We start from the raw sequence: 56,401 nt of genomic DNA, 5'->3' as shown, positions 1-56,401 counted from the left end.
CCCTGCAGGGCAAGCCAATACCTTCTCGATTCAAGCCGAGCCAGATGGCATGGCGGAACTCAAGTTTGATTTAGGCTCTCGTGATGGTATTAAACAATCTATCGCCAAGGTGAATCAACACCTAAAACAGGCACAAATCAGCCTAAGCGAAGCAAGGCAATTCCAATCTCAGCTCGATACGCAAATGACGCGCATTCAGAGCCAATCTAAGCTCCCTTCCGAGCAACAAGTCAGTGAAACACTCTCTGGTTTTAGCCAGCTTTCACAAGATTTCACGACGACATTTCAGGCGCTCAATGCGCAGGCGAATGTGAGACGTCATACGGTCGTGGCGCTGCTTAAGTGATAGACATATTTTCCTAGCTATTAAGGTATTCGCCATCTCCTCTTCCAGCCTTTCTGGCATCATGTGCTAACTAAATACTCATGTCTGTTTGGTTAGCAACTTCAAACCCTTCTGTACCACTCTTGTGGAGTCCGTTTTCCTCAATTTTACTCATTGTTATTGTTAGGTTTATTAATACGATTTCCCTTGGTTGAAGCGTCTCGCATTTGCCCGTTTTGTTAAAGAGTGGATCCCGTTTATTTGGTATAAAAATTAAGCAAATTAATTTCTACACCAGAGGTTCTTTATGAAATACATGCTGTTACCAAGCATCATTTTGCTTCTCGCAGGGTGTGGAGGCGATAGTGATGATTCACAAGTCGCTCCTAACAAGTCATCGGTCGATGGCCTCAGAGAGACAGCATCCATTGTTGCTGACGAGAGCGGAAACACATACGCGCAAATGGATGTCCTGCAATCAGAAGAAATTGTCATTACGTTGCCTTCGGATGAACAGAAGTCCGCGGTGTTTACTTTGGCCTCAAATTCAGATGATGAGAGTGCCCCTGCTGAAAAGCTAGTGGTCTCCGGCAAGCTTACGATTAAGTAACTCGATTTAAGGAATGAATTCATGAACAAAAAAATGTTAGTAGCACTGCTTTCTTCAACATTGGGTATGACATCAGCATTTGCTGAAGGGGAGGCGATTTTAAATGTAGAAGGGGAAATTCAGATAAATGGTCAGACGGTCATTGACAGCAGTGGGCAGGTTCTAGGCTTAGATTTTGTGAAGAAAGAGCAAGCTTTGATCAATGATTATTTCGTTAATAAGAATGGTGTATTTACTTACATAGATGATTCATGCGTTCAGTATGACCGCTATGGCGATTATCATACGACGTGTAAAAGCATCGTTGAGTTTAGTAATGACGGAGATACAGAATCTAGCGAAGATACATGACCGATCGAGATGGCATAGAGTTGAAAATATCGGAATCAGTCTGGAAACGAAATGGTGACGGTACCAATACATTTACATGGAAACATTTTAACAGTGATGGTTCACTGGCTTATGAGCGCAGCACGACAACTAAACCAACAGAACTGACGCTTGGACAAGAGAGTTATCAGCTTGGAAGTAAGTTTATCAAAGTTTACGAACTCGAAGTTAAGGATGCTGATGATAAAGAACTCATCGGCGATACAATTTCTGCTTACGAGCACTACAGCTTTGCTGGTCGACTTCCCGAGTTCAAGCTAGGAGATGGTAGTGTGGTAAAAGACTGTATTGTAGATTTTGATGAGATAGTTCGCTGTAAAGACATAGGCGTTGTCGCTGGTCAGTACCGAGGAGAACTGTACAGTATAGAGAGTGCTTCAGATGCCGCAGCGAGTTCTAGCATGCGAACCCAGTTTAGTTCGATCATTAAAAAGCATGTGTCGCGTATGTGATTGTAGAACGATAGAGTGACCTAAAGGAACGGAGCAAAAGGGTAGCGTTGTTGCTGCCCTTTTTGATGCTTCGAGGTACGAACGGTATGCTTCCTACCTGGCAATAAGTCAGCGAAAGACTCTCTGGTTTTAGTCAGCTTTTACAAGATTTCACGACCACATTTGAGGCGATCAATGCGCAGGCGAATGTGAGACGCCATACGGTCGTGGCATTACTCAAGTGATAAATGAAGACGATTCATTTTTACTGTAAATACCAACCACTGCACGCATAGCTTATTGAAATGAAAATCCTTTATCAATAAATGTTACATATATCAACGGTTTATTTATTGCTTTATGACTGAGCGTGCATATTTATAAAATAACCTGCATATTATGAAATAAAGCGCATTCAAGGCAATTAATTGACACGGTTCTGACATTACAATCACGCGCTAGATTGTTAACGAAGGAATCGTAGGATGAAAAAAGCGTTGAACCCCATTGTGATCTCATTGGTTGCAGCGGGCTTGAGTGCCTGTGGAGGCGGTGGCGATGACTCCAGTGCTGGACCAAACTCAGGCACTGAAGGGACTTTTTCAATAACGGTCATAGATGGCTATTTGAACAAAGCAAGCATCACAGCTATTGAGAACGGGCGATGTGATACCCAACTTGGTGACCAATTGGTGATAGCAAACACCACCGAGCGCGGTAAAGCTGAAATCTCAAACAAATATCTCAACCACACACTGTGTGCTTATGCGGTGAAAGGGGTGACCATTGATGAGGATAATCTTGATGGCTCACCTGTCGCAGAATCTTTTGTCCTGACAGTACCGCGCGTGAGTCTTTTTAATGTGATTACGCCATATACTTCGATGGTTCACGAAACGCTAGTACAGCAGTTAGATACTCCAGACGCTGAGATCACCGAAGATTTGGTTGCTCAAGCAAAACAGGCGGTGATCGATTCGCTTACTAATGTCGCTAACAATCCATCGCTAGTATTCGGTGATTATGTGTCTCAAGGACTTGCCGATGAAGATGGTGAAATGGCTTTGGCACAATGGCAAGCCAAAACCCTTCACAATGTTGCTCGCAGCTACGTTATTCAAAAATCCAAACTGCTCCAGCAGTTCAATGAACAAGTCAACAAACTCAAAGAAATTGAGGGCAACGAAGAGTTGGTTGTGGCTTACAAGAACACCTATCACTACTTATTGGTTGAGCTGATTCGCAAAGTCCAGAGTCATGCTAACAGCAATGCTGAAAAGTACCGCGATCATTTTGTGAATAAAGACCTAGTAGGCAATATTGACTTTGGTAAAGACATTGTCTCGTTACCTGAATGGAACCCTGGTGATGTCGTTTGGACGATTCCAGACGTTGAAGTCGCTTCTTCTATTAGCTTTGAATTAGCTTCAAATAGGTTGGCCAAAGGTAAATCTCAAAGTCTAGGGCGTGTCCAAGCAAAATTTCCGAATGGTAACTCTCGAAATCTGTACTCCGGTGTGACGTGGGAAAGCAGCAATCAAGCGGTTGCAAAAATAGAAAATGGAAAACTTGTCGCTCTTGGTTTGGGGTCGACGCAGATCACTGCAAATTATGGTGAGCTTAGTCACTCGATCGCATTTGAGGTAACCCCTGCAATACTCGATGGCATTTCAGTAGAAATGGCGATTAAAGAGCTGCGCAAAGGTGAGCAGGGCGATTTACCGGTGGTTACTTCCCTGCTAAGTGATGGTAGCCAGTTACCATTAACAGCAGGTATCACTTGGACAACATCAGACAATAATAAGTTGGCGATTGAAGACGGAAAGCTAGTAGCGAAACAGGAAGGCACGGTTACGCTGACTGCGAGTTACGAAGGGTTCAGTGAATCACTGTCATTGAAAATACTTCCCCCACTAGCCACAGCACTGTCTTTTGGTGTTGATACATCTAAACTGCATGCCGGTACTTCGATGCAGCTTGGCGCCATTGAGGTAACGTTTAGTGATGGCACAACACAAATAGTTAGTTCTGGTATTGAGTGGTCGAGTGATACCGCTGGTTTAGTCAGTGGCAATACTCTTAACGGCATCGCACAAGGTAGTTATAGTCTAACTGCGACTTATCAAGCGTAAGTAAAACTATCACTATTGAAGTGCTTGAGCCGACGCTTACCGGGATTGTGATTACTATTGGCCAAACGGAGTTGAGAGTTGGAGATAGCTTGGAGCTTGGTGGCGTTGCAGGTATTTATAGTGATGGTAGCGGAGGGGCTATCGAGGGTGCTGTATGGCGCAGCCTGAATCCTTCTGTCGCTGTAATCGAGGGTGGTAATGTTAAAGCTTTGGCTGTTGGTAATGTCACGGTGGAAGTGAGCTTTGGCGGTCTTACAAGCTCGAAATCGTACACGGTTGTAAAAGCGGATTTGGAAGACATTCGCTTTACCGGCTTACCTGAAAGCCTTGCAGCTGGCCTGACACTGAACCTGCCAACGGTATTTGGTCGATTCAGCGATGGGTCGGAAAAACCAATTACAGACCAAGTCACATGGAAGAGTTCAGATACTTCAGTAGCCGCTATTACTAGTCATCAAATTAAGGCACTGAAACCAGGTTTAACCACGCTCACGGCTAGCTATCAAGGTAAAGAGCATACTTACAACCTAGCGATTGGCGAAGCTGAAATTACCGACATTGCACTTAATATTGATGCTAGCGATTTCAATAAAGGGGAACAGCTACCCTTAGAGGTGCTCGCAACACTCACCGATGGCACGACAAAAGTGATCAGCGAAGGTGTAACCTGGACGGTGAGCGATGAGACTGTTCTTGGTGTCAGCGATATGACTTTGGTAGCTAAAGCCGAAGGTACTGCGACGTTGACCGCTAAGCTAAAAGATACTGTCGCTCCTACCGTTGAAATTACGGTGTTGCCACCAACGGTTGCGAGTATGTCTCCGGATTTACTAGATGGAACGCTAACGCTGACAGAAGGTGAAACCATTTCAATGGACATCATTGTTGAGTTCAGCGACGGGACGAAAGAAACCTTTAATGAGGTTATTTTTGACAATGGCAATTATTACGAAAGTAAGGATGAGTCTGGAATTGAGTTAGTAAAAGTCAATACTTCGACCCGTACAATGCGCGCCATTCGCAGTGGTGAAAACTCGAACTTTAAAGTTAGGTTCAATTCAGATCGCCTGAAAGAGTTGTTTGAGCTTTATGTGAGTGGCCAAGAGACAATTAGATATAATTATGCTTTAGTCCCTTTGACCATTGTTGATAACCCTAATGTTTATCAATGGCATCGCATAGACTTTACTAAAATTGATTCTGTCGTATCGGCAGACGCAAACGAAGCTCAAACCATTGTTTCTGAGGACACAGTATATCGTTTTTGGAACGTTCCTAATGGCCATTACCATGATATTTATGTCGGCAAAATTGATAAGAATGGTGTTAGTGAATACAAAAAAGTTATCGAAAATAGATTCTTAGTAAATAACCACTTGATTGATGGTGGCGGAAATGGGTATTACATACTAGTAAGTCAGCTTTCGACTGACCACAGAACGGTGCAGGTTTACGATTTAAAATCGGGTTCGTTGAGCGAACCTTTGAAAATATCGGCTGACCAATTTAACAGTGCATCATCGACCATTTGGATTGATGATCATCGTCAATCGGCTTTTGTCGATAGTAACGGAACCCCCGTTGTTGCTGATTTCGATAATGATCAAGTTACCGTTTATCGTTACAACAAAGTCGACGAAACTTGGGTTCCTGGCGCTGTCGTGAAAGGTTATGTTGAACAGATGCCAACTTACCCTGATCACATTGTTGTCGTAGATCGACTCCGGTCTTCACCGACCGAACAAACATTACCAACTTATCACTTTATCAATAAAGATAACGGCACGTTAGAGAAATCAGTGACGATGGTCGGTTCAGCCTCAATGTCAAAGACATGCAATCATCATCCGCAACTTGTACCACTTGATAAATCGTTCAATTTTGCTGCCTTCTGTGAATACTCAGGTGGTTACCACATTTGGAGTGATATTACCCATGAGCCATCTGAAATAACTGTAGACCCAGCCAAAGGGGAGGAGTTGAACAGTTGTAGCAATATTGATGCAGTAGCTGGTGTATTGCCAAACGGAAATATATTTGGGCAGCGATGTAGTATCAAGGTCAATGGAGAGCGATTACTTCAAGTCAATGAGCTGAATCCGTTGCATGGAGAGACCACAATTACTCGATTGGATCTGTCTGGATGGAAGGCGATAGAACATACCAATAAGTACAAGTTTAGAGTCTCTGAATCTACTCGATTTGGTCAAAAAAATCCCCACTTAGATAATGAGTGGGTACAGCTCTTCGGAATGGGGGTTGGTGTCTACACTGATGGGAAGTGGCATATTGATAGGGAGATGTATGATACTCCCACAGTGGTCGACAGTTTTTATAGTCTAATAAAGAGTCAAAATACTTGGTACATTTTACTTGACCAGAATGTAGGGCGTGAGATTTGGTACTTCCAACATCGAAATCCAACTGAATAATTGATATCTATAAGCCCCTGCCGTATCGCAGGGGCTTTTTTTGCCCTTCTTTGCTTTCTCAAACCAAAAAGAAAAAATACAAAAAGCACACAAACGCCAACAGCGTGGCCGATATCGTCGGATAGATGATATAGGCATCTTGTCGATCGGTGCGTCGAAAGCACATAAAGGTGAGTAGGCTGTTGTACACAACCAACAGCAAGCTGATTAACGTGCCGCCCTTTAGTGAGAGAGTGGTGAGCTGGCTTAAGAACAGAGCGAGTAGGGCGTAATCGATGATGATTAGCATAGAAACGCCTTTTGTAGTCCGTCTGGCGTTCGGTTTGGTTTTGGCGGTATGTGCGGAATAGATTGTCGCATAACATGCCTTACTGACTGGGTGCTCAATAATAAAAAGTAGTGAGATCAAGGTGTACTATCAAAGCATAGAACACCCGAATAAAGGTGCAAGTTACAGTGCTTGCACCTGGGTGGTCGTGTTTGAAGCGCTGTCTGAGTCGAATCGAATGGTATCGGTTCTAAACACAGGCTGATTGAATTTCGCCTTGTCGCGCGCCTTCTCTAGCTCATTTTTCGACTCATTGTTGGGCGATTGGCCAAACAAGGTGTTGATAACCTCAGCCGCGGGTGTCGTGAGGATAAACAGTTCGATGCGGCGGTTTTCGCTCGATGAGGGGTCGTTGTGATTAAGCAAGGCGCGATCAGACATGCCGGTTACTTGCAGCACACGTTGCTCAGGCATGCCGCCCGCGGTGAGCGTTTGTCTGGCGACGTTGGCGCGTGATGCCGAAAGCTCCCAGTTGGATTTGCTCGAGAAGGTTTTACGATACTGAGTAGCATCGGTGTGGCCGCTGATGATCATTGGGTTTTCTACCCGTTCAAAAACAGGCGCCAAAGCCAGCAATAAATCTTCAAAGAACGGCGTTAAGGTGGAGCCGCCGCGACCAAACATGTTCTGTTTGTAGTCATCTTGCAGCACGATGCGTAGTCCTTGAGGTGTCACAGTGACATCGACATTACCTTGGGCGTTGATTTGACGCACCATGTCATTGATGACCTCAGCAAGAGCGGCAAGGCGCTCTTGTGTGTCGAAGGTGCCGTCGATAAGTGAATCCGATTCTGGCCCTTCGCGATCCCCTTGGAAAAAAGAACTGACAGAATGCACTGAGTCATGACGACTGGCTACAGATGAATCCGTAGTCAGATCGATAGGAGAAATGCTTTTCGAGGTGTCGAATAGGTTGCCACTGCCTTGGTCAAAGACACTGGCCATTTGCAAATGGGCAACAATCGCTTTGCGCTCTTCTTTGTCGACCACCTGCATAACCCAAAGGACGAGGAATAACGCCATCAAGGCAATCATAAAGTCAGCAAACGCTACCTTCCATGCACCGCCATGAGACTCATGGTGGTGACTACGACTGGCGCGTTTGAAGACTACTTGCTCATGTTTTTGCATTATCCCTCCTGTTCAGCGAGCCACACCTCCATTTGGTTAAACGTTGGTTTAATGTCTAGCTGAATGTGCTTGCGGCCAGCGTCAATCGCCAATAGTGTCGGCTTCTTCGCAACATAGGCCACTAAGGTAGCGCGAGTACAATCGAAAGCGGACATATTGCGTTTAACGCGTTGAGCCATGGCGTTACTTGCTGGGTCTAAGCAGCAGTAACAACCGAAAATACCGATAAATGTGCCTACTAGAGCGGCAGCAACGTGATAGCCAATCATGGCAATGGAGCCATCGATGGCGGACATGGTGATGATGATGCCGCCAACAGCCGCCAAAATACCAAAGCCAGGCATGGCTTCTGCGGTGCGCTGCATGGAACGAGCGGGCTGCATATAGTCGGCCTCAATCGCTTCAATCTCTTGCTCTAGTAGTCCCTCTAACTCATGAGGCGACATTTGTCCCATTGCCATTAAACGCAAATTGTCGGTAATGAAAGAAACTAAGCGATAATCACGACTGACACGCGGATAACGCGCAAAAATATCGCTCTGCTCTGGATTTTCAATGTGCTTATCCAGCGCCTTAAAGCCACCACTGCGCACGGTTTCCAGCAAGACTTGCAATAGCGCCATCAATTCCATGTAGAACTCGCGCTCATCTTTAGGCGGAGAGATGATGCCACGCAGTTGGCTGCGCATCTCTTTAAGAACTTGTGGCGGGTTACCTATAATAAGGGAGCCAATGGTGGCACCAATGATGATTAGCATTTCCGCCGGCTGCCAAATGGCCATAAGACTGCCTCCGGCCCAGACGTAACCGCCGAAGACACACATCAAAATGATGATTGCGCCAGTAAACTTTTGCATAGTGGACTCCTAAGAAGACAGTAATTGGTTGAGTTGCTTGAGCGCTTGCTTGTGCAGCTGACAAATCCGTGGCGGGGTCAGCTCTAACACCAGAGCAATCTCGTGTAAGTTCAAATCGTGTTGGTAGAACAGTGTCAGTAGAAGCTGTTCGCGTTTGGGGAGCTGGCTAAGTGCCTTCTCAAGACTGCGGCGGATATGTTCGTGGTTCATGCCATCGCAACCAGACTCGACTGCACCTTCAAGACCGCTCTCGATGAGCTGATCTAGCTTTGCATTTCTGCGGCCATGGTGGCGTTGAGCCGGGTATGGTAATCCTGCTGTGTGGTGCCGAGTGCTTTGATGATCTCTTGTTCGGTGGGCGCGCGGCGCAGGCGCTTGGTTAAATCACGCGTCACATCATTGAGCTCATGAGCCTCCTGACGGGTTTTGCGTGAACGCCAGTCAAGGCGGCGCAGCTCATCCAAGATAGAGCCGCGAATGCGGCACACGGCGAACGCCGGAAAGTTAGGGTCATCGATGTTGCCATAGCGGCGCCCTGCCTCAAGTAGGCCAATCAGTCCGATTTGCTGCATGTCTTCAATGCTGCAATGGGTCGTGGCATGGTTGCGCAGTTGGTTTACCACGCGCTTAACCAAGATTTGATGTTGGCTGAGCAGGCGATTTTCATCGATACGCGTAGCGCTTGATGTGACATCTTCGGCGACGCCGTAGCTGTCTGAGTGATTCATATCCAGCATAGTCGCTCCTACTGAATAACAAATTTCGTCAGCAGAACATCGTCAATATCGCGGTTTAGCTGGGTATCGGCGTATGCCGTCATCACCGAAGCTTTCACCTCCTTCTGAAGCTGATCCAAAGCGTCCGCACCATGCAGATCTTCATAACGCTTTTGGCTGAACAGATTAAGCATTGCGTGTCTGACTTTTGGCATGTAATCGTTGGCGAATTCAAGGCGCTCGATGTGACGCGTTTCCAGCGCCAGCTCTAGCATCACAAAGTGAGTTTGCTTTTTGCCGCGCACGCTAACAATCACATTGTCGAGGGCGTGAAACTTTGGCTCAGTGCTTGCCGCAGGCTGAGACTCTAAAAATGAAAACTGACCCTCACTGACCGTTGTAGATGAGTTGAGGTACCATATTGCCCCCGCAACTGTGCCACCAGAGGCGAGCGCACTGGTCACAACGCAAGTGGCAAAGAGTGAAAGAAACTGTTTTTTATTCATGCTGTATTCCTAAAGCGATCACACTTGGGTGCTAAGCCAGTGTTCATCCGTGGAGAAGGCCGTGGCGTTATTGCTGCCAGACTGGTGGCGCTCATTGGCAAAAATGGTTGAGCTTTGCTCGCGGTTTGGCTGGCCGTTGGACTCTTGTTTGTCGCCGCCACCAATTTGCACATCAACGTGCATCAAACTTTGGTTTTGTAGCTCGGCGCGCAGGCGTTCCGACACTTGAACTAAGGCTTCTCGCGTGGCGGCAACGTTGGCATTGAGCTGAACGCTGAGTTTGTCGCCTTCGACACGCACCATAAGATCCAGTTTGCCAAGATCGGGCGGATCTAATCTGATCCGTGCTTCTTGAAGATTTTGCTGCGCTTGCAGCGTGACTCGATCATTGAGTACCTGCAGCATCTGTTCGCCCCATTTTCCTGCTTGCGGGTCGATGCGAACCGGCGCCCATTCCGTCGTTACAGTGGCTGTGTTTACTGTGGTCGTTGGGTTAACAGAAGGAGCCCCGCTTGTGAGCCAGAAGGCAAAGCAGCTGCGCCGTTTTGTGTTTGATTGGCACTGAGCAGATTGGCAATATCGGTGGCCAGTGATTTCCCGCCGAGCTCGCCGTGAGTCGCCAATGTCTGCAACAAGCTTGCAGGTAAAGCAGCTTCTTTTGCTGTGCTCTGAGCCGCGCTATTGGCAAGGTGAGGGTTGACTTCACCTGTACTGCGCTGTGAACCGGCTAGTTGCGTCAACATAGGCTGGTAGATTTTGAGAGTGCTTCTGCGTCTAGCGCAGCGTTGCTAGCACCTGCAGAGCCGAATGGTTGCGCCGGCGCGGCAACATATTGCGCCAATACCGCCCCATCGCCTACTTGAGCATCAGCGTTAGCTTCCGTGGCTTCGCCATCCGCTAAAGCCTCACCCAATAAAGACGCGGCGGTAGCTTCGTTTTTAGAAGTGGATTTAGACGAAAGCAGCGACCCAAAGCCACGCACAATAGACAGACCATTTTCTTTGCTGTCTAGTGCTTGGCTAATCGAAGCTTGCCCTGTGCTCTGGCCTTGTTTGCTGGCAGACGTGCTGCCAATGTGATTGTTCACTAACTGGTTGCTCACTAGCATGGGTTTACTCCAAGGTCATCGCCAATTGATAAGCCATGGCGCGTTCTTTTTCTGCATCACTGCTATCTAGCTTTTGTTTCAGCTTACTGGTCGCTACCGACAGTGCTTCATAGGCGCTCAAATGTGCTTGTTGAGCACGCTTGATTTCCGGCGCCAAACGTGGGTCTTTAAGGAAAGGTCTATGGGTGTCCAAAAGCTCACGAAGCTGATTATCGTAACGTTTGAGTGACTGCCAATCCTTGGTTTTGGCCGCCACCGTCATGCATTGGCTGAGGTGGCGAAACCGCTCGGGTGATACCTTATGCGTGTTTACCAAAGTTCTCCCATCCTTCTTTAATGTTGGTCATGACCTTCTCGACATTTTCCAGCTTGTCGACATCATTATTGACGCTCGCTTGATACAGCTCTGCCTGGCAAAAGTCGTAAAGTTGGTGCAGATTAGCAGCGATTTCGCCGCCATTCTCGTCATCAAGGGCGCTATCAAGGCCAACGAGGATGTTCATGCATTTGGTGATGCCTTGGCCTTTTTGTTCTAGGCGATTGGAGATGATGTGACCGCGAACGCGCTCTACTTCGTCGAGCAGTCCATCAATGAGCATGACGACCAGTTGATGAGGGGTAGCTGCTGCAGCTTGAGCATCGAGATCGACTTGTTGGTATGAGTCGTAGCCTGAGTCCATTAACATTAGTTTTCTCCTTGCCATGAACCGAACAGACCCATGGTGCTATTCATTTGGTTCATAATGGTGTTCATTTGAGTAAATTGTTTAAGGTAGCGGTCGTAAGCCATTTGGTATTTTCGTTCTAGCGCTTCGAGTTTTAGGTCATTACGCTCGATGCTGCCCTCGAGGGAATCTTTGCGATTCGAAAACACGCCATTTGAGCTTTTAAGGTACGGTTCAACCGTAGATTCAAGACGGCTAATCATTTGATCATCACCGCTAAAGAGCTGATTGAGCTTGTCAGGATTAGCTTCATAAAATGCAGTGAACTTATCGTCATCGAGCTCTAGCTTGCCATCCCTACTTGTCGTAATTCCGAGGTCAGTTAGGCGGATGCCATCAAAATCTTCACGCAATACATTGCTTATCTGGCTCTCGATAGAGCGAACGGTAGCGTCACCTGCTAGCACACCACGTTGCTGGTCTTCCCCTCCCGAGGAGGTGTACTTGTCTATGGTGTCGATAAGCGCGTTATAGGCAGAGATGAAGTTGTTCACTTCTTCCTTGGTTGCCGCTTTATCAACGCCTACCGTCAGAGTGGTACCTGTTTCGCCGCTTTGATGTACCTTTGTTGCCGTCACAGACAGCCCATCAATCATATTTTCAAAGGTATTGGTGGCGCTGCGAACTTCAAGTCCCCCTTCGCCACCCATTTCGATAATGGCGTCTTTCGCGGATGACAGCAGGGTGGTATTGGCTGGATCGAATGCCTGACCAAACCATTCAGAACCTGCTGGAATGTTGTTGGTGCTGACGGAAACCTCGTTGGCTTCGCCTGTTTTTGAACTCGATAGAACAAAGTGGGTTTCACCATTGCTGCGAACCAATGAAGCATTAATGCCGGGGTTGTTTTCGTCGCTGTTGATCGCTTTGGTGAGCTCTTGAATCGTCGTTGTACCATCGCCATCACTATCTAAAGTGCTAAGATCGAGAGTGAAACTCTCACCATCAAGATTAAGCGTCATTTCGCCAGAGGCTGGAATAGCTGTATCGCTTGATAGGTCCTTTGGCATACCCGCCGCAAACTGATGAGCACTGGCGAGCTGTTTCACAAAGAACTGATAGGTGCCGGCAATCGCAGTAGAGTCAGCCGATGCAGTGAGATAGCCTTCTTGAGACAAGGTGGCGCTGTTTTTAAGCACACTGTCATCACTGCCACTCATCTCACCCAGTTTCTTTTCAAAGTCCTTGAGTGCAGTTTCAATGGCACTGAGCGCATCAATTTTCGTTTGGTAGCCCTTGGATTGCAGTTGATAGCGCATCTGGAACGACTGCACATCGTAGGTGGCTAACTGAGTGGCCATGGTTATTGGGTCTAGTGAACTCACAGAAGTGCTCCTTTTGTTGCTGATCGCAACAGGTAAACCATTTGCGATGTAGATAATGTCTAATCAAGATGTGTGCCATTGATTTTCATTAATAAAATCAATGTTTAATGCATGCTTTTTGGGTTTTAGGGAAGCAGAGTTTCCTATGGGGTTTCTTCCGCTTTTCCTTTCTCACACAATGACTTGGCATGTAGTAGTAAGGCGACCTATCGCTGAGCCTGTTAAGGCCGTTATGAATGAAATTGGAAATTTGCGACAGGCGTTCCTTTTTTGCTTTTATTCCAATAAAAAAGCCTCCCCAGTAGGGAGGCCAAGGACGGATGAAAAGCTACAAAGTAGTGTTCATCATAGAGAAATGGTTAGCTAGAAGCGACATCGCCATGCCCGGTAGCTGCTTAGATTGCGCCAGCATTTGAGTGCCCGCTTGCATTAGCATTTGGTTCTTAGTCATGTTTGCTGATTCAACTGCGAAGTCTGCATCAGTGATACGACCTTTCGAAGCTGCTAGGTTTTCTGACATGTTTTGTAGGTTGGTGATGGTGTGCTCAAGGCGGTTGATGTTGGCACCGAACTGAGCGCGAGTTGCACCTAAGTCATCAATAAGTGAGCTTGCTGTTGTCATAGCTGAAGTAGCATTTGTTTGAGACGAGATGTCACCATTAGCTGACGCCGCTGCTGTAGCTAGTGTAGTACCTGCAGCAATTGCTGTATTGCCATAGTCAGATGTTGTTGCGTATGTGAATCCGGCATCAGTTTCGTCCCAAGCGTCAGCGATAGCGAGGTCAGCAATAGCATCAGCATCACCAGCTGCTTCCAGTTTCACTAGTTCATCATAACTCGCATAAGTGCCAGTCAAACCACCACCACCGCTTTGTGCTACTACTAGATCATCTAGCGCACCTTGAGCTTGAGCAGCCCATGAGCCAGCTTCTAGTGTTTGACCAATTTTTGTTGCTTGGCTTGAGATATCGACACTAAGAGTCTCAGAAGTAGTTGAGCCAATCTGGAATGTAGCTGCAGTATTTGTCAGTGAATCTACTGAGGAGCCAGCAAATAGCGAGCGACCACCAAAGTTAGAGTTCTCAAAAATATTAACCAGTTCTGATTGAAGTTGTTGGTACTCTGCATTCAGAGCCGTGCGGTCAGCTTCAGTGTTGGTGCCGTTCGCTGCTTGTGTTGCAAGGTCATTCATGCGGTAAGCGATGTTCGTCATCTCATCCATTGCACCTTCTGCTGTTTGCAGAAGGGAGATGCTGTCTTGAGCGTTGCGCATAGCAACAGACATACCGCGGTTTTGCATCTCAAGGCGGTTAGAGATTTGAAGACCTGCTGCATCGTCAGCCGCTGAGTTGATGCGAAGACCAGTACTTAGACGCTCCATCGATGTGTTTAGTAGATCGTTAGTGCGGTTTAGGTTGTTTTGAGTAACTAGCGAAGCGTAGTTAGTGTGCATTGATAGAGCCATTGTGAATTCTCCTAGATTTGTCTCAATGTGGGACTATCGCCCCGCTCACTAACTAGAGGCGGTTGGTTGATTTTGAAAATTAATTGGAAATAAGAAAAAAAGCTAAGAAATTGAAAAGTAGTGGGAAAGTTGTGATGTTGGTTCAAGGTTGATGGGTAAAATGGTCCTTGTTCCTTGGTCCTTGATCCTCGGGGCTCCTACCACCAAGGACCTAGGGCCGCTCTTACCCTTTCTTTTATCTATTCTTCTACCTGCCTAACAATCGCTTCAATTTCTTCATCCACAAACTCGGTCTTCGCCGATTGATACATATTGTCGATACTGGCATCGAGTAGCGCTTGTTGTTGGTCGCGTTCGGCTTGCTCCTGCGCGAGTTGGTGCTGGGCTTCGATTTGTTGGTCGGCCAGCTGTTCGGCTTTGGCGCGCTCGCGCTGTTTTTGCGCATTTCTGCTTTGGGATCTTCAAAGCCTTTGAAGTGCACGGGAATGGGCACGTCAGAGACGTAACCAAAATAGTATTTAGCGCCGAGCATCTTGTATTGCGACAAGGTATTTTGGCTGGTAACGCGACCTGCTACTAACGTGGCTTTGCGGCGCTTGATGTAGCGGATTACCGGCAGTAGCGCGCGCTTTTCATCTTGGCTATCGAGTGAATTAGAAATCTTAATCGTCTGCGGATCAAATGGCGTTAAGTACTCTAAGTCACTGATCGGTAGGTGAACATCAAAACAGACTTTATGGAAGCGATCTTCAAGTCGCTCCAGCATGGCTTTGGTGGCAGGATTGCTGGCCTCACCTGGTGTGAGGTATAGGCTCGGGATCAACATCGACATCGGCTGTTTGAAGTGCTGACCGAGCTGGTCGATAAAGTGTTTGCCTTCTGGGCGCAGCAAGGTGCAGGCGTTCATGGAAAACACTAGGTTGTTGAGTAGATCTGGGTGGAAGGTTTCCAGCTCAAATTGGGTTTGCCTAACCGCCAGATACAGGGCGAATAAGTCGAGCGCTGCACGCACGGTATCTGACATATCGAGCGCGAAAACACTGAGATCTTTTTTGTCCCCATAACGCAAGGTGATGTACTGATACTCTATCTCGTCACTGCTGCAATACCGAATAGGCTGGCACGCATGACACACCTCATCGGCGGCCATGAGCTCGGCAAGTTTATGATCGTCGTCGGTGACCGCATTGTCCTCTATCATGCGCAGCACGAAGAGGAACTGGGCCCTATAGCTACTTAAATTATCCAAGGTTTCCTACCACGTTGATTTGTTTGCTTTCAGGGATTTCGTTGTATGACAACACGGCCAATCCCTGTGAGAAGGTGCGGGCATAGCGCGCAATCAGCGGCCTTAGCTGCGGCATCACCAAGAGTATTGGTGCCAATCCTTGCTGCTTTAGCTGCTGTTGTATTAGAGGCAGATTCTGTTGGAACTGACTCAAAATATTCGGTTCAATCGGGAAGCTATCCAGAATCACGTTACCATTCGCTTGCGCTTGATGCAGTGATTGCATCAGCATTTGTTCTAACTCATCGGAAAGGGCGTATACGTTGAGCTCTTTGCGCTGGCCTGCGACGAGGTTAACCAGAGTGCGGCGTAATGCACAACGCACGTCCGAGGCAAGCAGGATCGGCTCTTTGGTGTTCTCTGCCGACTCCAACATGGTGTTGGCAATGGTGCGAATGTCTTTTAGCGGTACCTGATCGAGCAGCAGTTGTCTGTACACCTTTAACTGCTGCGCTGGGTTTAAAGCTGCACCGAGTGCTTCAGCAAGCTTGGGCGCTTGTTGGGTTAAACGCAGGTTCATCGCGTCGACATCATCGTGGGTAAATAGCTCCGCTAGATGAGACTTCATGACTTTACTGATATGGGTCGCAATCACGGTGGCGTCGTCCACCACTTGATAGCCCATGTTGAGCGCTTTGGCTTTGTCGTTGTGCTCAATCCAAACCGCAGGTAGGTGATAAGCAGGATCACTACCTAAGATACCGTCGACTTCGCCATAGGTTTCGCCCACAGCGATTGCCATGAGGCGGTCTGGCTCGATAAAGCCTTCTTCGATGACCTCACCGTTGAGCGCAATGGTGTATTGATTGGGTTTTAGGCTTAGGTTGTCGCGAATGCGTACTTCTGGCAGTAAAAAGCCGACTTGCTCTGAAAGGTTCTTTCGTACCCCGCGAATACGCTGCAGCACTGGCGCGCCTTGTTCTTTGTTCACCAGGTGTACTAGACGGTAACCCAGCGCGAGCGACAAACTTTGCACGTGGGGAATATCATCCCAAGAGAGCGGTTGTTCGCTGTCGTTTTGCATCGCATGGCTGATGGCTTCGACTTCATCAAGCTGCGGATCATCACTTGGGGCTTTGGATTGCTTCCAGCCCGCAAAGGCTAAAACGGCGGCGAAGGTAAAGAAGGCCAAGTGTGGCATGCCCGGTACTAAACCAATAATCAGCATGATCGCCGAAACGGTGTACAGTGTGGCTGGCGTTGCTAACAGCTGCTTTTGCATGGTGTCGGCCATGTCGCTGTCACTGTCATTAATGCGCGTCACAATAATGGCAGCTGCGGTCGCAAGTAGCAGCGATGGGATTTGTGCTACCAAGCCATCACCGATGGTCAGCAGGGCGTAGGTTTTAAATGCTTCTGATGCTGGCAGTCCATGCTCAAATACACCAATGCTGATACCGCCAATGATGTTGATGAACAGGATCATCAAACCCGCTACCGCATCGCCGCGCACAAACTTGGACGCACCATCCATCGAACCGTGGAAATCGGCTTCGTTAGCCACTTCTTTACGTCGGGTACGCGCCGCTTCTTGGTCGATAAGACCGGCGTTCAAGTCTGCATCGATCGCCATCTGTTTGCCTGGTAGGGCATCTAGGGTAAAGCGTGCCGATACCTCAGAAATACGCTCACCACCTTTGGTGATCACCACAAAGTTAATGATCATCAAGATGACAAAAATCACCATACCGACCACATAGTTGCCGCCAATCACCACTTCACCAAACGCTTGAATCACCTTACCTGCGGCATCGCCACCGTTGTGACCCTCAAGCAAAACAATACGGGTTGAGGCTACGTTGAGCGTCAAACGCATTAAGGTGGCGATCAGCAAGATGGTCGGGAATACCGAGAAGTCGAGCGGACGTTTCGCCGTGGTACTGACAAGCAGCACCAAAATCGCCAACACGATGTTGAAGGTAAACAGCGCATCCAGCAGCAAAGGTGGCAATGGCAAAATCACCATGGCCAAAATCATCAGCAGAACAATGGGAATGCCGATGTATCCTTTTCCTGAGCGTCTAAGTTGATGAAGACGATTCAACATATGTGTTCCTTTGTTGTTTCGAGTGCGCTAAGCAGATTAATGCTGCAAGTGCTTAGGGATAGTAAACGACGGTAGCGGCATCGGTTTTTTACCGCTGCCGCGACGAAATGCTTTGAGCTGCATGACGTAGGTCAGTATGTGCGCCACGGCGATATAGAGTTGGCTGGGTATGGCTTGCTCTATCGCAGTGGTATGGTAAATGGCACGAGTGAGTGGCGGTGAATTAAGCACCTCCACGTTGTTTTCTCTGGCAATGCGCTGAATGTGCATGGCGGTTTCATCGATGCCTTTGGCGACCACAAAGGGTGCTTCCGATAAATCGGTGTCGTACTTGAGAGCGACCGCGTAGTGAGTCGGGTTGGTGATCACCACATCGGCTTTTGGCACCGCTTGATCGATTTTGCGACGAGCGAACTGCTGTTGGATTTGGCGAATGCGCTGTTTCACCTCTGGTCGACCTTCGTTGTTCTTGTACTCTTCTTTGAGCTCTTGCTTTGTCATTTTGAGCTGCTTTAGGTGCTCGTAACGCTGGTAGGGATATCAATCACCCCGAAAATCAGCAGTGCTACGCCCATCAAAAGCAAGCCTTCAAACAAGATGGTCATGACCAGGGTAATGCCCTGATTCAATGTCAGCTTTTGCATCCCGAGTAGCTGTGAAAAGTTGCTGTCGAGATAGGTATAAAGCAGGGCAAAAATCACCGCGACCTTGAGTGAGGACTTAATGAGCTCAACTACAGAGCGCGAAGAGAACATGCGCTTGATGCCAGATAAAGGATTGAGTTTACTCAGCTTTGGCTGAATATTGGCAGGGCGAAACATCCAACCGCCTAAAATCAGACTGCTGCCAACGGAGGCAATGATGATGACCGCAAACAGCGGCAGCAGCAGCTCAATGATGATCGCCAGACTCTGCCCAAGTTGCTCGAGCATTTGTTGTGGGTTTTCTAGATCGTGGCGCGTTAGCGACATATTGAAGTGAAACACCCCAGAGATATGCTCCCAAATCCAAGGCAGCTGCTGTAGAAAAACATCGCCACTATCAAAAACAGCACGGCTGTGGTGAATTCTTTGGCGCGGGGTATTTGGCCTTCTTGCCTCGCCTTTTTGACTTTCTGGGGCGAGGCTTTTTCGGTTTTGTCCTGACTCGACTGCTCACTCATGCGCCGCCCACCATAAACAGGTTGAGGTAAGAGAGTGTCTCGTGCACCAGTGCGGTATAGCGGCTTGGGATACCGCTCACCGTGATCAAAATACTAAATAGACCCAGCAACATGGTCATAGGAAAGCCAAGCGCGTAGACGTTCAAACTCGGCGCGGCGCGGTTCATCACACCAAAACTGATGTTGGCAAGCAACATAGACACAATCGCCGGTAGCGCCAGTGCCAAAGCTGACGCGAACATCCAGCCAAATAGCGAGACCAAACTATCGAGTGAGAACACCGATAACCCTGAACCTACCGGCCAAACGACAAAGCTTTGCACCAGAATGTCGATGACTAGCAGATGTCCTTCAAGCGCCAGAAACAGCAAGGTACAGAGCAGCAAAAAGATGCGACCGAGAATGGCGACCGATAGACCATTGACCGGATCGTTCATAATGGCCATGCCGAGACCCATTTGCAGTGACACTATCTGTCCCAGCATGGTGAAGATATTGAAAAACAGATGCAGAATAAGCCGAAGAACACGCCCCACATGGCTTGTTCAAAGGCGAGAAACAGCGACGTCATAGAAAATAAGTCGACAGCGGGCATCGCTGGCATCAGTGGTGCGGTGATCACCACAATCGATAGGGCGAGCAGCGCTCTTACCCAAACTGGAATTAACGCGTCGCCGAAAAATGGCATGGCCAAAAAAGCAGCCCCAATCCTGAAAAAGGGCCACCATAATTGGCCGAGCCATTGTGAAATTTCGGCGAACGTAATTTGCATCAACCAATCATCCCTGGAATGTTGTGGAACAAGTAGTCGAATAATTCCATCAGTTTTCTCAGCATCCAGTGGCCGGCAAAAATCACCATCAGCAAGGTAGCCAGTAGCTTAGGGAGAAAGCTCAATGTTTGTTCTTGGATCTGTGTTGCGGCTTGAAACACCGCAATCACTAAACCAACCAAGAGTCCGGGTACCACGAGTACCATCACCATAGTGATGATGAGCCAAACGGCGTTAGAGAACAGCGCGACAGTCATTTCTGGGGTCATAGCGTGTCCTTACCCGGTACTAAAGCTGGCAGAAAGTGTGCCTACCGTCATCGCCCAGCCATCGACCAATACGAACACCACCAACTTAAATGGCAGTGACACAATTAGCGGCGACAGCATCATCATACCCATGGCCATCAAGACACTAGCTACCACTAAGTCGATGATCAAAAAAGGAATAAACAGCATAAAACCAATCTGGAATGCAGTTTTTAGCTCACTGATAACAAACGCAGGCAGCACAATCGCGAACGAGATCTCTTCCACATCAGAATCAACAGGCTCATTGGCAATGCGCAGCATTTGCTCCAGCGAGTTGCGCTGGGTTTGCGCCAACATAAAGTGACGAACCGGCTTTTCTGCAGTTGAGAATGCTTGCATCAAAGTGATTTCACCCTGGTCGTAGGGCAAAAACGCATTCTCATACACATCGCTCCAGACTGGGCGCATGATGAGAATACTCAAACACAAGGCAATACCAATTAGCACTCGGTTGGGCGGGCTTTGCTGCAAGCCGAGGGCTTGACGCAAGATTGCCAACACAACAATGATGCGCGTGAAGCTGGTGGCCATCAGCAAGAACGCCGGCAAAAAGCTCAGCGCTGTCATCAGTAGCAAAATCTGCAGCTTAACGCTGTACTCTTGTTCCGACTGACCATCGTTGACAGTCAAAAAAGTCAGTCCATTCTCAGCCCAAGCTGGCTGGCTACTAAGTAATAGCAGCACGCCAACCACACAGAGCGAGGCGAGTGTGCGCCATCTCGGTGTAGGAAATGTTTGAGTGCTTAAGCTCAACATGCTCGGTTACTTACCCATGGAAGTGAGCGCGGATTCCACTACGTCGATAAGGCGCAGGCCGTACTTATCATTGACGACCACAACTTCCGCGTGTCCCATCAGGGAGCCATTCACTTTCACATCCAGTGGTTCGCCGTTGAGTTTATCTAGCTCAATAATGCTGCCTTCTCCCGCCGTCATTAGGTCGCCAAGGGCAATCTCTTTGCTGGCGACTTCCAGCGTTACGGTAACAGGAATGTTTTTGAAAAAATCCAGATTGCGTGTCGCGGTGTTCGGCGCGGCAGCAACCGGCGTATCGGTATCGAAATCTTCCAGTTCAAAATCATCGAACTGTAAATCGTTGCTATCGAAAGCCGTCTGATCTAGCGATTCGCTCATCGGTGGGTTTCCTTATCTTCGTTTAAAATCAGTACCAGTTGGCCGTCTTGTTCGGCGACACGACCTGTAAACAGCGTTTGTTTGCCGATGTTAACTGGGGCGTGGTTAAGTAATTCGATAGGTAGAATGTCGTCTGGTTTGAGATCGAGAACCTGAGTCAATGGCATGACACTCTTGCTCAATTGCACATTCAATTTGACTGGCGTGGTGTGAAGTGCCTGACAGAATTCGCTGGCCAGCTCTGGGTTGGCCGTAAGCTCAAGCTCGCTGACCAAGGTCTGAATCAGATCGCTATCCAGCACCATGGTGAGGGGCGCCTGCTTATCTTGCATCTGAATCGTTAGGGTGGCGACAATGCCAATCCCGGTTAGGGTCTCGAGTTCTTGCGTTTGCCAGGTGTCATTTGGGGCAATCCAGCTTGCTACATGTTTGCTGATACGTTGCAGCAAACGAACATCGCTGTTGGTGAGTTCCGCTTGGCTGCGCTCGATGCCTGCACCGTAGAATTCATCGGAGAGTCTCATGAGCATCATGGGCTCAACAGAGACATACAGTGCGCCTTGAGTGGCGTGCTTTTGCGCTGCGCAGTTGCGGCTATCAAGTAGATTTGCACCTAGCGTACTGAGCTGAATGTCAGTCAGTTCGACATGAATGCTAGGCGTTTTTAACCAAGCTTGAAGTTCGTTGGTTAAATATTGCTGTGAGCTATTAATAATCGACTCAAGCTTATTTTTGATGATATGAATAGGCTTGCCTAATAATTCAACATTTAGTGCTTGAACAGAATCTGATTCGGTTACAATTTGTTCATCCATATTCATCTTAAATCTCTTGACTGATTTACCTGTTGTAAATGACACGCTAATTGGCGTTAACAATGTCATTTTTCGTCAGTCTACTCTGGTTTTTTTAGTTGTTTTTAGCCCTTGAATGTAAATCTGTGAACTTGGTTCATATGTTTGTTATCACTTAATAAACCATCTTTAAATATAAAATAAATGCAGGTAGCTTACTTCAATAATAATTATATCTCGGTGTTTAATTCGCCAGATAAATAGCCTGTACACCGCATGGGCTATCAGTGTCAGAATGAGTGATTTACCTAAATTTATGTTTTATAAGCACTTGATTGATGTCTTTCAAGCGGTGTGGCTTATATGACACTAGGTTTGTATATGTCAGCAACATAAACATTAGATGGATGGCAATATGAATTCTCGGGCAGGGAAAAATAGAATTCCTTTATTATCGACCAGTTTTTCTTGGTCAAAGGATTGTAAAATACAGTTCCAAACTAAAGTTGTTAATAAATTGTTTGTGTTACTTGTTTCTAGCAGCTTTGTTTTTGGGACTAATCTCTCATTTGGCGCTGACGTTAATATACCTATGGATTTGGTTAATTGGCAGGCCAAAGAGGGTGAATTTGAGTGTCTGCTTGAACATCAACTGCCAAATAATATGGGGAAGTTTTACTTCCACGCGGAACCAAATAATCCGCTTTCCGCTGTTCTTTATTTACCGAATAAACCTATTCAACAAGCCGAGTTATTTCAGCTGACTGCGCCTTGGCAAACTCCAACGCAGCACAGCATGGTCGACAGAGCGGCAAAAACCACCACGGGCTATGCGATCTTTGATGTTGGCATTGAGCCGTTGCTCGGTGCTATGAGCAAAGGCGCTTGGATGCGAGTGAGCGCGATGTCGGATGCGCATACGCCCAGCGACGCTTACGTATTGCCATCGACTCGCATTGAGTCTGCGTTTGTTCGATTCAACGCTTGCCGTATTGCGCTTCCAGAAATGAGCTATCAGCAAGCACGCGACGTGGTGCTGAACTTTGAATTTGGCCAACGTGTGGTGTCGAGCGAACAGCGTCGTACCTTGGAATCCTTAGTGAGCTACCTCAATGCAGACCATAGCGTGTCTAAAGTGCTGGTCGATGGCCATACCGACAATGTAGGCAGTACCACGAGTAATTTACAGATGTCGCGCGTGCGAGCTGATGATGTGGCCAGCACCTTGATGGAGCTTGGCGCACCGAAGTCGCTTATTGAAGTCCGTGCCCATGGCGCTCGTTACCCAGTGAGCACCAAATGATACCGAATTTGGCCAAGCGAAAAACCGTCGCGTCACCGTACGCGTAGTCAGACACGATTCTTCACAATCAGCGTCTTCAATGGATCAGAAGACAGAGGTGCAATAAATGCCAACTCAGCTAATGCATAAGGATATTCTCTTCGTTGAGCCTTGCGACATCAATGCCGCGCCGATAATCGACTTGCTGACAGAGCAGGGCTTTAGCGTGACGCATGTGAAAACAGGACGTGCGGCACTGCTCCAAGATAAAGCCACCATCAGCTTAATCAGCTCAGCGCTGCCGGACATGAGTGTTCGTGAATGGATTGCTTGTCATCAACGTAAATCCAATCCGGGTGTGGCGATTGCCATTGTTGAACAAGACCAGGGGATCTTGGCGGCCGAAGCAATGAAAGCAGGTGCGACGGATTACCTATTGCGACCATTTGAAGGCGCGCAGCTACTGAGCCTAATTCAGCGCGTGGAAGCGCTGGAAAAACCGATGGCAAACATCGTGGCGGAATCATGGCGCAGTAAACAAGTATTGCAATTGGCGCATCGTGCCGCTTGCACGAGCGCTAGCGTATTGATTACGGGTGAATCGGGTACCGGTAAAGAAGTATTGGCTCGCTATGTTCACGATCAATCCCCACGCAGCAATCAGCCTTTTGTGGCAGTGAACTGTGCAGCAATCCCAGAATCGATGCTCGAAGCCGTGCTGTTTGGTCACGTTAAAGGTGCCTTTACCGGCGCGACAGGCTCTCAGTCGGGTAAGTTTGAAGAGGCTAATGGCGGCACCATTTTGCTCGATGAAATTGGTGAAATGTCACCAGCAGTACAAGCTAAGTTGCTGCGTGTGCTGCAAGAGCGAGAGGTCGAGCGTGTTGGCAGCCATAAAGCGATCGCTTTGGATATTCGTGTGATTGCCGCGACCAACAAAGACCTTCGTGAGGAAGTGCGTAAAGGTCAGTTCCGAGAAGATCTCTATTACCGTCTAGATGTGCTGCCACTGCACTGGCCACCACTGCGCGATCGCAAAGAAGACATTTTGCCGATCAGCCAATTCTTCATCAACAAATACAAAGAGCACAGCAATTGCCATTTATCGGCGGATGCCGAGCAAGCGCTGTGTCACTACCACTGGCCGGGTAATATCCGCGAGCTTGAAAACGTCATTCAGCGTGCCTTAGTCATGCGTCACGGCGACTACATTACTGCGCACGACTTGATGCTGCCAGTCGAACTGCCAACGGCAAGCGCGGCTATCCATCAAGGGATGGGAAAACAAGGTATGGGGCATGTGGAAGTGAAAAAACAGGCCGAGTTCCAGTTTATTCTCGAAAAGTTGCGCCAATTTGGCGGTAACCGCACGAAAACAGCGGATGCGCTTGGGGTAACTACACGTGCACTGCGCTACAAGCTAGCCGCGATGCGTGAGCAAGGAATTGATTTACAGTCAGCCATCGGCTCGGCTGCATAAAGGAGAAATTAGATGGCGATGCAACCTATCAATAATGCCGTATCCGCAGAGCAGTTGATGCTGACCAAGATGCAAGCGATGCAGCAGCAAGTTCAACCGGACTTTATGGTGACCAACAATCCTATGGATACGCAAAAGGTCAATCAACCGTTGGCGTTTTCTGGGGCGATGAAAAATGTCCTCGATATGGTCAATGAGCACCAATCGCTAGCATCGAAGAAAATGACGGCGGTGGAAACGGGTCAAAGTGATGACTTGGTGGGCGCGATGATTGCCAGCCAAAAAGCCAGCTTGTCTTTCTCGGCACTGATGCAGGTTCGCAACAAGGTCGTGGCGTCCTTTGAAGATGTCATGAAGATGCCGGTGTAACCTATGTCTGAATTAGCACCTCAAACGGCGACCATGCCGGGCTCTATTGATGTCGCGCCTAAGTCGGCATCCCAAACAGACGACGTTCAAGCCAGATTGAAAAAGCTATGGTCGAGCTCGCAGCGAAATCTTGTATTGTCTGCTGTGTTGGCGGCGATTGTTGCGGCGATCATTGTGGTCGCGCTATGGAGTTCATCGCAAAGTTATCGTCCTCTGTATAGCCAGCAAGAGCGTTTTGATATTGGCGAAATTGTTTCGGTGTTGGAGTCGGAAGGCATCGCTTATCGTCTTCAAGAACAAAATGGCCAAGTGCTTGTTGCCGAAGGGCAAGTGGCGAAGATCCGTATGCTACTGGCAGCGAAGGGCGTTAAAGCTCAGTTGCCAACCGGTCTGGATTCTCTCAAAGAAGACAGCTCACTGGGTACCAGCCAATTTATGGAAAACGCGCGCTATCGTCATGGCTTAGAAGGGGAGTTGGTTCGCACCATCATCTCTCTTAATGCCATTTCCAATGCTCGTGTGCATTTAGCCATTCCAAGACAAACCCTGTTTGTGCGCCAACAAGGTGAAGATCCTTCGGCGTCGGTGATGATTGAGCTAAAACCGGGTGAAGATCTCAAGCCGGATCAAGTGGAAGCGATCATCAACTTGGTGGTGGGCAGTGTCACCGGTATGAAGTCTGAGGCGGTATCGGTCATTGACCAATACGGCCGCTTGCTCAGTGCGGATGTTGCTTCGGCGGCAACCGGCAAGGTGAATGCGAAATATCTGGAGTATCAAAAGAACGTTGAGAAGCAGATCATCCAGCGCGCCGCCGACATGCTAACGCCGATTGTTGGGCCAAGTAACTTCCGTGTTCAAGTCGCAGCGGATATGGATTTCAGCCAAGTTGAAGAGACTCAAGAAATACTCGATTCCAACCCGGTGGTACGTAACGAGCACAGCATTCAAAATAACACCGTCGATAAGATTGCTCTTGGTATTCCGGGCTCTTTAAGTAACCAACCGCCAGTCACGGGTGAGGTGCCAACCAACGACAGTCAAAATACCAACGCACGTAGTGAGCTGAATCGTCAGTATGCGGTCGGTAGCAGCGTTCGTCGCACTCAGTACCAACAAGGTCAAATCGATAAGTTGAGTGTTTCTGTTCTACTTAACGAAACCGCAGCGCCAAACGGCACGGCGTGGACACCGGCAGAGCGTGCACAAATCTCTACCATGATCACCGATGCAGTGGGCATCTCTACCGAGCGTGGCGATAGTCTGAGCTTGATGAGCTTTAACTTCACGCCAATCGAAATTGAAGCGCCGCCAGCGATGCCGTGGTGGCAAGATCCTACGGTTCAGCAGCCGCTGCGCTACGTGATTGGTGGCATGCTTGGCATGGCAATGATCTTCTTTGTGTTGCGTCCACTGATCATGCATTTAACCGGCGCCGACAAGCGTGGTCATGAACTGGAGTTCGCTGAGCCTCAAGAAGAAGAGTACCAAGAAAACATTCAAACGCGCGAAGAGCGTGAGCGCGAAGAGCGTCTCAACCGCAAGCTAACGGAGCGCGGAATTGAGTCGACATCGTCTGGACTGGATGCGAGCAGCGATATGTTGCCACCGCCGGGATCACCGCTTGAACTGCAATTGAAACATCTACAACTTATCGCGACCGAAGAGCCGGAGCGCGTGGCCGAAGTCCTTAAACAATGGGTAAACGTCAATGAAAACAGCACAGTCAACGCCAGCAACGCTTAGTCACGTCGAACGCACGGCATTGGTGCTGCTCGGCATGGGAGAAGATGCCGCCGCACAGGTATTGCGTCACTTCTCTCGTGATGAAACTCAGCGCGTCACCAAAGCATGGCAAAGCTCAGTGGCATCAAGAGTGACAGTGCGAAGAATGTTATTCAGCACTTCTTTGACGACTTTAGGCAGCACAGTGGTATTCGCGGCGCATCAAAAGAGTACTTGTCGAATACGCTGCGCAAGGCTTTGGGTAACGATTTGGCTAAAGGCCTACTGAACAACCTATACGGCGATGAAATTCGCAATAACATGCAGAGATTGCAATGGGTCGAAGCTGAAGTCCTGGCGCGCTTTGTTGCCAGTGAACACCCGCAAATGCAGGCGATTTTCTTAGCTTACTTGCCACCAGAAACCTCATCGCAAGTGCTGAACCACTTGCCATCGGACTACCATGATGAGCTGCTGTATCGCATTGCCACATTGCAAGATATTGATCATCAAGTGGTGGGCGATCTGAATGAGCTGATTGAGCGCTGCATCGAGCAAGTTTCGGTGAGTCAGAGTGCGCCAATGTCTGGCGTGAAGCAAGTGGCTGACATCATCAACCGCTTCTCTGGCGACCGCGCCATGTTGATGGAAATGCTCAAGCTGCATGATGAGAAGGTGGTGAGCGAAATTGAAGAGAACATGTTCGACTTTATGGTACTTGGCAGACAGCGTGAAGACACTATGGATGCTTGGTACAACAGGTGCCTGTCGAGCTATGGTCTGTTGCACTGAAAGGCGCGGAAATTACCTTGCAGCAAGCAATCAAAGCTCGATGCCGCAGCGTATGGTCAAAGCGCTAGAAGATGACATGCAACTGCGCGGCGCCGTACCGCTGAGTGCTGTGGAGCGTGCCCGCAATGAGATCATGCAAATCATCAAAGAGATGTCGGAAGCTGGTGAGATTGAACTAACTCTGTATCAAGAGCAGACGGTGGAGTAATCATGACGCGCAGCAAAGTATTCACATTGCCAGCAACAGGTTATCGTCAGCACCGCTTTCCGCCTGTTGCTCAGCCTTCTGCCAGTGAAGAACTGGCGGCGGATCTCAACTGGGATGACGCACCGACGCAAATGGATATTCAGCAGCGTCTGGAAGAGGGTTTTCAACAAGGCCTTGAGCGCGGTCATCGCGAAGGGTTTAACCAAGGCGTTGAACAAGGCAAGCAGCAAGGGATAACCGAAGGCCAGAAAGAAGGTTTTCAGCAAGGCTTTGTCTCAGGTGAGCAAGCTGGCAAGCAGACCTACTTGGACGCCGTCAAACCGGTGAACGATATTTATGTGGCGCTCTCGCGCTGGCAGGAAGAGAAAGAGCAGCAGCAACGGCATGTGATTTGTGAGTTGGTGCAAAAGGTTGCCCAGCAAGTCATCCGCGCGGAACTGACACTAATGCCGCAGCAAATACTCGCACTAGTTGATGAAACGCTGGAAGCCATGCCGGGTAAGTCGGAAAAGGTCACCGTGTTCCTAAACCCTCAAGACCTAGAGCGTATTACTGATATCAATCCAGAACTTGCCGCAGGCTGGAAGCTGGTGGCGAAAGCTGAACTTCCAGTTGGTGGCTGTCATCTGGTCACCGATGAGGCAGAAGCGGATGCCAGTTGTGACTCTCGCTTAGAGACGTGCATGGATGCGGTAAAAGAGCACTTGCTGGATGAAGTGATTGCCAATGACGCTGAGGAACGCGATGTCTAACATCTCGCCGCTTCTTAACGACCGCTTACACGATGCGATTGCCTCGTTAAGTACCATTCCCGTCGCGCGAGTGACAGGGCGTTTGGTAAAAGTGAATGGCCTGATGCTACAAGCGGTCGGTTGCCGATTTAAGCTCGAGCAGCGCTGCTTGGTAGAAACCGACGAAGGCGACATGATTGAAGCTCAGGTAGTGGGTTTTGACCATAATATTGCTTATCTCATGCCTGTGCGCAGACTGGGCGGACTGTTTGCTGGTGCCAAAGTGGTGCCGCTCGATGGCGATAGCTCGGTCAAGTCTGGGCAATCACTGGTTAGGCGTGTGGTGAATGGATTGGGGGAAGCGCTTGATGATGGCGTGAAACTCAAAGGCGGCGAGCGAGTATCGTTGGAGCCAAATCCCATCAACCCACTTAAAAGACGCCCGGTGGATACGCCGCTCGATGTCGGCGTGCGCGCCATTAATGGTTTGCTCACCGTGGGTAAAGGTCAGCGCATCGGTTTGATGGCGGGCAGTGGTGTCGGTAAAAGTGTTTTGATGGGGATGATCACTCAAAACACCGAAGCGGACGTGATTGTGGTTGGACTCATTGGTGAACGTGGCCGTGAGGTGCGTGAATTTATCGAGCGCAACCTTACCGAAGAGATGCGCCGCAAAGCGATCATCATTGCCGCTCCTGCTGATGAATCACCGCTTATGAGACTGCGAGCGACTCAGCTATGTCATCGCGTGGCGGAGTATTTTCGAGATAAAGGCAATGACGTGTTGCTGCTGATGGATTCACTCACCCGCTATGCCATGGCGCAGCGTGAAATCGCGCTCGCACTGGGCGAGCCGCCGGCTTCACGAGGGTACCCGCCTTCGGTATTCAGTGTCTTGCCGCAGCTATTGGAGCGTGCCGGTAACAGCGAACACCCTGATGGCAGCTTAACCGCTATCTATACTGTGCTGGCAGAGGGTGACGACCAGCAAGATCCTGTGGTCGATTCGGCGCGAGCTATTCTTGATGGCCATGTCGTGCTGTCTCGTCAGCTCGCGGAGCAAGGTCATTATCCGGCGATTGATATCAATGCTCGATCAGCCGCTGTATGTCGGGTTGTACCCCGCAAGCGCATTCCACCATTGCGAATCAATTCAGGCAGCTTTACTCGAGCTATCTGCAGGTCAAAGAACTGCTGCCACTTGGCGGATATCAACCGGGGCAAGATCCAGAACTAGACCGTGCGGTAGCGATGCATCCTCAGCTCAAAGGTTATCTACTGCAAGACGCCAACGAAGCGGTGAATCTTACCCGTAGCTTGACTGAGCTCGCGACGCTGTTTCAGGCTCAGCCGAGTGCTTGATTGGAATCACTCGTTAAGGATTAACAACGTAGGCTAAGGAGGGGAAGAGTGGAAAGTAAGATTCGCGCCGTCGGTAAGATGACCCAAGTAGAAGAGCTAAGACGTGATCAAATTGGCGCTCAGCTAGAGTCGATGCGTCATCAAAGTGAGCACCTAAGCCAGCAACTCGCGGCACTATCCGAACTCAAAGCACGCAACTTCCAAGGGGCAACTAAAACCTGCAGTGTGGGTTTGATGAACCTCAATCTCGCCGACCAAATGCTGCAAAAAATGCTGCTTCATCATCAGCAAGAGCAGGCCGTGATGGAAGCTCAATGTCAGTCGGTTCAAAAACAGCTTCAGCAAAAAGCGGCGCGAGTACAAGGCTTGGAGCAGGTACTTGAGCGCTGGAACAAAAAACAGAATTACGAAAAAGCGAAGCGTGAGCAAAAGCTTATCGAAGACATTATCAACGCCCGTTTCAAGCGTCGCGACCTGTAAATATCTGGACATTTATCCAGTATAAATTACCATTAGCGTAAGAGTTTCGGCTGATGGCAAGCAAAGCATGCAATGGATCATTGATAATCAAACCCTCCTACTTTCAATCACTTCACTAGGCTCAGTGGTCGGTTTTTCCGCCGCCGCAGTACTGCATTTTAAATCTCGTCAGTTGCAAGCTTTGGCAGAGCACAAAGCAGGGCTAGAAGCCTCTGTGTTAGAGCAGCAAATCGAGCGTCTGAAAACCGAACTACAAGAAGCAAAACAAGAGCTTGATGAGCTTGATGATGAGCGAGATAAGTCGGCATTTGAACTGAAGCAAGCGCATGGCAAGGTGATGGCGGCGATGGAGAAGCTGCGTTATTTCGATGCCGTGAAGCAAGAGCGTCAGCAATACGCCAGCGAGCTTGAGCAAGTGAAGCAGCAGCGCGCCCAATCGGAAGCCCAACTGCGTGAGCAGCTTGCTACCTATCAACAGCAGCAGCGCTCGGACAGCGAGAAATTAGAGTTGTTGCAGCAATCCGAGCTGCGATTAAAGGAGCAGTTCGAACGTCTCGCCAATCAGGTATTTGAAGCCAAAACCGCCAAAGTCGACCTACAAAACCGTCAGAGCTTAGAAGGCATCTTAACGCCGCTTAAAGAGCAGCTTGAGGGTTTTAAGAAGCAGGTAAACGACAGCTTTAGCCAAGAAGCCAAAGAGCGCCACACCTTAGTGCATGAACTTAAGAACCTGCAGCGCCTCAACGATCAGATGACCAAAGAGGCGATGAACCTGACTCAAGCACTGAAAGGGGACAACAAGCAGCAAGGCAACTGGGGTGAAGTGGTGCTTGCTCGCGTACTTGCGGAATCGGGATTGCGTGAAGGTCATGAGTATCAAACTCAAGTGAGTCTGCAAAATGAAGCGGGCAAGCGTTACCAGCCCGATGTGATTATTCACTTACCTCAAGAGAAGCAGGTGGTAATTGATTCGAAAATGGTGCTGGTGGCGTATGAGCGCTACTTCAATGCAGAAACCGATGCCGAGCGCGATCGCGCCCTAAGTGACCACTTACTGGCGCTGCGTAATCACATCCGTGGTTTGTCACAAAAAGATTATCACCAGCTCAAAGGCATTCGCTCGCTGGATTATGTACTGATGTTTATTCCCGTCGAGCCCGCGTTCCAAGTGGCGATTCAAGCTGATCCTAGTTTGGTTAAGGACGCTTTGGAGAGCAACATCATTCTTGTCAGCCCAACCACCTTGCTGGTAGCGCTACGCACCATTGATAATTTATGGCGCAACGACCGACAGAATCAAAACGCTCAAGTCATTGCTGACAAGGCCAGCAAGCTTTATGACAAACTAAGACTGTTTGTGGATGACATGGAAGGGCTGGGCGGTGCGCTGGATAAAGCCAACCAAAGCTACCAAGGTGCGATGAATAAGTTAGCCACCGGACGCGGCAATGCGATTCGTCAGGCGGAAAGCTTTAAACAGCTTGGCGTTGAGGTAAAACGCTCGATTTCTCCTTCGCTCACAGAAATCGCACAAAATGAGGCACTGGTGGAAAGACAACCAGACATGGATAAAGTAAACTGACCGCTTGCGGCGACAGAGACGTAACGCTGCCCAAGAGGAAGAATAATGACGGAAAGTACTGTGCAATCGAATCAGCTAAATCAACAAGACGACACCACGCACTTCGGCTTTGAAACAGTCGCGAAACAAGAAAAAGTGACGCGCGTTGCGGAAGTGTTCCACTCGGTCGCGGCGAAATACGACATCATGAACGACCTAATGTCGGGCGGTGTCCACCGTTTATGGAAACGCTTCACTATTGATTGCAGTGGTGCAAGACCGGGTCAGCGCATTCTTGACCTAGGTGGCGGTACGGGTGATTTGACGGCCAAGTTCTCTCGTATTGTTGGCGACAAAGGCCATGTGTACTTGCCGACATCAACAACTCAATGCTCAATGTCGGTCGCGACAAGCTGCGTGACACTGGCATCGTTGGCAATGTGCATTACGTGCAAGCGAACGCCGAAGAGCTGCCATTCCCAGACAATTACTTCGACTGTATTACTATCAGTTTTTGCCTACGTAACGTAACCGACAAAGATAAAGCTCTGCGCTCTATGTTCCGCGTATTGAAGCCAGGCGGTCGTCTGTTAGTGTTGGAGTTCTCCAAACCGATTATTGAGCCACTGTCGAAAGTGTATGATGCTTACTCATTCCACCTATTGCCTAAAATGGGTGAGCTAGTGGCGAATGATGCAGAAAGCTATCGCTATCTTGCGGAATCGATCCGCATGCACCCAGACCAAGACACTCTGGAAGGCATGATGCAAGAGGCGGGCTTTGAGCAAACCAAATACTACAACCTAACCGGTGGCATTGTAGCCCTGCACCGTGGATACAAATTCTAAGGATTGAGTCATGCCATTTGACCCATTAGTGACCGCGGTGGTGGAAACCACACTCAATACGTTGATCAACGATGACGATGCGCTAGTTAGCCGTGTCACTCGCCTTAAAGGCCAGGTGATTCAAGTTCACCTGCGCGAATTCAACAAATCACTGACCTTTGTGTTTAGCCATCAGCTTGATGTGCTGGCTAATTACGAAGGTGAACCAGATTGCTATCTGTCACTGAACCTTTCTGTTTTGCCTGAGCTTAAAGAGCAGGCCAACATCACTAAGCTGATTAAACAAGATAAGCTGGAATTGGAAGGTGATATTCAGTTAGCACAAAAATTCTCCGCATTGTTGACCGATTGCAAGCCAGACATTGAAGAGTGGCTGTCACGCGTGACCGGTGATGTGGTTGCGCATACCGCAGTGCAAGGGGCGAAAAACCTGTTTGGTTTTATCGCGTCACAGGCGGCGAAACATCAAGACCATTTCGGCCAGGTGTTGACCGAAGAGTGGAAGATTGCTCCGCCACCATTAGCGATTGCAGCGTTCTGCGACGACGTCGATGACGTGCGCAGCCAAGCTGAGCGACTCAATGCTCGCCTTGATGCGCTACTCGAAGCCGCTGGCAGTGACAATGCCGACTCGGAGCGTGTATGACTCCGAGTGAAATAAAACGTCTTTATCACATCATCAAGGTACAACTTGAGTATGGCCTTGATGAACTGATGCCAACGCATCAATTGACCAAAGCACCGCTGCTTGCCAGACGTTCGCTGTTTTGGATGAAGAACAAGCATCCAGAGAAGCCGTTAGGAGAGCGCTTGCGCTTGGCACTGCAAGAGCTGGGTCCTGTGTGGATCAAGTTTGGTCAGATGATGTCGACGCGTCGCGATCTGTTTCCTCCACACATTGCCGACCAGCTGGCGCTGCTACAAGATCAGGTCTCTCCGTTTGACGGTGAACTGGCGAAGTCACAAATGGAGCTGGCACTCGGTGGACCGATTGAAAACTGGTTTGACGATTTTGATATCCAGCCACTGGCGTCTGCGTCTATTGCTCAGGTGCATACCGCTAAGCTGAAATCGACCGGCCAAGAGGTGGTACTTAAGGTCATCCGCCCGGATATTCGTCCGGTGATCGATGCCGACCTAAAACTCATGTATCGCATGGCGCGCATTGTATCGAAGGCACTGCCTGATGCTCGTAGATTGAAGCCAGTCGAGGTCGTTCGTGAGTATGAAAAGACCTTGCTTGATGAGCTCGATCTGCGCCGAGAGGCGGCCAACGCGATTCAGCTGCGCCGCAATTTCGAAGGCAGCGAAGAGCTGTATGTGCCAGAGGTGCTTCCGGACTTTAGCAGTGAAAGCTTGATGGTCTCTGAGCGCATCTATGGTATTCAGGTTTCCGACATCCCAACGCTAGAAGCCAACGGCACTAACATGAAGCTACTGGCGGAGCGCGGTGTGAGCGTGTTCTTTACCCAGGTATTTCGTGATAGCTTCTTCCATGCCGACATGCATCCGGGCAACGTATTTGTTAGCTATGAACACCCAGAGAATCCGCTGTGGATTGGTCTCGATTGCGGCATTGTCGGAACGCTTAACAGCGAAGACAAACGCTACCTAGCGGAGAACTTCCTCGCCTTCTTCAATCGCGACTATCGTAAAGTGGCCGAGCTTCATGTGGATTCTGGTTGGGTGCCACGCGATACCAATGTCGACGAGTTCGAGTTTGCGATTCGCATGGTGTGTGAGCCGATTTTTGCCAAGCCACTGTGTGAAATTTCCTTTGGCCACGTGCTACTGAACCTGTTTAATACCGCGCGCCGCTTCAATATGGAAGTGCAGCCACAGCTGGTATTGCTGCAGAAGACTTTGCTCTATGTTGAAGGGCTCGGCAGACAGCTTTATCCACAGCTAGACTTATGGGAGACAGCGAAGCCGTTTCTTGAAAACTGGATGATGAATCAAGTTGGACCGCAGGCAGTAATTAACGGTATCAAAGATCGCGCGCCGTTTTGGGCAGAAAAATTGCCGGAACTTCCAGAGTTGCTGTACGATAGCCTGAAACAAGGTAAAGCGATGAATCAACGCATAGATACCTTGTATCAAGGATACCGTGAAACAAAACGGCAACATGGAACCGGTAAATTTTTGTTTGGCGTTGGCGCAACTTTAATCGTATGCTCCGCCATACTACTTGAAGGACCTTACGATCAGCTGTCAGTCGCATCTGGCGTTGCTGGTATCACATTTTGGTTGTTCAGTTGGCGTACTTACAGGCGTTAAGCGATAAACTCGTATTAAATCATTTGTTTGTTAATCAAGACCCGAGGTAGAAAGAATGGGCGGTATTAGTATTTGGCAACTTCTTATCATTGCAGTGATTGTGATTCTGCTATTTGGAACCAAGAAACTGCGTGGTATTGGCGGCGACCTAGGTGGTGCTGTAAAAGGCTTTAAGAAAGCCATGAGCGAAGATGAGCCAACGGCAAAAAAATCTGACGACAAAGATGCAGATTTTGAACCAAAGAACATTGAGCAACAAAAAACAGACGCTTCTACTGAAACAAAGAAAGACAAAGAGCAGGCATAATTCGTGTTTGATATCGGTTTTTGGGAACTGGTACTCATCTCTGTAGTTGGTTTGGTGGTTCTGGGACCAGAGCGCCTACCAACGGCTATCCGGAGTGTTTCTCGTTTTATCAGCTCAGCAAAAGCGATGGCGAACAACGTCAAAGACGAGCTGTCGCATGAGCTTAAAGTTCAAGAGCTTCAAGAGAACCTGCGAAAAGCTGAGAAAATGGGCATGGAAGACCTCTCACCGGAACTGAAAAGTTCGGTAGAAGAATTGAAGCAGGCGGCAAAAGAAGTCACCCGTCCTTATGCAAGTGACAAGGCGACAACTGCAGAATCTGATTCCCGTCCACAAGAGACGGTGCAACCGGAGCCTGTTAAGCCTGCCGAGAATGAGTCTCCAGAAAAAGATCTAAACAAGGGCTGAACATCAGCCCTTGTCTGTATATATGTCTCCCGTGGATAGGCCGCTAGTTTGTCCATCTTCACGGTATTTTATTCGAGGTTTTCATGTCTTCCGTCGAACAGACACAGCCTTTGATTAGCCATCTGTTAGAGCTTCGTAACCGACTATTGCGTGCGATTGTCGCAGTGTTGGTGGTGTTCTTAGCTTTGGTCTATTTCTCTGGCGATATTTACGATTTTGTCTCTAAGCCTTTGGTAGAAAGATTGCCAGAAGGGGCGACCATGATCGCCACCGATGTGGCATCGCCATTTTTTACCCCGCTTAAGCTTACCCTAATTGCGTCGGTGTTTATTGCTGTGCCTTACATTCTTTATCAAGTTTGGGCATTTGTTGCACCCGGTTTGTATAAGCATGAGAAGAAATTGGTTATGCCATTGATGTTCTCGAGCTCGCTGCTGTTTTATTGTGGTGTTGCGTTCGCGTACTTCGTGGTGTTTCCGCTGGTGTTTGGCTTCTTCACTGCGATATCGCTTGGCGGCGTAGAGTTCGCGACCGATATCTCCAGTTATTTGGATTTTGTCTTAGCGCTGTTCTTGGCGTTTGGTATTGCGTTTGAAGTGCCTGTGGCCATTATCTTGCTGTGTTGGACAGGGGCGACGGATGTTGAAAGCTTGAAGCAGAAGCGTCCGTATATCGTCGTCGGTGCGTTTGTGATCGGCATGCTGCTTACTCCGCCGGATATGATTTCACAAACCCTGCTCGCGATTCCTATGTGTTTGCTGTTTGAAGTGGGACTGTTCTTTGCGCGTTTCTATACGCGTAAGCCAGATGACAGCGAAGAGGCTGAGCAAGAGTAAAGCTTGTGATGAATTGATGACATCATCTTAGATAGCAAAGTAGCGGCTTAGGCCGCTATTTTACTATCTGCATTTTTTGTTTTGGCAATATTGGCTACTTCTTTCTGACAACTGAGCTTTAAGGTTAGCGGATTTTCAGAACGTAACCGCAATTAGAGCATACATACACTTCTTTCACGCCCATTAACTTTTGCCAAAATGTGCGATGCTGACGTTGCAATAGATTTCCATGTTGACACATACTCCACCTCCGAGACAGAACTGCGTGATCTTTGCCACACTTCCTTTGTCGGTGGTGGCATATAAAAGTGATGCATATTCTACGTTAACTTGACGTTATCTTGTGTACACCAAACTAGATCTCCGTCACGGAATGAGTAATAAATTATGAAAAACTACAATGAAAACAGTGATTTTGCATTGTTTGTTGTTATCTGTGCCACTTTTTTACTACTTAATTCGGTGAGGTCTGCTATGCGATTTAGCACCAGATCAGTATACGCTGGCTCATTGCGTTTCCCACGATGTGGTACCGGTGCTAGGTAAGGGCAGTCGGTTTCTAGAATCACTTTGCTCAAATCTAGCTGTGGAATCACCTTGTCCATGCCCGAGTTTTTAAAGGTAGAGACGCCGCCAAGGCCGAGGTGAAAGCCAAGATCGTTAATGGCTTTCGCTTCTTCAATTGTGCCGCCGAAGCAGTGGAACACGCCGCGTAAGTCTCCATTTTGCTCGGATTTAAGCAGAGCTAATGTCTCTTCAATCGAATCTCGAGTGTGGATCACCACTGGTAGGTTCATCTCTTTGGCCCAATTCAACTGAGTAATAAAGGCATATTCTTGCTCCTTGCGATAGGTTTTATCCCAGTACAAGTCGATACCAATTTCACCTACAGCAATAAAGTTATGCTTGTCGAACCAAGAATGAATGGTGTCGAGCGTTTGATTGACATTGCCATCGACATAGCATGGGTGCAGCCCCATCATTGAACGGCATACTTGTGGATAAGCCGCTTCGGTCGCCAACATAGGTTCTATGGAGTCGAGGTCGATGTTCGGCAGCAAAATGTGTTCAATACCGGCATCAAGTGCGCGCTGTACTACTTCATCGCGGTCTTGGTCGAATTCGGTGGCGTAAATATGGGCGTGTGTATCAATCATGGCTAACTAAATTTGGTGAGTAATAGGCTCAGTATATCGTTTGTGGTTTAGCATTTTCCAATTTTACTACTAGCATGAACAAGCGAGAGTGATATGCTTGATTTTCGCATTTTTCCAGACAAGGAGAGAAAGGTGTCTGTATCGATTCAAGGTCAATTTCCAGCACGCCGTATGCGCCGTATGCGCAAACATGACTTCAGCCGACGTTTAATGGCAGAGAACAAGGTGTCGGTGGATGACTTGATCTACCAATGTTCATTCTGATGGGCAAAAACCGCCGCGAAACGGTGGAGTCTATGCCTGGGGTTGAGCGTCTTTCTATTGATTTGATGCTAGAGGAAGCCGAATATCTAGCGAAACTGGGCGTTCCGGCCATTGCGCTGTTCCCAGTGGTTAACCAAGATGCAAAAAGTCTCTGTGCGGCAGAAGCTATAACCCAGAAGGCTTGGTGCAGCGCGCTGTGCGCTCACTAAAGGAAAATGTGCCACAAATGGGTGTGATCACAGACGTAGCGTTAGATCCGTTCACGACTCATGGTCAAGACGGCATTATCGATGAGGATGGTTACGTTCAAAATGATGAGACTACTGAAGTGCTGATCAAACAAGCCTTGTCCCATGCCGAGGCGGGTGCGGATGTTGTTGCTCCGTCGGATATGATGGATGGTCGTATTGGTCGTATTCGTGAAGCGCTAGAAGAAGCGGGTCATGTACACACACAGATCATGGCCTACTCGGCAAAATATGCATCAAACTACTATGGTCCATTCCGAGACGCGGTCGGTTCGGCATCTAACCTTAAGGGTGGCGACAAGAAAAATTACCAGATGGATCCTGCTAACAGTGATGAAGCCTTGCACGAAGTGGCGATGGACATCAATGAAGGTGCGGACATGGTTATGGTTAAGCCTGGTATGCCATACCTAGACGTAGTACGTCGTGTGAAGAGCGAGCTTCAGGTGCCGACGTTCGCTTATCAAGTCTCTGGTGAGTATGCAATGCACAAAGCCGCGATTCAAAATGGTTGGCTCAAAGAGCGCGAAACGGTACTTGAATCATTGCTGTGCTTTAAGCGCGCTGGTGCGGATGGCATCCTGACTTACTTCGCGAAAGATGTGGCGGAGTGGTTGGCACAAGATAGCCAGCAAGATTAATAAACACCACGACATGAGAAGCCGGCACGACGCCGGTTTTTTTGTGGTCAGAAATTAAATGATAAATATTCTCAATTAGTGGTTGACGCACCAAATGAGAATGATTACTATTAACTCGTCCTAAGGGAAAAGGTTAAGCAACTAGCGACATGGCTCAGTTCACTTAATCGGTTCTTTTTTGACACGACATTGCTCACATTGCTTCCAGTGTATTTATAGCTTTTAGTTGGTTAGCCGTACTCGTTAAACGAGATAACCTCCTTAAATTATTGCTAGGCGACACCTTTGGTGTCGCTTTTTTTCTATCTACTCTTTGCAGATTAATTGCACACTCTGACTAGAATATAATCCTATCGCTGACATTAAACGCAAAATTAGGTTTTCCACATGGCATGATCCGAGAAGGATCATGGTAAGGGTGGGGGATCTGATATTTAATGCTTTAATTACAGTGGTTTATATTTGTTTTCTGATAGCCTTGAATAACTTTATCATTTGTTAAAACAACTCTATAAACAGATTTATCCACAGGCTTAGGGGTGCAAGAACGCAGTTTAATTTGGTAACTGTGTATATAGACAGTGAAAGAGCGTAGCATCGCGCTGCGAGTCATGGCATCCTTATAGACCACTACCAAAAATTTTGGACAACTAAACATGGCGCAAATACCAGACAACCCATTGATCCTTATCGATGGTTCTTCTTATCTCTATCGAGCATTTCATGCTTATCCAGAAACGATGAGCAATGGCGAAATTCCAACCAATGCGGTTTACGGTGTTGTTAACATGCTACGAAGCATGATGCGTCAGTTTGCCTCTGATCGTATTGCGGTGGTATTTGATGCCAAGGGCAAAACATTCCGTGATGATATGTACCCAGAGTACAAGGCAAATCGTCCTCCTATGCCGGATGATCTTCGCTGCCAAATTGAACCTTTGCATAACGTGATTCGTGCGATGGGTTTACCGCTTATCTGTGTGCCGGGCGTGGAAGCGGATGATGTCATTGGTACTTTGGCGCATCAAGCATCACAAGCGGGTATGCCGGTATTGATCAGCACGGGCGATAAAGATATGGCTCAACTGGTTGATGATAACGTTACCCTTATCAACACCATGACCAATGTGGTGATGGACAGAGCAGGCGTAGTGGATAAGTTTGGTATTCCACCTGAGCTTATTATCGACTACCTCGCACTGATGGGCGATAAAGTGGATAACATCCCTGGTGTACCTGGTGTAGGTGACAAAACAGCAACAGCACTATTGCAAGGCATCGGTGGCATTAAAGACCTTTACGATAGACTCGACGATATCGCCCCTCTTGGCTTCCGTGGTTCAAAAACCATGGCGAAAAAGCTGACTGAGAACAAAGAAAATGCACTGCTTTCTTACGATCTTGCGACCATCAAACTGGATGTGGAACTCGATTGTACCCCTGAATCTCTGCTGAAAGAGACACCAAACGTTGATGAGCTGACCAAGCTGTACGGCCAACTGACCTTTAAATCTTGGCTCAATGAGCTTCTTGAAGGTGGTACGGGCGAAGTGCAAGCCGCAGAGAGTGCAGCAAAACGCATTTCTAGCGATGACGATGCAGCTGCGATGGACACATCAGCCGTGAAAATTGACCGCAGCCAGTACGAAACCATCCTAACCGAAGAGCAGTTTGCTGAGTGGCTAGAGAAGCTAAAAGCGGCTTCAGTGATTGCGTTCGATACTGAGACGGACAGTTTGGATTATATGGTAGCGAATCTTATCGGTCTGTCGTTTGCGACCGAAGAAGGCGTGGCCGCTTATCTGCCTGTTGCGCACGACTACATGGGCGCACCAGAGCAGCTTGACCGTGATTGGGTTCTTGAACAATTAAAGCCGTTGCTTGAAGACGACAACGTAGTGAAAGTCGGTCAAAACCTTAAGTACGATGCCAGTGTGATTGCACGCTATGGTATTGAGCTTAAGGGCATCAAATACGACACCATGCTCGCTTCTTACGTCTACAACAGTGTCGGCGGTAAGCACGATATGGACAGCTTGGCGCTGCGCTTTTTGCAGCATAGCTGCATCTCATTCGAGCAAATTGCCGGTAAAGGCAAGTCGCAACTGACTTTCAACCAAATCGAGATGGATCAGGCTGCGCCATACGCGGCAGAAGATGCGGATGTGACTTTGCGCCTTCATCAGCGTATTAATGCAGAGCTTGAGAAAAACGAAGCCCTGAACCGCGTTTATCAAGAAATCGAAGTACCATTAGTGCCTGTGTTATCTCGCATCGAGCGCACCGGCGTGTTGATTGATGACATGCTGTTGGGCGCTCAATCTCAAGAGATCGCAGCTCGCCTTGATGAGCTAGAGCAAAAAGCTTACGAGATTGCTGGAGAAGAGTTCAACTTGAGCTCACCGAAACAGCTGCAAGCGATCTTCTTTGAGAAAATGGGACTGCCGGTTATAAAGAAAACACCATCAGGCGCACCCTCTACTAACGAAGAGGTGCTGCAAGAGTTGGCGTTGGATTACCCACTGCCTAAGTTGATTCTGGAGTATCGCGGCCTAGCGAAACTCAAATCCACCTATACAGACAAGCTGCCGAAGATGATCAACCCAGAAACGGGTCGAGTACACACGTCTTATCATCAGGCTGTCACGGCAACTGGTCGTTTGTCATCGACCGATCCAAACTTACAGAACATTCCTATCCGTAACGATGAAGGCCGACGCATTCGTCAGGCGTTTGTTGCTCCCCATGGCTGGAAGATCCTTGCGGTGGATTACTCTCAGATTGAACTTCGTATCATGGCGCACTTATCAGGAGATAAGGCGCTATTGGATGCGTTTAGACAAGGTAAAGATATCCACGCTGCGACAGCGGCGGAGATCATTGGTGTCGATATTGAGCAAGTGACCAGTGAACAGCGTCGCCGTGCCAAAGCGGTGAACTTCGGCCTTATCTATGGCATGAGTGCGTTTGGTCTGTCTAAGCAACTCGGCATCCCTCGCGGTGAAGCGCAGCAGTACATGGATACTTACTTCGAGCGCTATCCTGGCGTAATGCAGTATATGGAAGATACGCGTGCTCTAGCGACGGAGAAAGGCTACGTTGAAACCATCTTTGGTCGCAGACTGCACCTACCTGAGATTAAGTCTCGTAATGGCATGCGTCGCAAAGCAGCGGAGCGTGCCGCGATCAACGCGCCAATGCAAGGTACTGCTGCTGACATCATTAAGAAAGCGATGCTGTTGGTGGATGAATGGATCCAAGCCGAAGGTGATGGCAAAGTTAAACTACTGATGCAAGTGCACGATGAGCTGGTTTTTGAAGTGGAATCGTCATCTTTAGGCGAAATTGAAAGTAAAGTACAAGAATTGATGGAATCTGCAGCAGAATTAGCTGTGCCGCTTGTTGCCGATGCAGGTCACGGAGACAACTGGGATCAGGCTCACTAGTCATATTTTGAGCTAAATTATTAAATTAACATGAGCCAGCGCACAGTCGCTGGCTTTTTTTTGATGTTAAAAAAGTTCATGCATCTAAGTTACTTATGTCTGTTAACAAAAACTTCATGAAAAAAAACTACAAAAATAGTTTCATTTTCTGATCACTTGTTGTACATTAGAACGCGTAGGGTACAGAGGTAAGATGTTCTATCTTTCAGACCTTTTGTTTCACGTTATTGGATTAGGCTGATTCAGCCGCCCCAGTCAGTATTTGACTGGGGCGTTTTTTCTTGTGGCAAAGGAAATTTTTTAGCGTGCCTATTCTCGCTTTTCTCTCCTCGTCATTACGACATTCGATGACCAAATTCTGTAATTAAACGACCTTCACACTTTGTATAATTCTCAACTAGAATCAAGCGTAGAAAAACAGCGAGTGATCAGAGTTTTACTGTCTGAAATATAAGGCTTTATTGGGGTGTGATTATGGTGGAAAGTGGGATGGTAAGAGAAGACTAGCTCACACTTTGTATGGCTGGTGATTGCATTGTTTGAAAGCTTCATAGATGCTTGAAACAAACAATAATACTAAATCTTCTCTCTCCCATTGCCCTGCCAGGAAGGCGGGGCGTTTTGTTTCTGCAGGATGGTGTATTACTACCGAAAGGTAGTTTTTACCACCAAAGACAGTTAAGCGTCGTGCTCACCATCTTCTAATTCGTCAGCTTGCTCAAGGTGTGCAAACGCAGGGGCAAACCAGGTGTCGAGTTTATTTCGTAATTGATCAACACCAATGCCTTTTAGTGACGAAAACGGATCGACTTGCACATCACCGCCAAATGCCAGTGCTGCTTCACGGATCTTCAACACTTGTGCTTTGCGAGCACCGCTTTTCAGCTTGTCTGCTTTTGTCAGCAGAACCTGAACTGGAATACCAGACTCAACAGCCCATTCAATTAACTGCTGGTCAAGGTCTTTCATTGGGTGACGAATGTCCATCAATACCACTAAGCCTTTCAGGCAGCGACGTTTCTGCAAATATTCGCCTAGCGATTTTTGCCATTTCTTTTTCATCTCAAGTGGCACTTGAGCAAAGCCGTATCCAGGCAAGTCAACGATGTGACAACCTTCATCAACCTTGAAAAGGTTAATCAACTGGGTACGGCCTGGTGTTTTACTGGTTTTCGCCAGTGCTCTTTGGTTAGTAAGGCGGTTCAGTGAACTGGATTTACCTGCATTGGAGCGTCCTGCAAACGCAATTTCGATCCCTTCATCCTCTGGCAAGTGACGAATATCGGGTGCACTTGTAATGAAATGCGTGTTTTGATAATGAATTTTTACGCTCACTGTTAACTCCATCTCGACTTTGTGTAGTCGATTGATTACTTTTTTGTGAAATTGTGTAAAATAACCGTGCTCGGCATATGGCCACACATTGTACCATGATCGGTATTAATTGCCCGCGTTACCTTATTTTGTCCCTTTGACACCAATCTGTAGGGTTTTGTGAGGCGTATAGTGGTACTGGAAGCTTGATAATTATAATGGAATGTCATGAAAAAATTAGCGCTAATCTTGAGTCTTGTAGTCAGCTGCTCAGTATGGGCCCAAGGCGATATTGAAGCTGGTAAAGCAAAATCCCAAACGTGTGTAGCGTGTCATGGAGCGGACGGTAACAGTCTGCTAACGATGTACCCAAGCATCGCAGGACAGCACGCAAAATATATTGAAAAACAACTGAAAGATCTAAAACTTGGTATGACAAGTGGTGGTAAGCAAGGTCGTTATGATCCTGTGATGAGTGGTATGGCAATGCCACTATCTGAGGAAGATATGGCGGATCTTGCGGCTTACTATGCGTCTATGCCAATCGCAGCCAATAGCACCCCTGAAAATGTGGTTGAAGTGGGTAAAGTTCTCTACACCGCTGGCGATGCAGAGCGTGGCATTACTGCGTGTATCGCCTGTCATGGTCCTCGTGGTAACGGTACTGAGCTATCAGGGTTCCCGAAAATCTCTGGTCAGCATGCTGAGTATGTGAAATCACAGCTAGAGAAATTCCGCAGCGGCGATCGTGCCAACGACATGAACGCTATGATGCGTGATATCGCTAAAAAGCTGAACGACGAAGATATCGACGTTCTTTCTAAATATGTGGGCGGTCTTCACTAAACCGAACCGCGTTATAAAAACTAGCAGCCTAACTAGTTTGTTTAATGTCTAAACACTGGTTTCTTTAACGCCAAACCGAGCTTGCAGTGCCTCTTCTGATGAAGGGGCATTGTTGTTTTCGGTGCTCGGGTAGTGTTGTTTTTGGCATATCTGTTGGTACTGGTATCGCGCATTGGGTGATTCAGATCTCACTTCGATCTTGATGTCGTTCGAGCTTGATTGGCGAGTTATCCAGATGCTTTGTGAGATATTTGCCATACTTGTTAGCGAAAAAGTGCTGTCATTGATGGTTAAGGTTATGATTTATATCACTTTAATTGTTTGTGTGTTGTTGCGAACTAGAAAAAAGGTTGTGCTAGGTTGTCTTCCATCCTGAGTCAGGTAAATTGTTCCTTGTCGACAGGATGCTGACACAAGGATTTCAGACCAAGAAGGTCTTCAAGGATGTTTGGCGAGGAGCGCCAAAAATAATAATAAGGACATCGCTCAGACTCGGAGTGTGAGTAGATACGGATGGTCGACTATTCTCAGGATGAGAAAACAAATGGACAGGGTTTAGGAAGAACTCGAGCAGAAGGTTTTGCCAGGGATCGTGAAAACGCATCAGGACGATGACAAACAAGAATTAGCAGTGGAAGCACAAATAACAAATGGATATTTGTGAGGCATTCAAAGAGTGCCAACAATTTCACCCCCTATGGTGATGGAAAGCGACAGGTCAGCCTGTCGCTTTTTTTACGTCTAAAGTCAGTGCGTAAATGATAATTAATTTCATTTATCTTGAAATGATTGTTGAGAGCGATTATCATCTGTGACTCTATGCATGGAGGCAGTATGGACAATCGCAACAATCGTCACACCGTTCCCCTAGATGTACCCAGCAAGCTGCTCAGGCCGTTATGGTTTCGCAGTCGTGAAAGTTTGCTGGATGATGGCATCATTTATGACCCTATCGCTGCCCATGCCTGTCGCCGTTGCCAACTTGCGCCCGATTGCCTCACAGGTAACGTTGACCAAAGTCAGTTACTGCATGCGACCCTAACTCAGCTTTGCGATTTGCAAGTTAAGCGATTTCTTGAGACCAACCCTGATGGTTGGGTCATTAATGTCGGCGCTCGCCTTGATACCCGTTTCTACCGTTTAGATAATGGCCGCTGTCGCTGGCTGGAAGTGGACACCAATGAGCATTTGGTTTGGCGCCAAAGGCTGTTTCACAAAAGTGAGCGCTACTCACTTATCTGTGGTTCGATTGATGATATGAGCTGGTTGTCGACACTATTGATTCCAGCGGACAAACCGATTCTGGTTGTGTGTGAACACGCTCTACTGGAGCAAACCGAGACTCGGATAGCGCACTTTGTACAAGCCATCGGTTGTCACTTTCAACACGCCAAAGCCTGCTTGGTGCTGGCAGGTGATCTCACTGCGAGTCATTTCGGGCAAAAGATGGGTTGCGAGCGCTATCAGCATGGCATGCGAAAGCCGCTTGATAAGCTGCTTCACTGGTTGCCATGGACATACAAAGTCTCGATAGATTCACCTATCGATAAGCATTGTCAGCGCTGGTCTCGTTGGCAGCGTGTGGTGGCAAAACTGCCTATCTACCGGCACCGCCTCACGCCAAATATCGTCAATATTGAATGGTAGTAGCAGTACCTATCGACAAATAACGTTACTATAGCGCTTCAAGTTTCCTCTCCACAAACACACATAAGTGGAGCCTCGACGCGCTGGAGTCTTCGTGTTTCAACATTCAATGACCATCCTGTCAGATCTGCCTTTGCACCGCCGAGTATTGCTTTTGGCCATCCCTATGGTGCTGTCCAATATAACCGTACCGCTACTAGGTTTAGTTGATGCAGCTGTGATTGGGCATTTGGAACACTCGTGGTATTTAGGTGGTGTTGCACTGGGCAGTACCATGATAGGTGTCACCTTTTGGTTGCTCGGCTTCTTGAGAATGTCGACCACAGGTCTCGCCGCACAAAGCTTTGGCGCCAATGATACGCGGCAGCTTGCGCTGGTATTTTTACAGGGGAGCCTAATGGCATTGGGGTTTGCTGCGTTGTTCTTACTCGTGCATACATCTCTCGCCGATTTGATTTTTTCGTTTAGCTCAGCCAGTGAAGAAGTGAAACATTATGGCCATCAGTACTTTGCGATCAGAGCTTGGAGTGCGCCAGCAGCATTGATGAATTTTGTGCTTCTTGGCTGGTTGCTAGGAACACAAAACGCGAAAGCGCCAATGTGGATGGTGATCATTACTAACTTGGTTAACATTGGTCTTGATGTCCTGTTTGTGATTGGATTGGGGTGGAAAGTCGAAGGTGCAGCCTTGGCCTCGGTCATCGCTGATTACTCTGGTTGTGCATTTGGCCTATGGTGTGCCGCGCGCACTTGGCGTCAGCGAGCCTTGCCTAATGTGCTGCAATTAGCTTCTGAAGTGAGCCAGGATATAGGACGTTTTGTGAAGCTTAATCGTGATATCTTTCTTCGTTCATTGTGTCTACAAGCTACCTTTAGTTTTATGACGTTTCAAGGCGCAGCATTTGGAGATGATATCGTCGCGGCGAATGCGGTATTGATGAGCTTCTTAATGCTCATCTCTTATGGCATGGATGGTTTCGCCTATGCCATGGAAGCCATGGTAGGCAAAGCGATTGGTGCCAAGAGTCGCAGCCAACTCATTGATTCGCTCGTGGTGACCTTTTTCTGGAGTGCGGTTATTTGTGTGTTGCTGACACTGGTCTTTGCAGGTTGGGGGAGTCATCTAATTGCGATGATCACCTCCATCGCCGCAGTGCAGACGCAAGCGGAAATCTTCTTACCGTGGTTGGTTGCTATGCCGCTGGTGTCCATGTGGTGTTTTCTATTTGATGGTATTTTTGTGGGCGCGACCAAAGGCAAAGATATGCGCAATAGTATGTTTGTTGCTACTTGCAGTTTCTTTGCTTTGTTCTTTGCTGCCAGCAGTTTGGGAAATCATGCCCTTTGGTTCGCGATGCTCAGCTTTATGGGCATTCGAGGTTTGGGATTGGCGGTGATATTTATCTACCAGTGGCGTCGTGGTCAGTTTTTGCTGGCTTAGCGTGTCATCTGTGTAAGAGGCAAAAAAAGGCGACATGATGTCGCCTTTGTTGTATCTGTCTAACGTGCGATGCATTGCAATTGGGTTAGAACAGACGGTTCAAACCATTGAGCGCTGCAACACGGTAAGCTTCTGCCATTGTCGGGTAGTTAAAGGTGGTGTTAACGAAGTACTCGATGGTATTCGCTTCGCCTTTTTGCTCCATGATGCTTGGCCGATGTGAATGATTTCTGCCGCACGCTCACCAAAACAGTGAATGCCCAAGATTTCTTTGGTCTCGCGGTGGAACAGTATTTTCAAACTTCCCACATCTTTACCGGCAATCTGTGCTCGGGCAAGGTGTTTAAATGACGAACGTCCTACTTCGTAAGGGATCTTGGCTTCCGTCAGCTCTTGCTCGGTTTTTCCCACAGAGCTGATTTCTGGGATGGTGTAGATACCTGTCGGAATGTCTTCAATCAGCTTACCTTCGGCTTCTCCTCGGGTAATGGCTTGAGCCACAAATCGGCCTTGGTCGTAGGCCGCACTTGCTAAGCTCGGATAGCCAATCACATCACCGACGGCATAGACATGGTCAATATCGGTTTGGTAGTTGGTGTCGACTTTAAGCTGTCCGCGAGAATCCGCGACGAGTCCAACGGCATCCAAATTAAGTGCATCGGTGTTACCCGTTCGGCCGTTGGCGTACAGCAAGCAATCCGCGCGCATTTTCTTACCAGAATTGAGGTGGATGATGACGCCGTCTTCGGTGCCTTCAATCTTGCGTAAGTCTCATCGTTGCGGATCATCATGCCGCTATTCCAGAAGTGATAGGACAGAGAGTCTGACATCTCGTTATCTAGAAACGCCAGTAGGCGCTCGCGGGTGTTAATGAGGTCAGTTTTTACATCCAAACCACGGAAGATAGACGCATACTCACAACCAATGACGCCGGCACCGTAAATAATGATGTGTCTAGGGTCGTGCTCAAGAGAAAGAATCGAATCGCTGTCGTAAATACGTGGGTGATTGAAGTCGACATCAGCAGGGCGGTACGGCCTTGAGCCAGTCGCAATCACAAACTTGTCGGCGGTATACGTATCGATTGTGCCATCGGACTTGGTGACTTCGAGGCTGTGAGTATCAATAAAGCGTGCCGTTCCGAATAGCAAGGTACACTCATTTCGGTCATAGAAACCTTGGCGCAGTCGGGTTTGCTTATCGATGACGGTTTTCGCGTGTCCCAAAATATTGGAAAACGTCGAGTGCAGGCTCGTATTGTTACCACAAAACAGTGGGTTGTTGTTGAACTCAATGATACGGCTGACCGCATGGCGCAATGCTTTCGAAGGTATGGTCCCCCAGTGGGTACAACCGCCACCGACGCTGCTCTCTTTTTCGATGATCGCAACGTTGAGGCCAGCTTTGGTCAGCCCCATCGCAGCCCCTTCACCACCGGGGCCACTGCCGATTACGATAGCATCAAAATGTTTAGCGCGACTCATATAGTATCCTCGTAGTTCTTCATACCCCCACAAAACATTTCAGCTTCAATAGCAACAGTAGACTGGGAGTGATGAGTGCAATTCATAGACTAGCAATGGCGCGATTTTAACGGATTATTAACCTTGGTAAACATGACTGCGTGAATAGAGTGTGAAAGATCACGCAGTTTTATCGAGAGTTAGCATCGGATAAACGTTTGATGTATGCAAAATAATGAAACTTGTTTAACTATAGCGTTGAGCAAATGAAGTGAGATGCGTACAGGTTTTTTAGTAAAAATCGCCAGCCATACACTTATACAAAGTGACTATTCGCGCTATATTACCTCCACTCCCTCAATTACCGTCATCGATGGTAACCAACAAGAGCACCTAGGTTAAACATGAAATCAATGGGTATTCGTGCACAACAAAAAGAAAAAACGCGTCGTTCATTGATCGATGCTGCTTTTAGCCAGCTTAGTGCCGATCGCAGCTTTTCGAACTTGAGCCTGCGCGAAGTCGCGCGCGAAGCCGGTATCGCTCCTACTTCTTTCTATCGTCATTTTAAAGATATGGATGAACTGGGGCTGACCATGGTAGATGAAGGAGGTTTGCTGCTAAGGCAGTTAATGCGACAAGCGCGCCAGCGTATTGTCAAAGAAGGCAGTGTGATCCGTACTTCAGTTGAAACGTTTATGGAGTTCATTGAAAGCAGTCCCAACGTGTTCCGCCTATTATTAAGGGAGCGCTCTGGTACCTCTTTCGACTTTCGAGCCGCGGTAGCTCGTGAAATCCAACACTTTTCGGCTGAGCTAACTGAATATCTGGTTAGCACAGGTATGGATCGTGATGAAGCGTTTGCTCAAGCGGAAGCTTCTGTCATTCTCGTGTTCAGTTCAGGCGCTGAGGCGTTAGACCTTAGCAAGAAAGAAAGATATGAACTGGCCGAGAGGCTGATTGTCCAACTAAGGATAGTGGCCAAGGGTGCACACTGGTATCGCAAAGAACGTGAAAGAAACCGTCAAAAAGAAGGGTCCAACTAATGTCCAATGAAGTGTCCTCCGAAAACCGCGAAAGCGGCAAAAAAACGCTCGTACTTGCTCTGATTGCAGGTATGTGTGGTAATGCAATGTTGTCTTGGCTCACCATCAGCGAAGTGACATTCTCTATTTTTCCACTGATTGCGCTTGTGCTGTCAGTTCAGGCTCTATACCAAGAATATCTTAGAAACCCAATCCCAGAAGACTTCCCTATGGTTGCCTAGCGGCATTCTTTGTGGGTGCATTTGGTCACTCTGCGTTTACCAAAGCGCAGTACCTGAAGCGGGTTCTAATTTTATTGCCATCATGGTGGTCTTGGTGCTGCTATTCTGGATTGGCAAAAAGATGGGTTATATCCTTAAGGAAGCCTAACTCTAAAGCCTCTATTCGTAGAGCGAGAGCATAAAAAAACGAGCCTGCTGGCTCGTTTTTTGTTTTCTACTTATTAGGCTTTGCGCTCAAGCAGTACACCCGCTTCGATGTGATGAGTGAACGGGAACTGATCGAATAGAGCAAATCGCGTAATGTGGTGCGTTTCACCCAGTACGTCCAAGTTGTCTTTCAAGGTCTCAGGGTTGCACGAGATATACAGAATGCGCTCGTAACCTTGAACCATTTTACAGGTATCGACATCCATACCGGCACGTGGTGGGTCAACGAAAATCGTGTTGCAGTTGTAGCTCTTAAGGTCAACGTTCTGCTGCTGCAAGCGTCGGAATTCACGTTTGCCTTCCATCGCCTCTGTGAATTCTTCTGCTGACATGCGAATGATTTGAACGTTTTCAATCTTGTTCGCTGCAATGTTGTATTGCGCCGATTCTACCGAAGGCTTCGCTAATTCTGTTGCAAGTACGCGCTCGAAGTTTTGCGCCAATGCCAATGAGAAGTTACCGTTACCACAGTAAAGCTCTAGCAAATCTCCTTTGCTGTCTTGGGTACAATCAACCGCCCATTCCAACATTTTTTGAGCCACTGGACCATTGGGCTGTGTGAAGCTGTTTTCCACTTGCTGGTAGTGGTATGGCTGACCGTTAACATGCAGAGTTTCCACCACATAGTCTTGATCCATGACGATTTTCATCTTACGTGCACGACCAATCAGGTTCAGCTTAAAGCCTTCATCATTGAGCTGCTGTTTCAGTGCTTGTGCTTGTTCCTTCCACGCATCATCCAGTTGACGGTGATACAGCAGAGACACCAAAATTTCGCCGCTCATCGTCGATAGAAAATCAACTTGGAACAGTTTCTTTCGTAATACCTCATTGCCTTTCATCGCGTCCATCAGCAGTGGCATTAGGTCGTTGATAAGACGGCTCGCCGCAGGGAATTGATCAACACGGTACTTTTCACGCGTTTCTTGGTTGAACATGATGTAGTACATGTCGTCGCCTTCATGCCAAACGCGGAATTCAGCACGCATACGATAGTGCTTTTCTGGAGAAGTAAATACTTCGAGTTCAGGAGCAGAATACGGCGCCATCATATCGATCAAACGTTGAGATTTTTCTTCAAGCTGGATTTGATAGCCTTCTGGTGTGAAGTCGAGATTTGCCATGGTGGTTGCCTATCGTCGGTAATGAGTTGTATTAAGGAGGGCAGATTTTATTCAATCTCCCGTCGTTGTCCAGTTTTTCCCAGAATTGTCTCGCATTATCTCTGCGCTCTTATAGCTTAGTTCAATCCGTTATGGACAAATAATCAATCAGTTAATACCATGCCCCCTAGCTGGTGTGAGAATCAGATGGAGTTCTCACTGAAAAGGGAATCTGGTGAAAATCCAGAACTGACGCGCAGCGGTAAGAGAGAACAACCCCTCACAAAGACACTGTTTGAGATAAAACGGGAAGTCGAGGCAGTAGGTGAAACCAATATGGTTTCGTGCTCTTAAGTCCGAATACCTGCCAGCAGCCAACTCGATGCGAAAAAAGGATTGCTCGAGTAGGTAGGACTTACGCGATTTAGGACAACACAACAAATGAACAAATCATGTTTGGCGATAGCAGTGGCTGCATCGCTCTCTTCTTATGCTTCTTTTTCACTGGCTCAAGAAAGCTCTACGGCAACGCAAACCAAAGAAACAATGGTGGTCACCGCCAATCGTTTCGAACAACCGGAAGACAAAGTCATCGCTCCAATGAGCGTTGTGACTCGTCAAGAAATTGAGGTATCTCAGGCAAAGAGTTTGTCGGACGTACTGCGTCGGCTTCCTGGTGTCGAAGTGGTGCAAAACGGTGGGCGAGGTCAATCAACGTCTATCTTCCTGCGTGGTACCAATAGTAATCAAACCTTAGTGTTGGTTGATGGTGTTCGATACAGCAGCGATACCACTGGATTATCCATCAACCATTTTCCAATTGGGCTAGTTGAACAAGTGGAAGTGATTCGTGGGCCGAGCGCAGCAATTTATGGCTCGGACGCTATTGGTGGTGTAATCAATATCATCACTCGTACTAATAATGGCCAAGAGCGCAAACAAATCAATGTAGGTGCATCGAGTCATGATGGTCGAGAGGCCAACTTTACTGCGAAGACAAAGCTTAATGAAAATGGCCATATTCAAGTAGCAGGTGGCTATGAGAAAACGGATGGTTATGATTTTAAAGCCGTGCAAGATGGCACCAACTATGGTTATGAAAATCGAAACTTGCACCTTGGTTATAAACATGACTTCAACAGTAATTGGAGCGCACTGCTAGATTATCGTTGGTTCGATAGCCTGACAGAATACAATTCTGGAGGTGCGAAGAAGAATGGGGTGGTTGATAATCAGAATCTAGCGGGTCGTATTGACTATCAAAGCCAAGCGTATAAATCATTTGTGACGTTGAGTTATGCCCAAGTTGAGAAAAAGGACTTCCTGCAATCTGTTGGCGAGAGCAATGCTGATACTGTTGTTGATACTAATGCGTTAAATGCGCAATGGTCGAATCTATATCAGATTAACTCACACTATTCGGTCGGTGGTGGTCTGGATTACCGTAAAGAGGAACTTGCTGATGATGCCAAGAGCTGGGGGAGTGCGCATAAACTAGCGGGAGAAAGCCGCGAGAATATTGGCGCTTATGTATCTGGTAGAGCGGATTATGACAAGTTTTCTGCCGAAGCAAACGTAAGACACGATCGACATGATAAATATGACAACTACACAACGTGGTCATTGGGTGGTCAATATCGCTTTATTCCAAACTACCGTGCTTATGCGATGGCTGGTACGGCGTTTAAAGCGCCAAGTTATAACAGTCTGACCACTAATCCGGATCTTCAACCAGAAGACTCGCGCAACCTTGAAGTTGGACTTGCTGGTTTGAGTGGCTTTTTAGATTGGAAATTATCGGCTTATCACAATAAGGTCGACAATCTAAACATCTGGTATTCAGTACCAGGAGACCCATGGGGCAAAACCTACAACGTTGATGCAGATATCAAGGGTGTGGAGCTAGAAGGGCGATTTAGCACGGGGCCAGTTCATCATACCGTGATTGCTGAGTATAAAGATCATAAAGATGATAACGGTACTCAGCTAGCTCGACGAGCCAAAGAGAACTACAAGTGGATTGGTGAAGCAAACATAGGTGACTTCGATCTGTCGCTTACCTATCTCTATACAGGTAAGCGCCTCGACTTACCGACAGCTAATCCAACTGCTGACGACTATCTGCCTGCTGCGAGTTTGTGGGATGCCGCGGTCTCTTACTGGGTAGCTGACAATGTTGCCTTGAGAGCAAGGGTAGATAACCTGCTTGATGAGGAGTACGAAACGGCTAAAGGCTATCGCTCTCCGGGTCGTACTTTCTTCGCGTTGGCAACAGTAAACTTTTAATAGCTAGTTAGCGTCTCTATTTCGAAGCCACTCTAGGGAGTGGCTTTGTTTATTTGCATATTCAGGGTGTTCCCATGAAAAACATCATTATCAGCTGGTCATCAGGTAAAGATTCCACATTAACCTTTGAGCGTCTTATGGAGTCGTCTGAATACAATGTCGTAGGCTCTACACCACCCACGTAAATGGTGAGGTGCCTTTCCAAGTCACGCCTCTTGAAGTTGTTCAGATGCAAGCTGATAGACTAGGTGTGCCCTTAGTGTTTATTGAGTTGCCAGAGGTGTTCCCGGCAAATGACATCTACCAGTCGCTAGTTATAGACGGCGTAAAGTCATCAGGACTAAATGTTGACGGCATCGCCTTCGGGGACATGTTCTGCAATGGCATCGTCGAGTATCGAAAAAGCTACGTAGAGCCCGCTGGGCTGGAAGCGGTTTTTCCTTTGGTTGGTGAAAATAGCCAAGATCTTGCTCGAGAAATAATAGCAAGAGGGATTGATACAGTATTGGTGACAATAGACAGGCAAGTATTACCAGAGTCTTTATGCGGAGAGCGTTATACCAACTGCCTCATCACAGAGCTACCAACCAATGTTGATCCATGTGGCGAAGATGGCGAGTTCCACACTTTAGTGTGTAATTCAAAGTACTTTAGCCATCCCATAGAGATTGAACCCTTATCGATAGAAACCGCTGATCGATTCAGCCATCTAAGGTACAAAGTGAAGTAGGCGTCGAGAGCAGATAGGTTTACCGCTTAACCAGTAGTGAGTATCATGTCGGCGGATAGATAACGACAACCGTCGGTGTAATACGCGATGAATAGACATAACATTTTGATATTTGACTCTGGAGTAGGTGGTCTCTCTGTCTATAAAGAGATAGCGAACTTGCTGCCGTGTGCAAACTACTTCTATTTATTCGACAACGAAGCCTACCCTTATGGCGAACTTGCGCCGGACACACTCGTTGATCGTACCTGTCGTCTAATCCAACAGATGATGCAGCGCCAGCGCATTGATATCGTCGTTATCGCTTGCAATACCGCGAGCACCATCGTACTACCTCATTTAAGAGAAGTGTTGTCTATTCCGGTTGTCGGTGTCGTACCAGCAATCAAACCCGCTTCTCTACTTTCACAAAAAGCCGTCGGTTTAATTGCCACACCTGCTACCATAACTCGTCAGTATACCCATGATCTGATCCGAGACTTTGCTGATGATAAAGATGTAAAGCTGCTTGGCAGTAGTCAGCTGGTGGATATGGCTGAGCAAAAGCTGAGAGGGCAATCCATTGACATGATGCAATTGCATCAGATCCTAGAGCCACTCGTAGACGTGATTGATGTAGCGGTATTAGGGTGTACTCATTTTCCGTTGATTCGAGAAGAGATATCGCAAGTGCTTGGTAAAGGTGTCGAATTGATTGATTCGGGCACAGCGATTGCTCGTAGAGTGGTGAGTTTATTAACGGAATGTGGCGATAAAGAGGGGCTAGGGAGTAAAGAGGTGTTTAGCAGTGCTTCCCCTAAACAAGAAGAAGCACTTAATATAGCCTTAGACGATCTCGGCTTTAGTCCTGTTCAATTGATGCAGATTCAGGATGCTTAGGGTCATTAGCAATGCGAACCTTTAAGGTTCTTTGCATATAGTCCTTTTCGTTGAGCGCTTCGATTGCCCCCTTGGCATCGGAGCTCGCCATGACGACGAAACCAAATCCACGACGCTTACCTGTGCGTTTATCCTTCATTAGTCTTACCGCAAATACTTCCCCATATTCAGCGAACAGATCCTTAACGTGAGATTCGTTAGCTTTATAAGGTAGGTTACCTACGTACAGTGTTTTTGTTGATTGAGAACTGTCTTTCGAAACGGTTGGAGCAGCAGAAGAAAACTTAACAACGAAAAATGTAGCTACTACACCAAGTACAAAAGCAACAGCCGGTGAGATGTCGGCGAACTGAGAAAAAACAATTCCGCCTAAAATAGCGATCGCTATTACTAGAAAAAGAGATTTATTGGAGTCCATATTAAAGTACTACTTTTCTTATTGACGAATAATGGCATCTATCGTTAACAAATAGATACAGGAATATTACGTAGTTGAGCGTTATTTTTCCAATTATTTGGTGTGATGTATTTCAAATGTTGAATTTTTATCGAAAAACACTGCCTTTGATGGCTTTTTGAACGAACGGAAAATAATTTCAAAAAAAGGGTTGTCATCGATGCTGCGATCTCTATAATGCCGCCTCACCGACACGGAGTGAGACGAAAGTCACAAAGCGGAGTCGGTTGAGAGAGAAAAGAAAGTTTGAAAAAACGCTTGACTCTCAAAATGGGAAGCGTAAGATACGCACCCCTAACGACGAGACGCAGAGCGGTTCGAAAGTTAGAAAATGTTCTTTAAAAATATAG

General features: G+C 47.8%; 46 protein-coding genes, 14 pseudogenes and 1 riboswitch. Of the genes and pseudogenes, 34 read left to right on the top strand and 26 right to left on the bottom strand.

The genetic code is table 11. From position 1 onward, the window contains the following. The 7 genes and pseudogenes from TZ48_RS17970 to TZ48_RS17945 form a co-directional block, all read left to right on the top strand. Nucleotides 1–346, top strand: a pseudogene (locus tag TZ48_RS17970) (flagellin); the annotation flags it as partial. 286 nt (nt 347–632) lie between these two features. Next, nucleotides 633–935: a hypothetical protein gene (locus TZ48_RS17965; protein ID WP_162674642.1), complete on the top strand. Its 303-nt coding sequence runs from the start codon at nt 633–635 to the stop codon at nt 933–935. A 21-nt stretch (nt 936–956) separates the two neighbouring features. Beyond that, on the top strand, nt 957–1,286 hold the full coding sequence (locus tag TZ48_RS17960; protein ID WP_112480148.1) for a hypothetical protein: 330 nt from the start codon (nt 957–959) through the stop codon (nt 1,284–1,286). Next, the gene (locus tag TZ48_RS17955) at nt 1,283–1,777 is read left to right on the top strand and encodes a hypothetical protein (RefSeq protein WP_112480147.1); all 495 of its coding nucleotides are present in this window, start codon (nt 1,283–1,285) and stop codon (nt 1,775–1,777) included. The genes TZ48_RS17960 and TZ48_RS17955 overlap by 4 nt, the downstream gene beginning before the upstream one ends. A gap of 107 nt (nt 1,778–1,884) precedes the next feature. After that, nucleotides 1,885–2,001: pseudogene (locus tag TZ48_RS26440) on the top strand (flagellin); the annotation flags it as partial. A gap of 240 nt (nt 2,002–2,241) precedes the next feature. Then, the gene (locus tag TZ48_RS17950) at nt 2,242–3,888 is read left to right on the top strand and encodes a hypothetical protein (protein ID WP_112480146.1); all 1,647 of its coding nucleotides are present in this window, start codon (nt 2,242–2,244) and stop codon (nt 3,886–3,888) included. Nucleotides 3,889–3,977: 89 nt separating this feature from the next. Then, complete coding sequence (locus TZ48_RS17945) at nt 3,978–6,320, top strand: Ig-like domain-containing protein (RefSeq protein ID WP_162674641.1); 2,343 nt, start codon at nt 3,978–3,980, stop codon at nt 6,318–6,320. A gap of 58 nt (nt 6,321–6,378) precedes the next feature. Here the strand turns inward: TZ48_RS17945 and TZ48_RS17940 are convergent. The 20 genes and pseudogenes from TZ48_RS17940 to TZ48_RS17845 all read right to left on the bottom strand — a co-directional run bounded on the left by TZ48_RS17940 (nt 6,379) and on the right by TZ48_RS17845 (nt 22,016). Further along, nucleotides 6,379–6,680: pseudogene (locus tag TZ48_RS17940) on the bottom strand (hypothetical protein). 91 nt (nt 6,681–6,771) lie between these two features. Next, complete coding sequence (locus tag TZ48_RS17935) at nt 6,772–7,779, bottom strand: flagellar motor protein MotB (RefSeq protein ID WP_112480144.1); 1,008 nt, start codon at nt 7,777–7,779, stop codon at nt 6,772–6,774. Beyond that, complete coding sequence (gene motA, locus TZ48_RS17930; RefSeq protein ID WP_112461415.1) at nt 7,779–8,636, bottom strand: flagellar motor stator protein MotA; 858 nt, start codon at nt 8,634–8,636, stop codon at nt 7,779–7,781. Before motA ends, TZ48_RS17935 begins: the two co-directional genes overlap by 1 nt. A 9-nt stretch (nt 8,637–8,645) precedes the next feature. Continuing rightward, nucleotides 8,646–9,373 (bottom strand): annotated as a pseudogene (locus TZ48_RS17925) (FliA/WhiG family RNA polymerase sigma factor). A gap of 8 nt (nt 9,374–9,381) precedes the next feature. Continuing rightward, nucleotides 9,382–9,858: a flagellar basal body-associated FliL family protein gene (locus TZ48_RS17920; protein WP_112480143.1), complete on the bottom strand. Its 477-nt coding sequence runs from the start codon at nt 9,856–9,858 to the stop codon at nt 9,382–9,384. A gap of 18 nt (nt 9,859–9,876) precedes the next feature. Then, a pseudogene (locus TZ48_RS17915) lies at nt 9,877–10,350 on the bottom strand (flagellar hook-length control protein FliK); the annotation flags it as partial. Then, nucleotides 10,335–10,601 (bottom strand): hypothetical protein, encoded by a 267-nt coding sequence (locus TZ48_RS17910; RefSeq protein WP_112480141.1) that lies wholly within the window; start codon nt 10,599–10,601, stop codon nt 10,335–10,337. The gene TZ48_RS17910 and the pseudogene TZ48_RS17915, both read right to left, overlap by 16 nt. Beyond that, entirely contained in the window at nt 10,595–10,966 is a 372-nt protein-coding gene (locus TZ48_RS17905; RefSeq protein WP_112480140.1) for a hypothetical protein, read from the bottom strand. The genes TZ48_RS17910 and TZ48_RS17905 overlap by 7 nt, the downstream gene beginning before the upstream one ends. Before the next feature lie 4 nt (nt 10,967–10,970). After that, a complete protein-coding gene (locus tag TZ48_RS17900) occupies nt 10,971–11,282 on the bottom strand; it encodes a phosphoenolpyruvate-utilizing N-terminal domain-containing protein (RefSeq protein ID WP_112480139.1) in 312 nt (103 codons plus the stop codon). Next, nucleotides 11,266–11,652 (bottom strand): flagellar export chaperone FliS, encoded by a 387-nt coding sequence (fliS, locus tag TZ48_RS17895; RefSeq protein ID WP_112480138.1) that lies wholly within the window; start codon nt 11,650–11,652, stop codon nt 11,266–11,268. The genes TZ48_RS17900 and fliS overlap by 17 nt, the downstream gene beginning before the upstream one ends. Further along, on the bottom strand, nt 11,652–13,016 hold the full coding sequence (gene fliD / locus TZ48_RS17890) for a flagellar filament capping protein FliD (RefSeq protein ID WP_112480137.1): 1,365 nt from the start codon (nt 13,014–13,016) through the stop codon (nt 11,652–11,654). The genes fliS and fliD overlap by 1 nt, the downstream gene beginning before the upstream one ends. A gap of 328 nt (nt 13,017–13,344) precedes the next feature. Further along, nucleotides 13,345–14,481, bottom strand: a complete 1,137-nt coding sequence (locus tag TZ48_RS17885; protein ID WP_112480136.1) for a flagellin N-terminal helical domain-containing protein — start codon at nt 14,479–14,481, stop codon at nt 13,345–13,347. 247 nt (nt 14,482–14,728) lie between these two features. Beyond that, nucleotides 14,729–15,682, bottom strand: a complete 954-nt coding sequence (locus tag TZ48_RS17880) for an EAL domain-containing protein (protein WP_162674639.1) — start codon at nt 15,680–15,682, stop codon at nt 14,729–14,731. 40 nt (nt 15,683–15,722) lie between these two features. Further along, complete coding sequence (flhA, locus tag TZ48_RS17875) at nt 15,723–17,816, bottom strand: flagellar biosynthesis protein FlhA (protein ID WP_112480134.1); 2,094 nt, start codon at nt 17,814–17,816, stop codon at nt 15,723–15,725. 36 nt (nt 17,817–17,852) lie between these two features. Further along, nucleotides 17,853–18,978 (bottom strand): annotated as a pseudogene (gene flhB, locus TZ48_RS17870) (flagellar biosynthesis protein FlhB). Further along, nucleotides 18,975–19,666: pseudogene (gene fliR / locus TZ48_RS17865) on the bottom strand (flagellar biosynthetic protein FliR). Before fliR ends, flhB begins: the two co-directional pseudogenes overlap by 4 nt. 83 nt (nt 19,667–19,749) lie before the next feature. Continuing rightward, on the bottom strand, nt 19,750–20,019 hold the full coding sequence (fliQ, locus tag TZ48_RS17860; protein ID WP_112461405.1) for a flagellar biosynthesis protein FliQ: 270 nt from the start codon (nt 20,017–20,019) through the stop codon (nt 19,750–19,752). Between the two features lie 9 nt (nt 20,020–20,028). After that, the gene (gene fliP, locus TZ48_RS17855; RefSeq protein ID WP_239670947.1) at nt 20,029–20,817 is read right to left on the bottom strand and encodes a flagellar type III secretion system pore protein FliP; all 789 of its coding nucleotides are present in this window, start codon (nt 20,815–20,817) and stop codon (nt 20,029–20,031) included. A 6-nt stretch (nt 20,818–20,823) separates the two neighbouring features. Continuing rightward, nucleotides 20,824–21,195 (bottom strand): flagellar motor switch protein FliN, encoded by a 372-nt coding sequence (gene fliN / locus TZ48_RS17850; RefSeq protein WP_112461404.1) that lies wholly within the window; start codon nt 21,193–21,195, stop codon nt 20,824–20,826. Further along, the gene (locus TZ48_RS17845; protein WP_338062284.1) at nt 21,192–22,016 is read right to left on the bottom strand and encodes a FliM/FliN family flagellar motor switch protein; all 825 of its coding nucleotides are present in this window, start codon (nt 22,014–22,016) and stop codon (nt 21,192–21,194) included. The genes fliN and TZ48_RS17845 overlap by 4 nt, the downstream gene beginning before the upstream one ends. 565 nt (nt 22,017–22,581) lie before the next feature. Here TZ48_RS17845 and TZ48_RS17840 point away from each other — a divergent pair. The 15 genes and pseudogenes from TZ48_RS17840 to tatC all read left to right on the top strand — a co-directional run bounded on the left by TZ48_RS17840 (nt 22,582) and on the right by tatC (nt 36,655). After that, nucleotides 22,582–23,292, top strand: a complete 711-nt coding sequence (locus tag TZ48_RS17840; RefSeq protein ID WP_162674638.1) for a MotY family protein — start codon at nt 22,582–22,584, stop codon at nt 23,290–23,292. Between the two features lie 121 nt (nt 23,293–23,413). Then, nucleotides 23,414–24,751, top strand: coding sequence for a sigma-54 dependent transcriptional regulator (locus TZ48_RS17835; protein ID WP_112480151.1), 1,338 nt, complete (start codon nt 23,414–23,416; stop codon nt 24,749–24,751). A gap of 12 nt (nt 24,752–24,763) precedes the next feature. After that, on the top strand, nt 24,764–25,120 hold the full coding sequence (gene fliE, locus TZ48_RS17830) for a flagellar hook-basal body complex protein FliE (RefSeq protein WP_042502074.1): 357 nt from the start codon (nt 24,764–24,766) through the stop codon (nt 25,118–25,120). A gap of 3 nt (nt 25,121–25,123) precedes the next feature. Further along, nucleotides 25,124–26,866: a flagellar basal-body MS-ring/collar protein FliF gene (fliF, locus tag TZ48_RS17825; RefSeq protein WP_112480132.1), complete on the top strand. Its 1,743-nt coding sequence runs from the start codon at nt 25,124–25,126 to the stop codon at nt 26,864–26,866. After that, nucleotides 26,832–27,845, top strand: a pseudogene (locus TZ48_RS17820) (flagellar motor switch protein FliG). The gene fliF and the pseudogene TZ48_RS17820 overlap by 35 nt, the downstream one beginning before the upstream one ends. Before the next feature lie 2 nt (nt 27,846–27,847). Then, nucleotides 27,848–28,597, top strand: coding sequence for a flagellar assembly protein FliH (gene fliH / locus TZ48_RS17815; RefSeq protein ID WP_112480131.1), 750 nt, complete (start codon nt 27,848–27,850; stop codon nt 28,595–28,597). Beyond that, nucleotides 28,590–29,938, top strand: a pseudogene (locus tag TZ48_RS17810) (FliI/YscN family ATPase). Before fliH ends, TZ48_RS17810 begins: the two are co-directional and overlap by 8 nt. Nucleotides 29,939–29,986: 48 nt before the next feature. Then, complete coding sequence (gene fliJ, locus TZ48_RS17805; RefSeq protein ID WP_042502082.1) at nt 29,987–30,418, top strand: flagellar export protein FliJ; 432 nt, start codon at nt 29,987–29,989, stop codon at nt 30,416–30,418. A 67-nt stretch (nt 30,419–30,485) separates the two neighbouring features. Continuing rightward, entirely contained in the window at nt 30,486–32,000 is a 1,515-nt protein-coding gene (rmuC, locus tag TZ48_RS17800; protein WP_112480130.1) for a DNA recombination protein RmuC, read from the top strand. A 45-nt stretch (nt 32,001–32,045) separates the two neighbouring features. Beyond that, a pseudogene (gene ubiE / locus TZ48_RS17795) lies at nt 32,046–32,827 on the top strand (bifunctional demethylmenaquinone methyltransferase/2-methoxy-6-polyprenyl-1,4-benzoquinol methylase UbiE). 10 nt (nt 32,828–32,837) lie between these two features. Beyond that, the gene (locus TZ48_RS17790) at nt 32,838–33,473 is read left to right on the top strand and encodes a ubiquinone biosynthesis accessory factor UbiJ (RefSeq protein ID WP_112480129.1); all 636 of its coding nucleotides are present in this window, start codon (nt 32,838–32,840) and stop codon (nt 33,471–33,473) included. Beyond that, nucleotides 33,470–35,104 (top strand): ubiquinone biosynthesis regulatory protein kinase UbiB, encoded by a 1,635-nt coding sequence (gene ubiB, locus TZ48_RS17785; RefSeq protein WP_112461398.1) that lies wholly within the window; start codon nt 33,470–33,472, stop codon nt 35,102–35,104. Before TZ48_RS17790 ends, ubiB begins: the two co-directional genes overlap by 4 nt. A 55-nt stretch (nt 35,105–35,159) precedes the next feature. Continuing rightward, the gene (gene tatA / locus TZ48_RS17780; protein WP_042502091.1) at nt 35,160–35,411 is read left to right on the top strand and encodes a Sec-independent protein translocase subunit TatA; all 252 of its coding nucleotides are present in this window, start codon (nt 35,160–35,162) and stop codon (nt 35,409–35,411) included. Nucleotides 35,412–35,414: 3 nt separating this feature from the next. After that, nucleotides 35,415–35,819: a Sec-independent protein translocase protein TatB gene (tatB, locus tag TZ48_RS17775; RefSeq protein ID WP_112480128.1), complete on the top strand. Its 405-nt coding sequence runs from the start codon at nt 35,415–35,417 to the stop codon at nt 35,817–35,819. Nucleotides 35,820–35,902: 83 nt separating this feature from the next. Beyond that, nucleotides 35,903–36,655: a twin-arginine translocase subunit TatC gene (gene tatC, locus TZ48_RS17770; RefSeq protein WP_112480127.1), complete on the top strand. Its 753-nt coding sequence runs from the start codon at nt 35,903–35,905 to the stop codon at nt 36,653–36,655. 395 nt (nt 36,656–37,050) lie between these two features. Here the strand turns inward: tatC and TZ48_RS17765 are convergent, their stop codons facing one another. After that, on the bottom strand, nt 37,051–37,812 hold the full coding sequence (locus TZ48_RS17765; protein ID WP_112480126.1) for a TatD family hydrolase: 762 nt from the start codon (nt 37,810–37,812) through the stop codon (nt 37,051–37,053). Nucleotides 37,813–37,944: 132 nt separating this feature from the next. Between TZ48_RS17765 and TZ48_RS26435 the strand changes: the two genes are divergently transcribed. The 4 genes and pseudogenes from TZ48_RS26435 (at nt 37,945) to spfP (ending at nt 42,652) form a co-directional block, all read left to right on the top strand. Next, nucleotides 37,945–38,076 (top strand): hypothetical protein, encoded by a 132-nt coding sequence (locus TZ48_RS26435; RefSeq protein ID WP_420822958.1) that lies wholly within the window; start codon nt 37,945–37,947, stop codon nt 38,074–38,076. Then, a pseudogene (hemB, locus tag TZ48_RS17760) lies at nt 38,064–38,965 on the top strand (porphobilinogen synthase). The gene TZ48_RS26435 and the pseudogene hemB overlap by 13 nt, the downstream one beginning before the upstream one ends. A gap of 656 nt (nt 38,966–39,621) precedes the next feature. Then, complete coding sequence (gene polA, locus TZ48_RS17755) at nt 39,622–42,411, top strand: DNA polymerase I (protein WP_112480125.1); 2,790 nt, start codon at nt 39,622–39,624, stop codon at nt 42,409–42,411. Between the two features lie 193 nt (nt 42,412–42,604). After that, nucleotides 42,605–42,652: a small protein SpfP gene (gene spfP / locus TZ48_RS26635; protein WP_438356636.1), complete on the top strand. Its 48-nt coding sequence runs from the start codon at nt 42,605–42,607 to the stop codon at nt 42,650–42,652. Between the two features lie 437 nt (nt 42,653–43,089). On the opposite strand, the gene yihA is transcribed toward spfP, so the two are convergent. Then, nucleotides 43,090–43,758 carry a ribosome biogenesis GTP-binding protein YihA/YsxC gene (yihA, locus tag TZ48_RS17750; protein ID WP_239670946.1) on the bottom strand — a complete coding sequence of 223 codons (669 nt, stop codon included), beginning with the start codon at nt 43,756–43,758 and terminating at the stop codon, nt 43,090–43,092. 195 nt (nt 43,759–43,953) lie between these two features. Between yihA and TZ48_RS17745 the strand changes: the two genes are divergently transcribed. After that, a complete protein-coding gene (locus TZ48_RS17745) occupies nt 43,954–44,571 on the top strand; it encodes a c-type cytochrome (protein ID WP_112461394.1) in 618 nt (205 codons plus the stop codon). Between the two features lie 48 nt (nt 44,572–44,619). Here TZ48_RS17745 and TZ48_RS17740 read toward each other — a convergent pair whose 3' ends face one another. Continuing rightward, nucleotides 44,620–44,829, bottom strand: coding sequence for a hypothetical protein (locus tag TZ48_RS17740; RefSeq protein ID WP_112480124.1), 210 nt, complete (start codon nt 44,827–44,829; stop codon nt 44,620–44,622). 576 nt (nt 44,830–45,405) lie between these two features. Between TZ48_RS17740 and TZ48_RS17735 the strand changes: the two genes are divergently transcribed. Both TZ48_RS17735 and dinF read left to right on the top strand, forming a co-directional pair. Continuing rightward, nucleotides 45,406–46,218 (top strand): class I SAM-dependent methyltransferase, encoded by an 813-nt coding sequence (locus tag TZ48_RS17735; RefSeq protein WP_112480123.1) that lies wholly within the window; start codon nt 45,406–45,408, stop codon nt 46,216–46,218. A gap of 109 nt (nt 46,219–46,327) precedes the next feature. Beyond that, a complete protein-coding gene (dinF, locus tag TZ48_RS17730) occupies nt 46,328–47,659 on the top strand; it encodes an MATE family efflux transporter DinF (protein WP_112480122.1) in 1,332 nt (443 codons plus the stop codon). Between the two features lie 85 nt (nt 47,660–47,744). Here the strand turns inward: dinF and sthA are convergent. After that, nucleotides 47,745–49,143 (bottom strand): annotated as a pseudogene (gene sthA / locus TZ48_RS17725) (Si-specific NAD(P)(+) transhydrogenase). Between the two features lie 383 nt (nt 49,144–49,526). Between sthA and fabR the strand changes: the two are divergent. Both fabR and TZ48_RS17715 read left to right on the top strand, forming a co-directional pair. Next, on the top strand, nt 49,527–50,168 hold the full coding sequence (gene fabR, locus TZ48_RS17720; RefSeq protein ID WP_112461392.1) for an HTH-type transcriptional repressor FabR: 642 nt from the start codon (nt 49,527–49,529) through the stop codon (nt 50,166–50,168). Beyond that, nucleotides 50,168–50,537 (top strand): annotated as a pseudogene (locus tag TZ48_RS17715) (YijD family membrane protein). The gene fabR and the pseudogene TZ48_RS17715 overlap by 1 nt, the downstream one beginning before the upstream one ends. Before the next feature lie 73 nt (nt 50,538–50,610). Here the strand turns inward: TZ48_RS17715 and trmA are convergent. Beyond that, nucleotides 50,611–51,720, bottom strand: a complete 1,110-nt coding sequence (trmA, locus tag TZ48_RS17710) for a tRNA (uridine(54)-C5)-methyltransferase TrmA (RefSeq protein WP_112480121.1) — start codon at nt 51,718–51,720, stop codon at nt 50,611–50,613. 154 nt (nt 51,721–51,874) lie between these two features. Continuing rightward, nucleotides 51,875–52,085: riboswitch (cobalamin riboswitch) on the top strand. Between the two features lie 55 nt (nt 52,086–52,140). Between trmA and TZ48_RS17705 the strand changes: the two genes are divergently transcribed. The 3 genes and pseudogenes from TZ48_RS17705 (at nt 52,141) to murI (ending at nt 55,594) form a co-directional block, all read left to right on the top strand. Then, complete coding sequence (locus TZ48_RS17705; RefSeq protein ID WP_112480120.1) at nt 52,141–53,985, top strand: TonB-dependent receptor domain-containing protein; 1,845 nt, start codon at nt 52,141–52,143, stop codon at nt 53,983–53,985. A 74-nt stretch (nt 53,986–54,059) separates the two neighbouring features. Beyond that, nucleotides 54,060–54,715, top strand: a pseudogene (locus tag TZ48_RS17700) (Dph6-related ATP pyrophosphatase). An 87-nt stretch (nt 54,716–54,802) separates the two neighbouring features. Beyond that, nucleotides 54,803–55,594 carry a glutamate racemase gene (murI, locus tag TZ48_RS17695; protein WP_112480119.1) on the top strand — a complete coding sequence of 264 codons (792 nt, stop codon included), beginning with the start codon at nt 54,803–54,805 and terminating at the stop codon, nt 55,592–55,594. Here the strand turns inward: murI and TZ48_RS17690 are convergent. Next, the gene (locus TZ48_RS17690; RefSeq protein ID WP_042502118.1) at nt 55,557–56,012 is read right to left on the bottom strand and encodes an RNA-binding protein; all 456 of its coding nucleotides are present in this window, start codon (nt 56,010–56,012) and stop codon (nt 55,557–55,559) included. The two genes, murI and TZ48_RS17690, sit on opposite strands and share 38 nt — an antisense overlap. Between the last annotated feature and the right edge of the window lie 389 nt (nt 56,013–56,401).

This window comes from Vibrio variabilis (assembly GCF_003263785.1).
In the GTDB taxonomy this organism is placed as follows: Bacteria; Pseudomonadota; Gammaproteobacteria; order Enterobacterales; family Vibrionaceae; genus Vibrio; species Vibrio variabilis.
This window is presented reverse-complemented; position numbering and strand designations above follow the sequence as displayed.

Bases quoted from the DNA above. Each gene is read 5' to 3' on its own strand.
- tatC (WP_112480127.1), top strand. From the start codon at position 35,903: ATGTCTTCCGTCGAACAGACACAGCCTTTGATTAGCCATCTGTTAGAG.
- TZ48_RS17690 (WP_042502118.1), bottom strand. From the start codon at position 56,012: ATGGACTCCAATAAATCTCTTTTTCTAGTAATAGCGATCGCTATTTTA.
- dinF (WP_112480122.1), top strand. From the start codon at position 46,328: ATGACCATCCTGTCAGATCTGCCTTTGCACCGCCGAGTATTGCTTTTG.
- murI (WP_112480119.1), top strand. From the start codon at position 54,803: ATGAATAGACATAACATTTTGATATTTGACTCTGGAGTAGGTGGTCTC.
- motA (WP_112461415.1), bottom strand. From the start codon at position 8,636: ATGCAAAAGTTTACTGGCGCAATCATCATTTTGATGTGTGTCTTCGGC.
- TZ48_RS17705 (WP_112480120.1), top strand. From the start codon at position 52,141: ATGAACAAATCATGTTTGGCGATAGCAGTGGCTGCATCGCTCTCTTCT.
- rmuC (WP_112480130.1), top strand. From the start codon at position 30,486: ATGCAATGGATCATTGATAATCAAACCCTCCTACTTTCAATCACTTCA.
- tatA (WP_042502091.1), top strand. From the start codon at position 35,160: ATGGGCGGTATTAGTATTTGGCAACTTCTTATCATTGCAGTGATTGTG.
- TZ48_RS17835 (WP_112480151.1), top strand. From the start codon at position 23,414: ATGCATAAGGATATTCTCTTCGTTGAGCCTTGCGACATCAATGCCGCG.
- polA (WP_112480125.1), top strand. From the start codon at position 39,622: ATGGCGCAAATACCAGACAACCCATTGATCCTTATCGATGGTTCTTCT.
- TZ48_RS17745 (WP_112461394.1), top strand. From the start codon at position 43,954: ATGAAAAAATTAGCGCTAATCTTGAGTCTTGTAGTCAGCTGCTCAGTA.
- TZ48_RS17965 (WP_162674642.1), top strand. From the start codon at position 633: ATGAAATACATGCTGTTACCAAGCATCATTTTGCTTCTCGCAGGGTGT.
- TZ48_RS17920 (WP_112480143.1), bottom strand. From the start codon at position 9,858: ATGAATAAAAAACAGTTTCTTTCACTCTTTGCCACTTGCGTTGTGACC.
- TZ48_RS17790 (WP_112480129.1), top strand. From the start codon at position 32,838: ATGCCATTTGACCCATTAGTGACCGCGGTGGTGGAAACCACACTCAAT.
- fliP (WP_239670947.1), bottom strand. From the start codon at position 20,817: ATGTTGAGCTTAAGCACTCAAACATTTCCTACACCGAGATGGCGCACA.
- TZ48_RS17740 (WP_112480124.1), bottom strand. From the start codon at position 44,829: ATGGCAAATATCTCACAAAGCATCTGGATAACTCGCCAATCAAGCTCG.
- fliN (WP_112461404.1), bottom strand. From the start codon at position 21,195: ATGAGCGAATCGCTAGATCAGACGGCTTTCGATAGCAACGATTTACAG.
- TZ48_RS17765 (WP_112480126.1), bottom strand. From the start codon at position 37,812: ATGATTGATACACACGCCCATATTTACGCCACCGAATTCGACCAAGAC.
- TZ48_RS17935 (WP_112480144.1), bottom strand. From the start codon at position 7,779: ATGCAAAAACATGAGCAAGTAGTCTTCAAACGCGCCAGTCGTAGTCAC.
- flhA (WP_112480134.1), bottom strand. From the start codon at position 17,816: ATGTTGAATCGTCTTCATCAACTTAGACGCTCAGGAAAAGGATACATC.
- fliH (WP_112480131.1), top strand. From the start codon at position 27,848: ATGACGCGCAGCAAAGTATTCACATTGCCAGCAACAGGTTATCGTCAG.
- TZ48_RS17845 (WP_338062284.1), bottom strand. From the start codon at position 22,016: ATGAATATGGATGAACAAATTGTAACCGAATCAGATTCTGTTCAAGCA.
- fliS (WP_112480138.1), bottom strand. From the start codon at position 11,652: ATGTTAATGGACTCAGGCTACGACTCATACCAACAAGTCGATCTCGAT.
- fabR (WP_112461392.1), top strand. From the start codon at position 49,527: ATGAAATCAATGGGTATTCGTGCACAACAAAAAGAAAAAACGCGTCGT.
- TZ48_RS17950 (WP_112480146.1), top strand. From the start codon at position 2,242: ATGAAAAAAGCGTTGAACCCCATTGTGATCTCATTGGTTGCAGCGGGC.
- fliQ (WP_112461405.1), bottom strand. From the start codon at position 20,019: ATGACCCCAGAAATGACTGTCGCGCTGTTCTCTAACGCCGTTTGGCTC.
- TZ48_RS17840 (WP_162674638.1), top strand. From the start codon at position 22,582: ATGGATTTGGTTAATTGGCAGGCCAAAGAGGGTGAATTTGAGTGTCTG.
- trmA (WP_112480121.1), bottom strand. From the start codon at position 51,720: ATGGCAAATCTCGACTTCACACCAGAAGGCTATCAAATCCAGCTTGAA.
- ubiB (WP_112461398.1), top strand. From the start codon at position 33,470: ATGACTCCGAGTGAAATAAAACGTCTTTATCACATCATCAAGGTACAA.
- fliF (WP_112480132.1), top strand. From the start codon at position 25,124: ATGTCTGAATTAGCACCTCAAACGGCGACCATGCCGGGCTCTATTGAT.
- yihA (WP_239670946.1), bottom strand. From the start codon at position 43,758: ATGGAGTTAACAGTGAGCGTAAAAATTCATTATCAAAACACGCATTTC.
- TZ48_RS17880 (WP_162674639.1), bottom strand. From the start codon at position 15,682: ATGATAGAGGACAATGCGGTCACCGACGACGATCATAAACTTGCCGAG.
- TZ48_RS17885 (WP_112480136.1), bottom strand. From the start codon at position 14,481: ATGGCTCTATCAATGCACACTAACTACGCTTCGCTAGTTACTCAAAAC.
- TZ48_RS17910 (WP_112480141.1), bottom strand. From the start codon at position 10,601: ATGTTGACGCAACTAGCCGGTTCACAGCGCAGTACAGGTGAAGTCAAC.
- TZ48_RS17905 (WP_112480140.1), bottom strand. From the start codon at position 10,966: ATGCTAGTGAGCAACCAGTTAGTGAACAATCACATTGGCAGCACGTCT.
- TZ48_RS17960 (WP_112480148.1), top strand. From the start codon at position 957: ATGAACAAAAAAATGTTAGTAGCACTGCTTTCTTCAACATTGGGTATG.
- fliE (WP_042502074.1), top strand. From the start codon at position 24,764: ATGGCGATGCAACCTATCAATAATGCCGTATCCGCAGAGCAGTTGATG.
- TZ48_RS17735 (WP_112480123.1), top strand. From the start codon at position 45,406: ATGGACAATCGCAACAATCGTCACACCGTTCCCCTAGATGTACCCAGC.
- TZ48_RS17955 (WP_112480147.1), top strand. From the start codon at position 1,283: ATGACCGATCGAGATGGCATAGAGTTGAAAATATCGGAATCAGTCTGG.